Origin of the sequence: Actinacidiphila acididurans (assembly GCF_016918855.1) — a bacterium.
Lineage (GTDB): Bacteria > Actinomycetota > Actinomycetes > Streptomycetales > Streptomycetaceae > Actinacidiphila > Actinacidiphila acididurans.
Genome location: NZ_JADKYB010000012.1, coordinates 1 through 57671, shown reverse-complemented (window position 1 = coordinate 57671; position 57671 = coordinate 1). Strand labels below are relative to the sequence as shown.

The 57671-nt window shown below is 72.1% G+C and carries 42 protein-coding genes and 2 pseudogenes (1 of these 44 running past the window's edge); 12 read left to right on the top strand and 32 right to left on the bottom strand.

The window, feature by feature from the left end; genetic code table 11:
- A protein-coding gene (locus ITX44_RS22255) for an ABC transporter ATP-binding protein (protein WP_205359082.1) crosses the window boundary here: on the bottom strand, positions 1-1536 show its 5' portion. The gene continues 228 nt to the left of window position 1, outside the view; 1536 of the gene's 1764 nt are visible here — the first part of the coding sequence; it begins with the start codon at positions 1534-1536; its stop codon lies beyond the left edge, outside the window.
- 41 nt (positions 1537-1577) lie between these two features.
- The gene (locus ITX44_RS22250; protein ID WP_205359081.1) at positions 1578-2309 is read right to left on the bottom strand and encodes an NUDIX hydrolase; all 732 of its coding nucleotides are present in this window, start codon (positions 2307-2309) and stop codon (positions 1578-1580) included.
- Positions 2310-2562: 253 nt separating this feature from the next.
- Between ITX44_RS22250 and ITX44_RS22245 the strand changes: the two genes are divergently transcribed.
- Complete coding sequence (locus ITX44_RS22245; protein WP_205359080.1) at positions 2563-3873, top strand: alpha/beta fold hydrolase; 1311 nt, start codon at positions 2563-2565, stop codon at positions 3871-3873.
- Here the strand turns inward: ITX44_RS22245 and ITX44_RS22240 are convergent.
- The gene (locus tag ITX44_RS22240; RefSeq protein WP_205359079.1) at positions 3785-5041 is read right to left on the bottom strand and encodes a DUF4192 domain-containing protein; all 1257 of its coding nucleotides are present in this window, start codon (positions 5039-5041) and stop codon (positions 3785-3787) included. The two genes, ITX44_RS22245 and ITX44_RS22240, sit on opposite strands and share 89 nt — an antisense overlap.
- 134 nt (positions 5042-5175) lie before the next feature.
- Here ITX44_RS22240 and ITX44_RS22235 point away from each other — a divergent pair, with 134 nt between their 5' ends.
- Positions 5176-7359 (top strand): RecQ family ATP-dependent DNA helicase, encoded by a 2184-nt coding sequence (locus tag ITX44_RS22235; RefSeq protein ID WP_205359078.1) that lies wholly within the window; start codon positions 5176-5178, stop codon positions 7357-7359.
- A gap of 196 nt (positions 7360-7555) precedes the next feature.
- Positions 7556-8143 carry a hypothetical protein gene (locus tag ITX44_RS22230; protein WP_205359077.1) on the top strand — a complete coding sequence of 196 codons (588 nt, stop codon included), beginning with the start codon at positions 7556-7558 and terminating at the stop codon, positions 8141-8143.
- Positions 8144-8250: 107 nt separating this feature from the next.
- Here ITX44_RS22230 and ITX44_RS22225 read toward each other — a convergent pair whose 3' ends face one another.
- The 5 genes from ITX44_RS22225 to ITX44_RS22205 all read right to left on the bottom strand — a co-directional run bounded on the left by ITX44_RS22225 (position 8251) and on the right by ITX44_RS22205 (position 12346).
- The gene (locus tag ITX44_RS22225; RefSeq protein ID WP_205359076.1) at positions 8251-8922 is read right to left on the bottom strand and encodes a hypothetical protein; all 672 of its coding nucleotides are present in this window, start codon (positions 8920-8922) and stop codon (positions 8251-8253) included.
- A gap of 54 nt (positions 8923-8976) precedes the next feature.
- Positions 8977-9687: a ribonuclease HII gene (gene rnhB / locus ITX44_RS22220; protein WP_205359075.1), complete on the bottom strand. Its 711-nt coding sequence runs from the start codon at positions 9685-9687 to the stop codon at positions 8977-8979.
- Between the two features lie 35 nt (positions 9688-9722).
- A complete protein-coding gene (locus ITX44_RS22215) occupies positions 9723-10655 on the bottom strand; it encodes an ADP-ribosylglycohydrolase family protein (RefSeq protein ID WP_205359074.1) in 933 nt (310 codons plus the stop codon).
- Positions 10656-10767: 112 nt separating this feature from the next.
- Positions 10768-11430 carry a histidine phosphatase family protein gene (locus ITX44_RS22210; protein WP_205359073.1) on the bottom strand — a complete coding sequence of 221 codons (663 nt, stop codon included), beginning with the start codon at positions 11428-11430 and terminating at the stop codon, positions 10768-10770.
- A 79-nt stretch (positions 11431-11509) separates the two neighbouring features.
- Positions 11510-12346 carry an SDR family NAD(P)-dependent oxidoreductase gene (locus ITX44_RS22205; RefSeq protein ID WP_307795429.1) on the bottom strand — a complete coding sequence of 279 codons (837 nt, stop codon included), beginning with the start codon at positions 12344-12346 and terminating at the stop codon, positions 11510-11512.
- Between the two features lie 141 nt (positions 12347-12487).
- Here ITX44_RS22205 and ITX44_RS22200 point away from each other — a divergent pair, with 141 nt between their 5' ends.
- Complete coding sequence (locus tag ITX44_RS22200; protein WP_236061294.1) at positions 12488-13189, top strand: TetR/AcrR family transcriptional regulator; 702 nt, start codon at positions 12488-12490, stop codon at positions 13187-13189.
- On the opposite strand, the gene ITX44_RS22195 is transcribed toward ITX44_RS22200, so the two are convergent.
- The 5 genes from ITX44_RS22195 to nrdR form a co-directional block, all read right to left on the bottom strand.
- Positions 13155-14123, bottom strand: a complete 969-nt coding sequence (locus ITX44_RS22195; RefSeq protein WP_205359072.1) for a sigma factor-like helix-turn-helix DNA-binding protein — start codon at positions 14121-14123, stop codon at positions 13155-13157. The genes ITX44_RS22200 and ITX44_RS22195 overlap by 35 nt on opposite strands.
- Positions 14111-14716, bottom strand: a complete 606-nt coding sequence (locus tag ITX44_RS22190; RefSeq protein ID WP_205359247.1) for a DUF4937 domain-containing protein — start codon at positions 14714-14716, stop codon at positions 14111-14113. Before ITX44_RS22190 ends, ITX44_RS22195 begins: the two co-directional genes overlap by 13 nt.
- 85 nt (positions 14717-14801) lie before the next feature.
- Positions 14802-15572 carry an MBL fold metallo-hydrolase gene (locus tag ITX44_RS22185; protein WP_205359071.1) on the bottom strand — a complete coding sequence of 257 codons (771 nt, stop codon included), beginning with the start codon at positions 15570-15572 and terminating at the stop codon, positions 14802-14804.
- Positions 15573-15789: 217 nt separating this feature from the next.
- On the bottom strand, positions 15790-18708 hold the full coding sequence (locus ITX44_RS22180) for a vitamin B12-dependent ribonucleotide reductase (RefSeq protein WP_205359070.1): 2919 nt from the start codon (positions 18706-18708) through the stop codon (positions 15790-15792).
- A gap of 116 nt (positions 18709-18824) precedes the next feature.
- Positions 18825-19334 carry a transcriptional regulator NrdR gene (gene nrdR / locus ITX44_RS22175; protein WP_205359069.1) on the bottom strand — a complete coding sequence of 170 codons (510 nt, stop codon included), beginning with the start codon at positions 19332-19334 and terminating at the stop codon, positions 18825-18827.
- Positions 19335-19826: 492 nt separating this feature from the next.
- Here nrdR and lexA point away from each other — a divergent pair, with 492 nt between their 5' ends.
- Complete coding sequence (gene lexA / locus ITX44_RS22170) at positions 19827-20606, top strand: transcriptional repressor LexA (protein ID WP_205359068.1); 780 nt, start codon at positions 19827-19829, stop codon at positions 20604-20606.
- 193 nt (positions 20607-20799) lie between these two features.
- Here lexA and ITX44_RS22165 read toward each other — a convergent pair whose 3' ends face one another.
- On the bottom strand, positions 20800-22830 hold the full coding sequence (locus ITX44_RS22165) for an ATP-dependent DNA helicase (protein ID WP_205359067.1): 2031 nt from the start codon (positions 22828-22830) through the stop codon (positions 20800-20802).
- A 114-nt stretch (positions 22831-22944) separates the two neighbouring features.
- On the opposite strand from ITX44_RS22165, the gene ITX44_RS22160 reads away from it, so the two are divergent.
- Positions 22945-24126 (top strand): FHA domain-containing protein, encoded by a 1182-nt coding sequence (locus ITX44_RS22160; protein WP_205359066.1) that lies wholly within the window; start codon positions 22945-22947, stop codon positions 24124-24126.
- Between the two features lie 53 nt (positions 24127-24179).
- Entirely contained in the window at positions 24180-25385 is a 1206-nt protein-coding gene (locus ITX44_RS22155) for a serine/threonine-protein kinase (RefSeq protein WP_205359065.1), read from the top strand.
- An 85-nt stretch (positions 25386-25470) separates the two neighbouring features.
- Here ITX44_RS22155 and ITX44_RS22150 read toward each other — a convergent pair whose 3' ends face one another.
- The 10 genes from ITX44_RS22150 to miaA form a co-directional block, all read right to left on the bottom strand.
- On the bottom strand, positions 25471-26025 hold the full coding sequence (locus ITX44_RS22150) for an FHA domain-containing protein (protein WP_205359064.1): 555 nt from the start codon (positions 26023-26025) through the stop codon (positions 25471-25473).
- Between the two features lie 124 nt (positions 26026-26149).
- Positions 26150-27910, bottom strand: coding sequence for an IucA/IucC family protein (locus tag ITX44_RS22145; protein WP_307795428.1), 1761 nt, complete (start codon positions 27908-27910; stop codon positions 26150-26152).
- Positions 27911-28007: 97 nt separating this feature from the next.
- Positions 28008-28715 (bottom strand): GNAT family N-acetyltransferase, encoded by a 708-nt coding sequence (locus tag ITX44_RS22140; RefSeq protein ID WP_236061293.1) that lies wholly within the window; start codon positions 28713-28715, stop codon positions 28008-28010.
- 75 nt (positions 28716-28790) lie between these two features.
- Complete coding sequence (locus ITX44_RS22135; protein ID WP_205359063.1) at positions 28791-30611, bottom strand: IucA/IucC family protein; 1821 nt, start codon at positions 30609-30611, stop codon at positions 28791-28793.
- Between the two features lie 124 nt (positions 30612-30735).
- Complete coding sequence (locus ITX44_RS22130; protein WP_205359244.1) at positions 30736-32130, bottom strand: diaminobutyrate--2-oxoglutarate transaminase; 1395 nt, start codon at positions 32128-32130, stop codon at positions 30736-30738.
- A gap of 495 nt (positions 32131-32625) precedes the next feature.
- Positions 32626-34128 carry a GTPase HflX gene (gene hflX, locus ITX44_RS22125; protein WP_205359062.1) on the bottom strand — a complete coding sequence of 501 codons (1503 nt, stop codon included), beginning with the start codon at positions 34126-34128 and terminating at the stop codon, positions 32626-32628.
- A gap of 368 nt (positions 34129-34496) precedes the next feature.
- Positions 34497-36653 (bottom strand): RelA/SpoT family protein, encoded by a 2157-nt coding sequence (locus tag ITX44_RS22120; protein WP_205359061.1) that lies wholly within the window; start codon positions 36651-36653, stop codon positions 34497-34499.
- A 222-nt stretch (positions 36654-36875) separates the two neighbouring features.
- Entirely contained in the window at positions 36876-37802 is a 927-nt protein-coding gene (gene dapF / locus ITX44_RS22115; RefSeq protein WP_372440974.1) for a diaminopimelate epimerase, read from the bottom strand.
- A gap of 74 nt (positions 37803-37876) precedes the next feature.
- Entirely contained in the window at positions 37877-38473 is a 597-nt protein-coding gene (locus tag ITX44_RS22110; RefSeq protein ID WP_205359059.1) for a hypothetical protein, read from the bottom strand.
- Positions 38474-38576: 103 nt separating this feature from the next.
- Complete coding sequence (miaA, locus tag ITX44_RS22105) at positions 38577-39491, bottom strand: tRNA (adenosine(37)-N6)-dimethylallyltransferase MiaA (RefSeq protein ID WP_205359058.1); 915 nt, start codon at positions 39489-39491, stop codon at positions 38577-38579.
- Between the two features lie 241 nt (positions 39492-39732).
- Between miaA and ITX44_RS22100 the strand changes: the two genes are divergently transcribed.
- Positions 39733-39963, top strand: a complete 231-nt coding sequence (locus ITX44_RS22100; protein WP_205359057.1) for an antitoxin — start codon at positions 39733-39735, stop codon at positions 39961-39963.
- A gap of 34 nt (positions 39964-39997) precedes the next feature.
- Here the strand turns inward: ITX44_RS22100 and ITX44_RS22095 are convergent, their stop codons facing one another.
- Both ITX44_RS22095 and miaB read right to left on the bottom strand, forming a co-directional pair.
- Entirely contained in the window at positions 39998-40741 is a 744-nt protein-coding gene (locus ITX44_RS22095; protein WP_205359056.1) for a class III extradiol dioxygenase subunit B-like domain-containing protein, read from the bottom strand.
- A gap of 78 nt (positions 40742-40819) precedes the next feature.
- Positions 40820-42337: a tRNA (N6-isopentenyl adenosine(37)-C2)-methylthiotransferase MiaB gene (gene miaB, locus ITX44_RS22090; protein WP_205359055.1), complete on the bottom strand. Its 1518-nt coding sequence runs from the start codon at positions 42335-42337 to the stop codon at positions 40820-40822.
- 85 nt (positions 42338-42422) lie between these two features.
- Between miaB and ITX44_RS22085 the strand changes: the two genes are divergently transcribed.
- The gene (locus tag ITX44_RS22085; RefSeq protein WP_205359054.1) at positions 42423-43448 is read left to right on the top strand and encodes a TAXI family TRAP transporter solute-binding subunit; all 1026 of its coding nucleotides are present in this window, start codon (positions 42423-42425) and stop codon (positions 43446-43448) included.
- 82 nt (positions 43449-43530) lie between these two features.
- Here the strand turns inward: ITX44_RS22085 and ITX44_RS22080 are convergent, their stop codons facing one another.
- Positions 43531-45003 carry a sensor histidine kinase gene (locus tag ITX44_RS22080; RefSeq protein ID WP_205359053.1) on the bottom strand — a complete coding sequence of 491 codons (1473 nt, stop codon included), beginning with the start codon at positions 45001-45003 and terminating at the stop codon, positions 43531-43533.
- 20 nt (positions 45004-45023) lie between these two features.
- The gene (locus tag ITX44_RS22075; RefSeq protein WP_205359052.1) at positions 45024-45800 is read right to left on the bottom strand and encodes a response regulator transcription factor; all 777 of its coding nucleotides are present in this window, start codon (positions 45798-45800) and stop codon (positions 45024-45026) included.
- 332 nt (positions 45801-46132) lie between these two features.
- Between ITX44_RS22075 and ITX44_RS22070 the strand changes: the two genes are divergently transcribed.
- Positions 46133-47824: an FAD-dependent monooxygenase gene (locus ITX44_RS22070; RefSeq protein WP_205359051.1), complete on the top strand. Its 1692-nt coding sequence runs from the start codon at positions 46133-46135 to the stop codon at positions 47822-47824.
- Positions 47825-48142: 318 nt separating this feature from the next.
- Here ITX44_RS22070 and recX read toward each other — a convergent pair.
- The 3 genes and pseudogenes from recX to ITX44_RS22055 all read right to left on the bottom strand — a co-directional run.
- Positions 48143-48862: pseudogene (gene recX / locus ITX44_RS22065) on the bottom strand (recombination regulator RecX); the annotation flags it as partial.
- A 58-nt stretch (positions 48863-48920) separates the two neighbouring features.
- Positions 48921-49844: pseudogene (recA, locus tag ITX44_RS22060) on the bottom strand (recombinase RecA); the annotation flags it as partial.
- A gap of 283 nt (positions 49845-50127) precedes the next feature.
- Entirely contained in the window at positions 50128-50322 is a 195-nt protein-coding gene (locus ITX44_RS22055) for a DUF3046 domain-containing protein (RefSeq protein WP_205359048.1), read from the bottom strand.
- A 141-nt stretch (positions 50323-50463) separates the two neighbouring features.
- On the opposite strand from ITX44_RS22055, the gene ITX44_RS22050 reads away from it, so the two are divergent.
- Both ITX44_RS22050 and ITX44_RS22045 read left to right on the top strand, forming a co-directional pair.
- Positions 50464-55125 (top strand): ATP-dependent helicase, encoded by a 4662-nt coding sequence (locus ITX44_RS22050; RefSeq protein WP_205359047.1) that lies wholly within the window; start codon positions 50464-50466, stop codon positions 55123-55125.
- 119 nt (positions 55126-55244) lie between these two features.
- Complete coding sequence (locus tag ITX44_RS22045) at positions 55245-56066, top strand: DNA-formamidopyrimidine glycosylase family protein (protein WP_205359046.1); 822 nt, start codon at positions 55245-55247, stop codon at positions 56064-56066.
- A gap of 916 nt (positions 56067-56982) precedes the next feature.
- Here ITX44_RS22045 and ITX44_RS22040 read toward each other — a convergent pair.
- On the bottom strand, positions 56983-57453 hold the full coding sequence (locus ITX44_RS22040; protein ID WP_205359045.1) for a Dps family protein: 471 nt from the start codon (positions 57451-57453) through the stop codon (positions 56983-56985).
- Positions 57454-57671: the final 218 nt, after the last annotated feature.

The following is a 57671-nucleotide window of genomic DNA, read 5'->3' as shown; positions in this document are numbered from 1 at the left end:
GGCGTCCAGCAGTTCCCCGGCCTGACTGCCACCGATCAAAGCGTGCACGGCGGGCGCGACCACGACGGGTACGGCGAGTACGGATGCCACGCCGAGGGCGGTGGTACGGAAGACCGCCCCCGCCAGCACCCCCGCACAGGCGCATCCGACGCACAGCGTCGCCCACACGGCCAGGGTGCCTGGAGTGGCCAACAGGTCGGGGGCCAAGCCGAGTACCGCGTGCAGCACCGCGATGTCCGCCGCGGCGGAGGCGGCCGCGAGCGCCAGCGCGACCGCGCAGGCGACCGCGAGTTTGGCCACCAGCAGGCGCGGGCTGCGCGGGTCGGGGCCGAGCCCCGGCGTCAGCGCGGGGTAGCGGTACTCCTGCCCGTAGCTGAGCGCGCCCAGCGCACCCGCCCCGATCGCGGCGGCCGGCAACGGGAGTTCGTCCCACCAGCCGCCCGCCAGCCGCACCGGCGACAGCGGGGTGCCGCCGAGCTTGACCATCGCCAGCGTGGCCAGGACGGAACCGGCCAGGGCGAGCGCGACGATCGGCCACGGCGTGCGCAGGCCGAACCCGCGCCGCAGTTCGTAGGTCAGCGGGCGCGCGGGGCCGGCTCGGCGCGGAGTACGGCGCGGCACACCACGCGGTCGGGCGCGCGGGCGGCGTGGCGCCTCGTTCTCCGCCGTCCCCGCGGGCATGGCGGCCGGCGCGGTCTCCTCGGCGAGTTGGTGCAGCACGATGCCGTTGCGGTGGGCGGCCTCGCCCACCGCCGCCGTGGTCGACCCGAACACCGCGATCCGGCCCCCGCCGGCGGCGACCACCTCCGTTCCCCCGTCGCTGAGCAGTTCGCCGAGCCGCTGTGCGTACGGCGACCGTACGGCCACGTACGAGCGCAGCCGGGTACGGGCGAAGTCCTCGGCCGGCTCGTCGGTGACCATGCGGCCCCGGTCCAGCGCGATCATCCGGTCCGCGGTACGCGCCAGCGCACGCGGGTCGCGCCCGCTGATCAGTACCGCCCCGCCCGCGGCGGCATGGCGGCGGACCAGGTCGTGCACCCAGGCGGCCTCCCGCGGCGGCAGCCCTCGGGCGGGGTCGTCCAGGACCAGTGCCCGGGGTTCGGGCAGCAGGGCGACGGCGATCCCGAACCGGCGGTCCATGCCGAGCGAATACGTGCCGATCCGCTCGTGGGCGACCGCTTCCAGGCCGACCTGGACCAGCACGTCGTCGGCGCGGGCCGGGGGCAGGCCGAATGCGGCGCAGAGCATCCGCAGGTGGCCGCGGCCCGTGCGGTCCGGGTGGCCCCGGACCTCGCCGACCAGGACGCCGATCTCCCGCGCGGGGTGCGGCAGCTCCGGCAACGGACGGCCGTCGACGAGTGTGGCGCCACGGCCGGGTTCGGTACCGAGCAGCAGGCGCATCGCGGTGGACTTGCCCGCCCCCGCGGGGCCGACCAGCCCGGTGACCTCGCCGGCACGCACGTCGAAGGTCAGATCGGCGACGACGGGCCGGGCCTTGCGCCGGGACGCACTGGTCAATCCGATGGCCTGGATCACGCCAGTACCATAACCCGTAAATCAGACAAAATGCCCTAGTGTCAGACCTCGGGTCGCAGCATCGGCGGATTGAGCAGCGTGGCACCGCCCGCCCGGAACAACTGCGCCGGTCGCCCGCCCTGACGTGTCGTCGTCCCGCCGGTCGGCACCAGGAAGCCGACCGTCCCCGTCACCTTCCGGTGGAAGTTGCGCGGGTCCAGCGCCACGCCCCACACCGCCTCGTAGACCCGGCGCAGCTCGCCCACGGTGAACTCGGGCGGGCAGAACGCCGTGGCCAGCGACGAGTACTCGATCTTCGACCGGGCGCGCTCCACCCCGTCGGCCAGAATCCGGTCGTGGTCGAAGGCGAGCGACGCCGACTCCCCGGGTTCCTTGCCTCCCTCGCCGAGCAGGGTCTCGACCGGCGCCCACCGGGCGCCCCTGGCGTCCCCGCCCGCCGTCGGTGCCGGCAGGTCCGGGGCGAGCACGAGGTGGGCGACGCTGACCACGCGCATCCGCGGGTCGCGCTGCGGGTCGCCGTAGGTGGCGAGCTGCTCCAGATGGGCTCCGTTCTGCGCCCGCAGCCCCGTCTCCTCGGCGAGCTCACGCGCGGCGGCCTGGGAAAGATCCTCGTCGCTGCGCACGAATCCCCCGGGCAGCGCCCACCGTCCCTGGAAGGGCGGTTCGCCGCGGCGGACCGCCAGCGCGCAGAGCGCATGCTGTCGCACGGTGAGCACGACCAGGTCGACGGTGACAGCAAAGGGCGGGAAGGCCGACGGGTCGTAGGGCGACATGCCGCGATCTTAGTCGTCTGCCTGACGATAATCAGCCCGATCACCACCTCTTCGCGATCAGGTCGCCGCCCATTCACGCCGACCGCCACCCGACCGGCGGACCCCTCGGGCCTCCCCGACCCGGCCGGCGCTCCGCCCGCCCGCACGGCACGCGGCGCCCGGCCCGCTCACGGCCCCTGGTCAGCGCGGGTCTAGCGTTCCTGGTCGGGAGCCGCCGCTCCGCACACCCGCCCGCTCCACCGGAGACACACCCATGACCGTCCACCGTCAGCCCGGCACCGTGATCACCGACCGCACCTTCGTCGTCCCCCTCGACCACTCCCGACCCGAGGGGGAACGGATCGAGCTCTACGCCCGCGAGGTCGTGGCGGCGGGCCGGGAGCGCGACCGGCTGCCCTGGCTGCTGTACCTCGAAGGCGGGCCCGGCGGCCGGTCCCCGCGCCCGCTGGGGCGTGACGGCTGGCTCGTCCGCGCTCTGGACGACTACCGGGTGCTGCTGCTCGACCAACGCGGGACCGGACGCTCCACCCCCGCCACCCGGCAGACCCTGCCGGCCCGGGGCGACGCGGCCGCCCAGGCGGAGTATCTGTCGCACTTCCGGGCCGACTCGATCGTGCGGGACTGCGAGAGCGTGCGCCGCGAGTTGCTCGGCGAGGACGGGCGCTGGTCGGTGCTCGGTCAGAGCTTCGGCGGCTTCTGCGCGGTCACCTACCTCTCCTTCGCGCCCGAGGGGCTGCGCGAGGTCTTCATCACCGGCGGTCTCCCGGGGCTGCGCGTCACCGCCGACGACGTCTACCGGGCCGCCTATCCGCGGATGGAGCGGAAGAACGCCGGGCACTATGCCCGCTACCCCGAAGACGTCGAGGCGGTGCGCAGCATCGTGCGCCACCTGCACGACCACGAGGTGTTCCTGCCGAACGGCGGCCGGCTCACCCCGGAGGCGTTCCAGGCCCTCGGCCTCATGCTGGGGTTCGCCACCAGCTCCCACGCTCTCCACTACCTGATCGAGGACGCCCTCGTCCCCACCTCGACCGGCATCGAGTTGTCCGACTCCTTCCTCTCGCAGGCGGCGACACGCCTGTCCTTCGTGGCCAATCCGCTGTTCGCAGTGCTGCACGAGCCGATCTACGGGCAGCGTTCGGTCGACAGCGGCCCGACCGGGTGGGCGGCCGACCGTATCCGCGCCGAGTTCCCGCAGTTCAACGCCGGTGCGGCACTGGCCGGCGACAGCCCGGTGCTCTTCACCGGCGAGACGATCCACCCCTGGATGTTCACCACCGACCCGGCGCTGGCGCCGCTGCGCGAGGCGGCGGAGTTGCTGGCCCAGCGCGAGCAGTGGCCGGACCTGTACGACCCGCGGCGCCTTGCGGACAACGAGGTGCCGGTGGCGGCGGCCGTTTACCACGACGACATGTACGTCGACACGGCGCATTCGCTGGCCACCGCCCGCGCGATCCGGGGCTTGCGGACCTGGGTCACCGACGAGTACGAACACGACGGTCTCCGGGTGAGTGACGGCCGGGTCCTCGACCGGCTGGTCCGTCTGGCCCGCGGCGACCTTTAGCGGCGGCGGTCACCCGCCTGCGCCGGTCGTGCCGGAGGCTGCGGCGCAGCAGTTCCGGGTCCAGGCCCTCGTTGACGGAGGTGTGCAGCAACCGGGCGAAGCCGTAGTCCGGTTCGAGGTCGAGTGCCATGGCCAATGCCACCCGGGCCTCGGCCTCGTCGCCGGAGGACCAGGCGACCCAGCCGGCCAGGCTCAGCGGTGCGGCGGCATGCTCGCCGTACGGTCCGGGGCAGCGGCGCGCCAGTGCCCGCCACAGCCGCAGGGCCGCGTCGGCCTGGCCGGGTTCCATCCACTCGGCCACCCGGTCCCGGGCCTGCTTGTCCTGCAGGCCCAGGATGATCGCTGCCGCCTCGTCGTCCCGCAGCAGCTTGTCATCGCGCCGGTCACCGCGCACGGGGTCACCGATCGGGAGCGCGGAGCGGAACTTCTCCAGCGCCGCGCGGGCCAGGGCCACGGTGCGGCCCCTGATCCGCTCGCCCTCCCGGTCGGCCAGCATGCGCGGGAGCAGTTCCGCGCAGGCGATGTCGAGGGCGATCTCGTGTTCCCGGTTGCGTGACTGCGGCGGCCGCAGCCGCGACTCGATGTCCCGCTGCGAAGTCGGCGCGGGCAGCCCGGCGTACGCGGCAGTGGCGGCCATGGTGGTGCTGCCGGGCGGCGGGAGCGGCGTGCCCTCACCCGGCACGACCGCACCCGGGCTGCAGTACGACCACCATCGGCCGGCCGACACGCACAGCGCCTCGACGACCGGCACCTCGAGATCGCCGCAGGCCACCCGCAGGAACTGGGCCAGCGGCCGCAGGCGTTCCATCACCGCGGACGAGCGCTCACCCTCGCACGGATCCTGGCAGAGGAAGACGACGACCGCGTCGGGCCGCAAACCGCGGCGCATGCTGTTCCTGACCAGGCAGTCCGCGAGCTGCGCCGCGAGCTCCGGCCATTCCTCGGCGTCCTGCGGCAGGCCGACCCGCAGCCTCCCGCCGAACCGGCCGTACTCACCGTGCAGCGCGACCATGACCACGCTGTCGTTGGGATGGAAGCCCATCAGGTACGGCAGGGCGTCCGCGAGTTCGCCCGGGCCGCGCAGGGTCACCTTGACATCGGCGGCCCCGGCGAAGTCGGCCGCACTCGCCGATGACTGTCCGTGATTGGATTCGTTGCTCTGAGTCATGTCTCGACGATGACGCATCGCACGTGATTCGCACCAGACCCCCCAAAAAGCTGTGGATAACTTTCGCGGGGAGTTATCCACAGGTCACCGAGCGGGATTGGCGAAGTGTCGGTGCGATCGGGTTGCATGGAGTCATGCCTGAGACCACCAGCGCGCTGCGCGAGGCAGCCGACACCGTACTGAGCCGACTCGTCGGGGCTGAACCCGGCGCCGCACGCCTGCGCGAGGACCAGTGGCGTGCCGTCGAGGCACTCGTCGCGCACGGCCGCAGAACGCTGGTGGTGCAGCGCACCGGGTGGGGAAAGTCCGCCGTCTACTTCGTCGCGACGGCGCTGCTGCGCGAGCGCGGCAGCGGCCCCACCGTGATCGTCTCTCCGCTGCTGGCGCTGATGCGCAATCAGGTGGAAGCCGCGGCGCGGGCGGGCATCCGGGCCCGAACGATCAACTCGGCCAACCCGGAGGAGTGGGACGGCATCCAGACCGAGGTCGCCGCCGGCGAGGTGGACGTCCTGCTGGTCAGCCCCGAGCGGCTCAACAACCCGGACTTCCGGGACCAGGTCCTGCCCGGGCTCGCCGCGACGACCGGCCTGCTCGTCGTCGACGAGGCGCACTGCATCTCGGACTGGGGCCACGACTTCCGCCCGGACTACCGGCGGTTGCGCACCCTGCTCGCCGGTCTCCGGCCGGGCGTGCCCGTCCTGGCCACGACCGCGACCGCCAACGCCCGCGTGACCGCGGACGTCGCGGAACAGCTGGGCACCGGCAGCCCGCAGACCGGTGACGAGGACGGAGCCCTCGTACTGCGCGGGCCGCTGGACCGGGAGAGCCTGTCCCTGGCCGTGCTGCGCCTGCCCGATGCCGCCCACCGGCTGGCCTGGCTCGCCGACCACCTCGACAGCCTGCCGGGTTCCGGCATCGTCTACACCCTGACGGTGGCCGCCGCCGAGGAGATCACCGCGTTCCTGCGGCAGCGCGGATACGCAGTGGCCTCGTACTCGGGCCGGACGGAGAACGCCGACCGCCAGGCCGCGGAGGCCGACCTGCTCGCCAACCGGGTCAAGGCCCTCGTGGCCACCTCGGCACTCGGCATGGGTTTCGACAAGCCCGATCTGGGCTTCGTGGTGCACGTCGGCTCCCCGTCCTCCCCCATCGCCTACTACCAGCAGGTCGGCCGCGCCGGCCGCGGTGTCGACCACGCCGACGTCCTGCTGCTGCCCGGCCCCGAGGACGGTGCGATCTGGCGCTACTTCGCCTCGCTGGCATTCCCCGCCGAGCCGCAGGTGCGCCGGACCCTCGACGTGCTCGGGCAGGCCGAGCAGCCGCTGTCCCTTCCGGCACTGGAGGCGCGCGTCGAACTGCGCCGCTCCCGGCTGGAGACCATGCTCAAGGTGCTCGACGTGGACGGCGCGGTGCGCCGGGTGCGCGGCGGCTGGACGTCGACCGGACAGCCATGGACGTACGAGACCGAGCGGTACGAGCGGGTGGCCGCCCAGCGCAGAGCTGAGGAGCAGGCCATGCGGGAGTACGCCACGACGACCGACTGCCGGATGGAGTTCCTGCGCCGCCAGTTGGACGACGAGGAGGCCGGGCCGTGCGGCCGGTGCGACAACTGCACGGGCGCGCGTTTCACTGCGGAGGTCTCCTCGGCGGCGCTGGAAGCGGCCCGGGCCGCCCTCGGCCGCCCCGGCGTGGAGCTGGAACCGCGAAAGATGTGGCCGACGGGGCTGGAAGCGATCGGGGTGCCGCTCAAGGGCCGCATCCCGGCAGGCGAACAGACCCGGCCCGGCCGGGCATTGGGACGGCTCTCCGACATCGGCTGGGGCAACCGCCTGCGCCCGCTGTTCGCCGACGGCGCCCCCGACCAGCCGGTGCCGCCGGACGCGGTCGACGCCGTGGTGCAGGTGCTCGCCGACTGGGCCAAGGGCCCCGGCGGCTGGGCGAGCGGACGGCCCGACGCTCCCGAGCGGCCGGTCGGTGTGCTGCGCATCGCGTCCCGCCGGCACGCCGTGCTCGTCGAGTCGCTCGCCTCGCGCATCTCCGCGATCGGCCGGATGCCCCTGCTGGGCACCGTGGAGTACAGCGGCGACGGCGATCCCGGAGCGATGCCGCGGACCAACAGCGCCCAGCGGGTACGGGCCCTGCACGACGCGTTCACCGTGCCGGAGGACGTGAGCTTCGCGCTCAAGGAAACACCGGGCCCCGTCCTGCTGGTGGACGACTTCGCGGACACCGGCTGGACCCTGGCGGTCGTGGCGCGGCTGCTGCTGCGGGCCGGGGCGAGCGCGGTGTTCCCGGTGGTCCTGGCGGTGCAGGGCTGATCCGGCAACTTGCGGACCACAACCGGAAGGGATCTATGCGGCGGACAGGTCCATACCGGTCGGGCGAGGCATTTGCCCGTTGCCGCAGGGCAATACGGGAGGAAGAATTGAGGTCGGATCCCCGATCGGCTCTCGGAGCCTTCAGACCGGCGTGTGCCCGCACCCGGTCTACGGGTGCATCCGGGAAGGGAGGCCCGTGACCATCGGCTTCGTTCCGGAGACGTCCTCCGCCACTTCCTCCCGCGCGACACGCAATCTGGAGCCCGCCGAATGGGCGGGCGTCGGAGTGCCGTTGCTGGCCAACCCGCGTGACGTCATCAAGGATCTGCACGCGCGCCACCTGCCCTCACCGTCCACCGCGATCGTGGCGGTGTACGACCCGGACGGCCGGATCCGGGCCAGCGCCTCCTTCCGCAGCCGCACCGGCGTGCTGGACGGCTGGGAACGGCGCAACGCCGTGCTCTCCCATCTGCGCCGGGTCATCCCGCACGACCTGCGGCTGCGCCAACCGGTCCGGACCGCCGTCCTGCTCGTGTGCCGCAACGGCCGTTCGGAGTGGGCCGAGGAGGACGGAGCCTGGATGTGGGGGCTGCGCGACGCGTGCGTACTGCACGGGCTGCGCTGCGGCTCCTACGTGACGCTGGCCGAGGACGGGTGGAACATCATCGGGGAGAACCGTTCCGGCAGGACGCCGAACTCCCGCTCGTGGTCCCGCCGAACGGGCGGCGACGCGACGGCGCTGACCGGAACGGCCCGGCCGATACGCCGGGCCGCGGCCCGCTGACGTCCCTCCCGGCCGACGCGGCAGCGCCCGCTCGTACGACCCGTGCGGCCGACGCCGTACGACCGGCCTGGAGCCGGGCTCCGGGCCCGATCGTCAGGCGGCCGCGGTCAGGCGCTGGCGCCCAACAACCCGTTGATCCTTGCCGGGTCACCGCACACGATCAGCAGCACGCCGGCCCGGGCGAGCGCGCCGCTCAGTGCCCGAGGCAACGTTTCGTCATCGCCGCCGTTGAGCGCCACGACCACCACCGGGCGGCCACTGGCGCGGGCGGCGGAGATGTCGGCGTAGAAGACGTCGTCCGCGGCGTCGTGCTGCGCCCAGTAGGACGCTTCGCCGAAGGACAGTTCGTGCGCGGCCCACGGGTGCGGGTCGCCGGTGGTGAGGACGAGGATCTCGCCCGGCGCACGGCCGGTGTCCAGCAGCAGGTCGACCGTCTCGTCGGCGGCGTCCACCGCCCCGGCCGTCGGAGCCGGGATGAGCTGGATCTGGGCCGCACCGGTGTCGGCATCGCGCTGCTTGGGGACGTCGGTACGCTCCGCCGCTGCCGCCGGGGTCACCGGGTTGGCAGGGACGGCGGTGTTGCCGGCCGGCCGGGCAGGGCCGGGACGGCGCGATCCGGCTCCAGTGGCGGAATCCCTCGGCGGCGCGGGACGCGGCGCTGCGGGCCGCGGCGGCCCGGGGACAGGGCGTGGGGCCGACGCACTCCGGCCGCTGGCCGGTGCGGTGCGGGGACCCGGGACACTCTCGTGAATCTGAGGCTCCTCGGGGGTGAGAGGCATGAGTCGATGTCTATCAAATGCGCGGTGAATGCGCAGCGGGGGGTGGGGGCTGAATCAGAAATCGAAACCGAGTTGTTCCCCCGCATCGGCGCTGACGGGTTCACCCGTGTCGACGCCTGCGCGAACCTTCTTCAGATGCTGCCACCGCGGCATCGCGTCCAAGTACGACCAGGACAAACGATGATGCACGGTCGGCCCCAACTCCTCAAGGGCCGCACGGTGAACGGGCGACGGATATCCGGCGTTGTCCGCGAATGCGAACGACGAGTATTCCAGCCCGAGTTCGGCCATCGCCGCATCGCGCCGCACCTTGGCGATCACCGAAGCGGCGGCGACCGCGACGCACGACTGGTCACCCTTGATCACCGTGCGGACCGTCCAGGCGTCGCCCAGGTAGTTGTGCTTGCCGTCGAGGATCACCGCGTCGGGCCGCACCGGCAGCGCTTCCAGGGCCCGTCCGGCCGCCATCCGCAGAGCGGCCGTCATCCCGAACTCGTCGATCTCCTCGGGAGAGGAGTGGCCGAGCGCGTAGCAGGTGACCCAATCGGTGAGAACCGCGGCGATTTGGGTCCGGCGCTGGCGGGTGAGCAGCTTGGAGTCGGTCAGGCCTTCCGGCGGCCGACGCAGCCCGGTTATCGCGGCGCACACGGTGACCGGTCCGGCCCAGGCGCCGCGGCCCACCTCGTCCACTCCGGCGACGGTCCGCACCCCGAGGGTGGCGCGCATCGAGCGCTCGACGGTGTGGGTGGGTGGTTGGTAGGGCATGGCAGTACTCAGCCTACCTTCCGGTGATCGTCGCCTCACAAGGGGTCGGCGTTGCGGGTTGCGGTCGGAACGGCCCATTCGGGAAGGGCTTCGGTCCGTTCGGCCCAGGTCCGCGGTGGCTCGCCGCCGGGGCGGGACGCGACGATCCCCCCGACGATGGCGCACGTGGTGTCCACGTCCCCGCCGGCCCGCGCCGTCGTCCAGAACGCCCGCTCGTAGTCGCCCTGACTGCGGGCCGCGGCCCAGAGCGTGAAGGGCACGGTGTCGTGCGCACTGGTCCGCCGCCCGCAGCCGAGTACGGCCGCGACCGTGGCCACGTCGTCGTAGTCGAGCATGTCCTGGGCCCGCCGGAGACCGGCCGTGACCGCGCTGCGCGGCAGAAGTTCGATCACCGCGCCGAGCAGTGCCTCGGGGGCCGGCGCGGGCTGCGCCGGATCGGCGACGAGCGCCGCGGCGGCCGCGACCGCCATGGCACCTGCTACGGCTTCCCGGTGCTGGTGGGTGGTGTACGCCGAGATCTCCGCCTGGTGGGCGGCCTGTACGGGGTCGCCGCCGTACCAGGCGCCCAGCGGCGCCACCCGCATCGCGGCGCCGTTGCCCCACGATCCCTGCCCGTTGAACAGGCCCGCGGCCAGCTCCCGCCAGTCCGCACCCTCCTGCCGGACCAGCCGCAGCATACGGCCCACCGCGGGGCCGTAGCCGCGGTCGAAGTCGTTGTGCTGGGCGAAGGACTGCGCGAGGGCGTCCTGGTCGATCCGTCCGCAGCGGACCAGGACCGACACCACCGAGCAGGCCATCTCCGTGTCGTCGGTCCACTGCCACAGGCCCGGCGGCAGTTCGCCGTTGTGCAGTGCGGCCAGGTTGTCGGGTACGAAGAACTGGGACCCGAGGGCGTCCCCCACGGCGAGGCCGCGGAGGCTGGAGAGGGCACGGGCCAAACGGTCGGCGTCGGTGGCGTGAGCGGTCATGGCGCCGAGAACTCTGACATCGGGCCTGTTCCGGGTCAATCCTCCGGTCCGGAACCACCACCGGCCGCCGGACACCGCACCCGGGCAGAACGCCGACGGGTCGTCCCGTCGCTCAGCAGTACCCGCCGCCGGGCGGTCCCGGCGTCCCCCAGCGTTCGAACGGGCGGTCCAGGGTGTAGTGCCCGTCCGGGTCCATCAGCAGCATCCGGGTCTCTCCGTTGGCGGGGTTCGACAGCGTCTCGAATTCCTCGACCGTCCAGTGGAACCACCGCATGCAGAACAGCCGCATCGTCAGCCCGTGCGTGACCAACAGCACGTTGGGCGGGAAGTCCGGCTTCTCGAAGGCCCGGTAGAGCGTCTCCAGGAAGGACCCGACCCGGTCGTGGACATCCGCACCGCTCTCCCCCATGGCGAACCGGTAGAAGAAGTGACCGTATGCGTCGCGGGCCTTGCGCTGCCGCTGGATGTCCTCGACGTCCTGCCAGTTGCCCCAGTCCTGCTCGCGCAGCCGGGGCTCCTCCCTCGCCTGGACGAGGCGGGGGTCCAGGCGCAGCGTCCGGTACGTCTGCCAGGTGCGCCGGTACGGCGAGACGAACGCCTGCACCCGTTCCTGGCCGAAGACCTCGCGGAGCCGTTCCCCCGCCGCAGTGGCCTGTCGCACACCGTCGGCGGTGAGTTCCAGGGCGTGATCGGGCACCCGTTCATAAATGGTGTCGTCCTCGTTGCCCTGGGACTCACCGTGGCGGATGAGCACAATGCGTTTCGGACGTCCCATGACCGCCAAGCCTATTGCGCCCTCGCGGACCCGGCTCGCCCGTCCCGCGGTCTGCGCCGGCCGCGGCACCGCTCCCGGGTCAGGCGACACCGGCCTGTATCAGGAGCTTCTCCGACAGCTCCCGCAGCCGACGCCGAGCCTCCGGGTCGTATGCCTGCGGGTCGGCGTGCGCCTGGGCGGTCCCGTTGAAGTAACGGCCGGTCCCGACATCGGCGGCGTCGATGAGGCGCAGCGTCGCGTTCCCGCCCTCCTCCACCGTGCTCCAGGGGCTGATCCCGCCCTCCCTGACCATGGTCGTGTCCATGAAGGTCGCCGGATGCAGGGCGTTGACGGCGACGCCGCTGTCCCGCAGTTCCTCGGCGAGGTCGAAGGTGAACATGATCTGGGCGAGCTTGCTCTGGGTGTAGGCGCGCATGCCGTCGTATCCCAGCTCCATCATCGGGTCGGCGAAGTCCAGGGCTCGCTGGCCTGCTGAGGAGACGTTGACTATCCGGGACGGCGCGGACGCGGTGAGCAGGGGCAGCAGTCGGCGCGTGAGGCGATAGCCGGACAGGTAGTTCACCGCGAAGCGACGCTCGACACCCAGCTCGTCGATCTCGCGTCGGCCGCCCGGTGAGGTCGCACCGATACCGGCGTTGTTGACCAGGACGTCGAGGCGTGCCGTGCGGGCCGCCACCTCGTCGGCGAACCGGTCGACCTCCCGCAGGTCGGCGAAGTCCGCGAGCAGGATCTCGGCCCGGTCCTCCCCGGTGGCCTCATGGATCTCCCGGCGGACCTGCTCGGCCCGGTCGGCGCTGCGACCGTGGATCAGCACCCGGGCACCGCTCTCGGCGACCCGCAGCGCCAGCCACCGACCCATCCCGTCGGTGGATCCGGTGATCAGTACGGTCCGGCCCTCGGACCCCGTGCCGGTCACCGGGTCACCGGCCGCAGCCGCGACCCACCGTCGACGGGAAGGTAGTCCCGTTGTTTCACAGCCGACATGATGCCGCTCCGTTTACGAGGCATGCTGACTCGTAAAACATATTCGAGGCACCATGTCTTGTAAAGTGGCTTCATGGAGACGACACCCGTGCGAGGGAGGCCGCGCAGCGAAACCGCCCGGCGTGCGGTGCTCGACGCCGCGCTCCAGCTGTGCCAGAGCGGGGGTTACCAGGCCCTGACGATGAAAGCGATCGCCGAGACCGCGGGGGTGGGCCGCCAGACGGTGTACCGCTGGTGGCCGGCCAAGCAGGACGTCCTCATCGACGCGCTGCGGGACCTGCGGCTGCTGCGGGCGGAGGAACTCGACCCGGACACCGGCGACACCCTGGCCGACGTCCTCACCCTGCTCGCCGCCACCTTCGACCTCGCCAGCAGTCTCACCGGCAAGGCCCTGACCGGTCTGATGGCCGACGCCCAGCACGACCCCGAGCTGTCGCACCGCCTGCAGGCCATGGTCATCGGCCCCCGCAGGCAGGCGCTGCGGGCCGTGCTCGCCCGTGGGGTGGAGCGCGGCGAGCTGACGGCGACCGTCCCGCTCGACCTCGCGGTCGACTTCGCTTTCGGCACGATGTGGTATCGCCTGATCAGCCATCACGCCCCGGTGGACAGCGAACTCGCCGCCCGGATCACCCGGGCACTGGCCACCCTCCTCGGCGCCGGTCCGTCCGGTGCGCCGCGCCTTTCCCCGCCCGGCGAGGTCACCGGCTCGGCGGAGGCCAGCGGTCCCGCCGCGGAAGCGATCAGTCCTCCGCCCGGGCCGCCCACTGCCGGCTGAAGTACGCCAGTCTCGCCGGCACCGCCACCGTACGGATCCCGACCAGCCCCCGCTCGCCGAACTCCGGTGACAGGACGCCCACGATCCGGTCGCCGACCACCCCCACCACCCCCAAGCCCCCGTTGACCTCGGCAATGGTCCCCCCGGTGCCTTCCGGGGCCCGCGCCAGCAGCCCCGCCAGGAAACGGCTGACCTTCACCGCGCCCAGCACCGGCCGCCGCAGGATTTCGGGCTGCCAGCCGCCGTCCGTCCAGGCCACCACGTCGTCGGTGAGCAGTTCCTCCAGCGCCGCCCGTTCCTCCGCCAGCACGGCTCGCAGCAGTTCGTCGACGATCCGGCGCCGCTGCTGCTCGCTCACCCCGGACCGGAACACGCTCTCGCTCTCCCGCACCCGCTGCCGTGCCCGTCGCAACAGCGACCCGCAGCGCGCCTCGGCCAGGCCCAGCACCCCGGCGATGTCCGCGGGGCCGTAGCCGAAGACCTCCCGCAGCACATAGGCCGCGCGTTCCGTCGGCTGGAGGCGTTCCAGCAGGACAAGCCGGGCCATGGAGACCGACTCCCGTGCCTCGGCGCTGGGCAACGGACCGAGGATTCCGCCCGCGGTCAGCACCGGCTCGGGCAGCCAGGTCCCGGCAGCGGCCTCCCGCCGGCCCCGCACCGCCGCCTCTGCCCGCCGTACGACCACGCCGAAGACCTGATGGACGAGCCGGTCGTACGCCTCCGCGTCCGCGTCAGCGGCGCCGGGCCGGGCCTCGCGTACGATCTGCTCCGCCTCCTGGGCCGAGCCGAGCATCCGGTACACCGCGCCGAACAGCCGCACCAGGTGCGGGTCATCCGCGAAACCGGCGAGCGGCGGCACCGCGGGGTCGGGCCTGCCGGTCGCCGTGCCGGCTCCGTCCTGCCTGCCCGTCTCCTCGTTCCTCAGACCGTCCACGCCTGCACCACATCCACCACGTCGCCTGCCACGGAGAGCACGTCCGCATCCAGCTCCGCACGTTCGGACAGCCGCGAGACCGCGCCCTCGCGGTACTTGCCGTGCTCCGTCGCCGAATCCCACATGGACAGCACCAGGAAATCGCTCCCGGCACCCTGGCCGAAGACGCCGCGCAGCATTCCGGGCGAACCGGCCATGGCGGGATTCCACACCCGCTCCTGCATCGAAGTGAAGTGGTCGGTGCGGTCGGGCCGCACTTTGCACAGCGCGACCCGCACCAGGTCGATGTCGTCGAAGCGCGGCTCGAAGCCCACTTTCACGTCGAGCCTGCGCTCGAAGAGGTGTTCCGTGAGCATCTCGAACGTGCCCCGCTGTGCCGCCGCCAGGCCTTCCTGGGGACCGGCGGCGAAGGCGTCGTGCGAGGGTCTGCCGTCCCAGAAGGTGAAGAGGTGCACCACGCCCGGCTGGGCCCTGCTCCAGCCGCCGCCCTGGCCGCGGAAACCCGGCTGGTTCCTGAGCGCCGCCCACCCGCGCTGACCCCGGTCGAAACCGGGCCGGTCGACTACGCCGCAGCGTATCCACTTCACCAACACCGCGCCATCGTAGTGGTGTCGAACCTGCCGACCGCCACGCTCCGCCGTCGCGTCGTGCCGCTCCGGAACAGGCCGCCGCACGCGGTCAGAGCGTGATCGTGCCCCCGGGCTTCAGCCGGTGCAGCCGGTCGGCCAGTCCGGCCGCCGCGAACGCCACTTCCAGGGCGTCGCCGTCCTGCGTGAAGTGCGCCCAGTGCTCGAAGTGCACCGGCACCACGTCACGGGCGCCGAGTATGCGCGCCGCCTCGGCCGCGTCCTGGCTGGTGAGGGTAAGCGGCGCATCCGGCACCAACGGCGTCATGGCCGCGCCCGCGAAGAGCAGCGCCACGTCGAACGGCCCGAGGCGGTCGGCCACCGCGCGCACGACGTCCAGGGAGGCGTTGTCGCCACTGACGTACACCGTGGGCAGGCCCTCGCCGGACAGCACGAAGCCGGTCACCTCCCCGACGACGTCATCGCTGCCGTCCGGACCGTGCTGGGCGGGCACACCGGTCACCGTCAGCACCCCGCCGTCCGGGCGCGGCAGGTCGACCCGCTCCCAGTTGGGCAGCGCGCGCACGGTGCCGCCGACGCGCTCCTCGGCGGACCGCGTGGACAGCACCAGCGGCACTTCCGCGAGCAGGGCCCGCCCTGAGGTGTCCAGGTTGTCCGGGTGCTGGTCGTGGGAGAGCAGCACCGCGTCCACCGGGCCGATCGCCTCCCTTGCGACCGCCGGCCCGGTGGTCTTGGTCAGCACCCGGCTCCCGATCGGATAGTCGCCGGGCGCGTCGAAGGTGGGATCGACGAGCAGTTGTACCCCGCCGATGCCGAGCACCGAGGTCGGACCGCCCACGTAACGGATGTCGAGACCTGCCATGGCGTTCTCCCTGCCGCGCCCGGCCGCACTCGCGGCCGGTCTTCCGCACCCCGGCACAATCGCCGGACATCCGGACCTATTCCCCGCCGCCTCCAGGTGCGGCGAACACGGAAGGGGAGCCGTTCACCCGAACGGCTCCCCTTCGCTCACATCCTCGACCAGCCGGTCAACGCGGCATCGCCCCGGTCAGCCCAGTCGCCCCAGCGGGCCCGTGGGCTCAGCTGCAACCGCTGGTCGAGCCGCAGCCCTCGCACACGTAGCAGCTGCCGGCCCGCCGCATCTTCGTCCCGCAGGAGAAGCACAGCGGTGCGTCCGCGTTCAGCCCGAGCTGGATCTCCAGCAGTTCCGTGGAGCTGTGCGCCTCCCTGGGCGCGGGCTGGGCCGCCGCGGGCTTCGCGTCGTCCGCGGCGACGGGCGACGATTCCTGCTTGCGCGGCGTCGACTCGATCTCGCGCGGTGCGGACTGCGCGAGGCTCTCGACGTCCACCTCGTCAACGGGTTCGTCGTAGGAACCCGTGTCCAGGTGCCGCTGGCGCTCCTCGGCGGAGTGGATGCCGAGTGCCGAGCGGGTCTCGAACGGCAGGAAGTCCAGCGCAAGGCGGCGGAAAATGTAGTCCACGATGGACTGCGCCATGCGTACGTCCGGGTCGTCGGTGAGACCGGCCGGCTCGAAGCGCATGTTGGTGAACTTCGAGACGTACGTCTCCAGCGGCACCCCGTACTGCAGGCCGACCGAGACGGCGATGGAGAAGGCGTCCATCATGCCCGCGAGGGTCGAGCCCTGCTTGGACATCTTCAGGAAGACCTCGCCCAGGCCGTCGTCGGGGTACGAATTGGCCGTCATGTAGCCCTCGGCGCCGCCGACGGTGAAGGACGTGGTGATGCCGGGACGGCCCTTGGGCAGCCGCTTGCGGACCGGCCGGTACTCCACGACCTTCTCGACCTGCGCGGGCGTCGGAGCCGGGGCCTGCTCGGCCTTGGTGTCCTGCGCCGTCGTGTCCTTCTTCTTGGCGGACAGCGGCTGACCGACCTTGCAGTTGTCGCGGTAGATGGCCAGCGCCTTCAGGCCGAGCTTCCAGCCCTCGTAGTAGACCTGCTCGACCTCCTCGACGGTGGCCGACTCCGGCAGGTTCACGGTCTTGGAGATGGCGCCGGACAGGAAGGGCTGGATCGCGGCCATCATCCGTACGTGGCCCATGGCCGAGATCGCCCGCTCGCCCATGGCGCAGTCGAAGACCTCGTAGTGCGACTGCTTCAGTCCGGGCGCGTCGATCACGTTGCCGTGCTCGGCGATGTGGGCGACGATCGCCTCGATCTGCTCGTCCTGGTAGCCCAGCCGCTTCAGGGCGGTAGGCACCGTGTTGTTGACGATCTGCATCGAGCCGCCGCCGACGAGCTTCTTGAACTTGACCAGGGCCAGGTCGGGCTCGACGCCGGTGGTGTCGCAGTCCATCATCAGGCCGATGGTGCCGGTGGGCGCCAGAAGCGACGCCTGGGCGTTGCGGAAGCCGTGCTTCTCACCGATCCGCAGCACGTCCTGCCACGCCTCGGTGGCCGCCGCCCACACCGGGGTGTCCAGGTCGTCCATCCGCTTGGCCACCGCGTTGGCGTCCGAGTGCTGCTTCATGACGCGCTGGTGGGCGTCGGCGTTGCGGGCGTAGCCCTCGTACGGCCCGACGACCCCGGCCAGTTGCGCGGAGCGCTTGTACGACGTGCCGGTCATCAGCGAGGTGATCGCGCCGGCCAGCGCGCGGCCGCCATCGGAGTCGTACGCGTGGCCAGTCGCCATGAGCAGCGCGCCCAGGTTGGCGTAACCGATGCCGAGCTGACGGAAGGCGCGGGTGGTCTCGCCGATCTTCTGGGTGGGGAAGTCGGCGAAGCAGATGGAGATGTCCATCGCGGTGATGGCCAGCTCGACGACCTTGGTGAAGCGCTCGACGTCGAACGACTGGTGACCCGCGTCGTCGCTTCGCAGGAACTTCAGCAGGTTCAGGGAGGCGAGGTTGCAGCTGGAGTTGTCCAGGTGCATGTACTCGCTGCATGGGTTGGAGGCGGTGATCCGGCCGGTCTCGGGCGAGGTGTGCCAGTGGTTGATGGCGTTGTCGTACTGGATCCCGGGGTCGGCGCAGGCCCAGGCGGCCTCGGCCATCCTGCGGAACAGCGCCTTGGCGTCGACCTCCTCGATGACCTCGCCGGTCATCCGGGCGCGCAGCCCGAAGGACGAGCCGGACTCGACGGCCTTCATGAACTCGTCGTTCACCCGGACGGAGTTGTTGGCGTTCTGGTACTGGACGGAGGTGATGTCGTCGCCGCCCAGGTCCATGTCGAAGCCCGCGTCGCGCAGGGCGCGGATCTTCTCCTCCTCCGTGACCTTGGTCTCGATGAACGCCTCGACGTCCGGGTGGTCCACGTCCAGGACCACCATCTTGGCGGCCCTGCGGGTCGCGCCGCCGGACTTGATGGTGCCCGCGGAGGCGTCCGCGCCGCGCATGAAGGAGACCGGACCCGAGGCGTTGCCGCCCGAGGAGAGCAGTTCCTTGGAGGAACGGATACGTGACAGGTTCAGGCCGGCACCGGAGCCGCCCTTGAAGATCATGCCCTCTTCCTTGTACCAGTCGAGGATCGACTCCATGGAGTCGTCGACGGACAGGATGAAGCAGGCCGACACCTGCTGCGGCTGGGCGGTGCCCACGTTGAACCACACGGGCGAGTTGAAGCTGAAGACCTGGTGGAGCAGCGCGTACGTCAGTTCGTGGTCGAAGATCTCGGCGTCCGCCGGCGAGGCGAAGTAGCCGTTCTCCTCACCCGAGGCACGGTAGGTTCGCACCACCCGGTCGATGAGCTGCTTCAGGCTCTTCTCGCGCTGCGGGGTGCCCACCGCGCCGCGGAAGTACTTGCTGGTGACGATGTTGACCGCGTTCACCGACCAGAAGTCGGGGAACTCGACGCCGCGCTGCTCGAAGTTGATCGAGCCGTCGCGCCAGTTGGTCATGACGACGTCACGGTGCTCCCACACCACCTCGTCGTACGGATGCACGCCGGGGGTGGTGTGGATGCGCTCGATACGCAGGCCCTTGCCGGCCTTCGATCCCTTGGTGCGGGAACCGCGTGCCGGGCCGCTCGTCGTCTCTGTCATGCCGCCTCCCTCTGAGGGCTATAACGCCCTGACGTGCGCGGTTCTTCCCGCAACACGGTATTTGTCTGCAGCCGGGGCACAATGGCGCCCGGCACGATTGGGGCTCCTGGTGCCGGTCAGTCGACAGCCGCGGACGCCGCGGTTCCGAGCTCTTCGTCGAGCCCGCCAGGAGTGCCGGGTGGGAGCTGCTGACGCAGCTCTCCGATGGCCGCCTCGAAGTCCTCCAGCGAGTCGAACGCGCGGTAGACCGAGGCGAAGCGCAGATAGGCGACCAGGTCGAGTTCCTGGAGCGGGCCGAGTATCGCCAGGCCCACGTCGTGGGTCGACAGCTCGGCACTGCCGGTCGCCCTGACCGCCTCCTCGACCCGCTGCCCGAGCTGGGCGAGGGCGTCCTCGGTGACCGGACGGCCTTGGCACGCCTTGCGCACGCCGGCGATCACCTTGTCCCGGCTGAAGGGTTCGGTCACACCGCTGCGCTTGATCACCATCAGTGACGCCGTCTCCACCGTGGTGAAGCGGCGACCGCAGTCCGGGCACTGGCGCCGACGGCGGATCGAGGCTCCGTCGTCGGTGGTGCGGCTGTCGACCACACGGCTGTCGGCGTGCCGGCAGAAGGGACAGTGCATCTTCCAACCCCCTTCCCCACCCACTGGTGAGCGCACGACGACATGGCTTCCGCAGGGCCGTCACAGCCCCCGCGAAGCGCCACTAATACTAGCCACGCACTGGCCGCCCACCACAACTTGTGGTGTGCGGGGACTATCCAAGCACTAGATCTGGTGTCTGCGCACCATCGGGGGTCCCTGCGTGTCGCGGCCACAGTACGGGGTCGCGCCGCCCCGGAGCGTAGATCCCGGCGCGCCGGATGTGTCGGTCGGGAGTCTTCACAGCGATCCGTGGGAGGCTCGCACCGGGAGTCGCCGAAGAAATGTTGGAATCGAACTTCCATTCGATCCATACACCCGGTACCTTGATCACGTCAGCGGATTTATGCAAATTCACTCGAACGTGTGTTTGGCGCAACCTTTCGAAACCCACTACCGTTGTACTAACCGCCCGCGCCCCGAAGCGGGCCAACCGCAGCCCATGCGGTGGAGAACAACGTGAAAGGGGCCGCCGTGACCACCACCGCAGAGAGCGCCACCTCAACATTGACCGCCCATGACCGATCCCAGGACCGAATCGGCCCGTTGGACGTGATGCCCGAGGAGAACACCCCGAAGCCCGCGCGTTCACTTCCCGGACGGCCCCCGGGTATTCGCGCCGACAGCTCCGGGCTGACCGAACGGCAGCGCCGGGTTATCGAGGTGATCCGGGACTCGGTCCAGCGCCGTGGATATCCGCCGTCCATGCGCGAGATCGGCCAGGCCGTCGGCCTGTCCAGCACCTCCTCCGTGGCCCATCAGCTCATGGCGCTGGAGCGCAAAGGATTCCTGCGCCGTGACCCGCACCGGCCGCGGGCGTACGAGGTCAGGGCTTCGGACGCGGGCCAGCCGCAGCCGACCGACACCACCGGAAAACCCTCGGCGTCCTATGTGCCACTGGTCGGCCGGATCGCTGCCGGCGGCCCGATTCTGGCCGAGGAATCCGTCGAGGACGTCTTCCCGCTGCCCCGTCAACTGGTCGGCGACGGCGAACTGTTCGTCCTCAAGGTGGTCGGCGACTCGATGATCGAGGCGGCCATTTGCGACGGCGACTGGGTGACGGTACGCCGCCAGCCCGTCGCGGAGAACGGCGACATCGTCGCGGCAATGCTCGATGGTGAGGCCACCGTGAAGCGCTTCAAGCGGGACAACGGCCATGTCTGGCTGCTGCCGCACAATGCGGCGTACCAGCCGATCCCCGGTGACGAGGCCACCATTCTCGGCAAGGTCGTGGCGGTGCTCCGCCGGATCTGACGCGCGGCGCTCAGCGGGGCCCCGGAACTTTTACCCAGGTTCCGGGGCCGCGCCATGTCTCCGGCGTGGAAGGGACCACCGAGCCACAGGCTCCCTCACCGCTGCCGGCCCCTCACGGCACGCCTGCGACGGCCCTGCGCCGTCCCGGGCTTCCAGGCCGCAGGGCCGCCCATGGCCCGGATTTCCCGCCCGCTCAGACCTTCGCGGCAGCGTCAATCGCCGCGAGCGACTTGCGCACCTGATTGCGGTCGGTGGTGTACCAGAATTCCGGCATCGAAGAGCGCAGGAATCCGCCGTAGCGAGCGGTGGCGAGCCTCGGGTCCAGGACGGCCACCACACCACGGTCGCCGCCGGCCCGGATCAGGCGTCCGGCGCCCTGGGCCATGAGCAGGGCGGCATGCGTGGCCGCGACAGCCATGAAGCCGCTGCCACCGTGCTCCTCCACCGACTTCTGCCGGGCGCTCATCAGCGGATCGTCGGGGCGCGGGAACGGAATGCGGTCCATCACCACCAACTGGCAACTCGTGCCGGGCACGTCCACGCCCTGCCACAACGACAGCGTTCCGAACAGGCAGGTGCGGGCGTCCTCGGAGAAGCGCCGGATGAGCTCCCCCAGCGTCTCCTCGCCCTGGAGCAGGATCGGGTGGTCCAGTCGTCCCCGCAGTGCCTCAGCGGCCGCCTGGGCGCCGCGCATCGAGGAGAACAGCCCGAGCGTACGGCCGCCGGCCGCCTCGATCAGCTCGGCGAGTTCGTCGAGCATGTCCTCGCGGTTGCTGTCCCGCCCGGGCTGGCTGAGATGCCGGGCGACGTAGAGGATGCCCTGCTTGCGGTAGTCGAACGGTGACCCGACGTCGATGCCCTTCCACTGGGGGACGTCCTCGCCTTCCGTCCCCTCCGGGGCGAGACCCAAGGAGGCCCCCACCCCGTTGAAGTCGCCGCCCAGCTTGAGGGTGGCGGAGGTCAGCACGACCGACCGCTCGGTGAAGAGCTTCTCGCGCAGCAGCCCGGAGACGGTCAGCGGCGCGACCCGCAGCGAGGCGCCGAAGCGGTCGTGCCGCTCGCACCACACCACGTCGTACTCCGAACCCTGCACCAGTCGCTCGCTGACCTCGTGGACGTGTTCCACGGAGGCGAGGGCCTGCTTGCGCACCGCGTCCTCGTCCTGGACGGACTTGTCGCGGGTCTCCCCCAGCGCGGTGATCACCTGACGGCAGGCGTCCCGGAGCGCGGCCAGCGCATAGGCGAGATCCTCAGGGATCTCCTCCAAGCGGCCAGGCAGGGCGAGCTCCATCAGCCGCTCGAAGCCCTCGCCCGCGGTCAGCAGGGCGTCGGCCGCCTTCTCGTTGACCAGCTTGGCAGCGCGTTTGACCGCACGATTGACGCTGATCGGAGAAAGTTCGCCCGTCGCGACCCCCGTGACACGGCCCACCAGTTCGTGGGCCTCGTCGATGATCAGCACCTCGTGGCTGGGGAGCACGGGCGCGCCCTCGATGGCATCGATGGCGAGCAGCGCATGGTTCGTGACCACGACGTCGGCGAGCTTGGCCCGCTCGCGGGCGGCCTCGGCGAAGCATTCGGCGCCATAGGCGCACTTGGTGGCGCCCAGGCACTCGCGGGAGGTGACCGAGACCTGGCTCCAGGCGCGGTCCGACACACCGGGCGTCAGGCCGTCACGGTCACCGGTCTCGGTCTCGTCCGCCCAGTCGCGCAGCCGCAGCAGGTCCTGGCCGAGCTTGCTGGTGGGCGCGGCGGCCTCGAAGGGGTCGAAGAGGCCGTCCTCGTCGTCCTGCGGGACGCCTTCGTGCAGGCGGTGCAGGCACAGGTAGTTCGACCGGCCCTTGAGCATGGCGTACTGCGGCTCGCGGCGCAGCAGGGGGCGCAGCGCCTCCACCGTGCGCGGCAGGTCGCGCTCCACCAATTGCCGCTGGAGGGCAAGCGTGGCCGTGGCCACCACGACGCGTTCCCCATGGGCGAGCGCGGGCACCAGGTAGCCCAGCGACTTTCCGGTACCGGTGCCGGCCTGGACGAGCAGGTGGGACTGGTCGTCCACGGCGTCGGCGACGGCCTGGGCCATGGTGACCTGTCCGGCCCGCTCGGTGCCGCCCACAGCGGTCACGGCGGCGTGCAGCAGGTCGGTGAGCGCTGGCTTGCCCCGCGCGGCGGACGGCGCTGCGCCGCCCGTTTCCTCCGCCGCGTCCTGGAGGCTGGTGGTCGTGGTTTCCATAGGGAGGCCAGCCTACGGCGAGCCACTGACAACGCCGTCCCGCTCTCACCCGCCCCGGTCGCCCGCCGGCATTCCCGGGACCGGTCCGGTCCGCCGGTGCTAGCTTCTGGTCATATGCAGTGCGAGAGCCACCTGACGCTTGATGCTTCCGCCGCCGAATACGTCGTGGATGTGGCCAACGTCGTGCGCGAGCCGGCATTGGGCGGGGAAAGGGCCGCGGATCTGGCCCGGCTCGAAGGACTGCTGGACGCGCTCGCCGAGTTCGCCCACGACCCGGCGGTGCAGGTGTACGCGATCACCGACCGCTCCCTGCTGACCGACGGACGCCTGACCGCGGACGAGCGCGAGCGCCTGGGCCGCTGGTACGAGACCGGGCTGCTGGAGGTCCTGCCGCGGGCGGACGACCGGATCCTGGAGTTGGCCGACGCCTTGGAACTGCAGGTGGTCAGCGCGGACAATTTCCTCGATTTCCACCGCGCCTATCCGTGGATCCCGGGCAGCCGGGACCGCTTTCTGCGCCCCTTCGCGGAGCCGGACGGCCGGACAGGGGTACGTCTTCGCGTCATGCCGGTGCCACCCGAATGGGAAGTGTCCCGCAAGGAGGAAGAGGGCATTCTGCTGGAGGCGGGGGTGCTGCGCCGCTGGGCCCCCTCCGGACACCGGTCCGTGCTGAGCCGCGACTGGCGCTGCCCCGCGCCCGGCTGCCCGCTGTTCGGTGCCGCCGACCGTCCGAGTACCGCTCTGCCCCGCCGCCGCAGGGAGAAGGTCCTCTGTCCGACGCACGGCCTGCCGCTCACCGACCTGGGGCCGCTGCCCCGCCGTGCCCAGGTCAAGGTCGTCATGGACGGCACGGTCCGGGGCCGCTTCATGGTCACGGCGGGCGAGCCGCTGGCCGTCGGCCGGGCCCCCGCGGCCGGCGGGGTGGCGCTCGGCGCATGGGTCGACGACACCGCGGTGGACTCCGTGAGCCGGACGCATGTGGTGCTGCACTACGACGGGAAGGTTCTGTCGGTGGTGGACGAGCGCAGCGCCAACGGCACTCGGGTGCGCCGGGTCCGGCCCAGCGGCGACGAACTCTTCCTCCTCCACCACGGCATCGTCTGGACGCTGCGCCGCGGTGATTCGATCGTGCTCCACGACCGGCTGGAACTCCTGCCCAGCGGCAGGCAGTTCGTGTTCGAAGAGGACACCACCGACGGTACGGTCGGACCGCAGGACAGCGCCTCGGCCGTGGGCCCGACCATGTTGAGTGTGCCGCTTCCCTGGCCGAGCCCGGGTGAGGGGCACGAAGAGTAGGGGCGGTACGACCGGCGTGGGCGGGCGGGCGTGAGCGAGCGGCACGAGCAGACGTGAGCGAGGACGGTGTGGCGGGCGAGATCGGGGTCGGTACGGTCCTGAACGGGCGGTACCGGCTGGAGGAGTCGCTGGGTGGCGGCGGATTCGGGCGGGTCTACGCGGCGGTGGACCAGCGACTCTCCCGCCGGGTGGCGGTGAAGGTGCTGACGCTCCGCGAGGAGTGGGGCGACGGCGACCGCAGCGAGCGGCAGGGCCGATTCCGCCGGGAGACGGTCGCCGCGGCGGCGCTCAGTCATCCGAACGTGGCCACCGTCCATGACGCGGGCGAGCACGAGGGGCGCCCGTTCCTGGTCATGGAACTGCTCAACGGCACCGACTTCCGGCAGGTGCTACTGGAACGCGGTGGACTGCCGGTCGCCGACGTACTGTCATACGGGGCACAGATCTGCGCCGGCCTGCAGCACGCCCACGAGCGCGGCTTGATCCACCGGGACATCAAGCCGGAGAACGTGATGCTGCTCCCGGACGGCGTGGTCAAGATCTGCGACTTCGGCCTGGTGACGCAGCGGGACACCACACTCACCCGCTACACCGACCCGCACGCGGTGCTGGGCTCCCCGCGGTTCTTCTCGCCGGAGCAGGCCCAGGGCCATGAGGTCACTGAGCAGTCGGACCTCTACTCGCTGGGATGTGTGCTGTACGCGATGCTCGCCGAAGGACCTCCTTTCACCGCGGGCAATGCCGTCGGATATGCCTATGCGCATGTGCACGAGACGCCGGAACGGATCGAGAGCCGCCGACCCGAGGTGCCGGCGGACCTGGCGCGCCTGATCCACCGACTGCTGGCCAAACGTCCGGAGGACCGCCCGGCCGGGGCGGGCGAGGTCGCTCTGCGGCTGCGGGCCATGCAGCGGTCCGGCGCAGCGCCGCGCACCCCCAGCGCTTTGGTCAACGGGGCCCGGCAGGTGGTGTGGACCATGCTGGAGGACGGCGAAGGGCTGCTCGCCCAGGGCAGGTTCGCCGACGCCGACCGGCGCTACTGGCAGGCGTTGCAGCAGATCACCCGCCTGGGCGCCGAGGACGAACCGGCGTCCTTCGCCGCGCTGTTCGGCCGCGCCCGGGCACTCGAAGGACTCAACGGCGCCGCCGCGGTGTCCCGCCGCCTGACGGAGCTGGCGCAGAACACCTCATTGGCGCTGGGTCCTGATCACCCGCTCTCCCGCTGTGTCGCCGCCTATGCCGCGTCCCGCGCCGAGTAGGGGCGCCCCGCGGGAGCGGTGAAGGGCTCTGCCCGAAGGCCGACGTGCCCGGGCCGAAGGCCGGCCGGGCCGCGACGGCGCTCGCTCAGGGCAGCACGTTCACGTTCACGTCCGCGGCCAGCCGTATTCGGTCGCCGGGACGCAGAGGAGCGCGGTCCCCCGGACCGAGGCGATAGCCGTGCGCGAAGGTGCCGTTGGTGGAGCCCTCGTCGGAGATCCAGGCGGAGCCGTCCGCCTCGACCGCCACGGTGGCATGCAGCCGCGAGAGGTTGTCGCGGGTGGACAGGAAAGCAACTGCCGGGCAGAGCTGCGGGTCGCGGCCTATGCGTATGCGCACCCCGGGCTCGACGGGCACGATCTCCCCGCCCGGGAAGGACAGCCGCAGCGCCCTGGGCGGGGTGTCCCTGCGGGTCTGCGCGGGGCGGGGCAGCGCGCCGGGAATCATGTTGATCACCCGGGTCTGCTCGTTGTCCGGGTCCACCTGGGGCAGGTCGGCGGTGGGGTCGGGATCGTCGTCCCGGTCCTTCGGCGGTGCCATCAGGGAGAAGGGCACGAAGCAGCCCTGGCAGACCAACTGCCCCGGCCGCACGCCGGGCGTGCCGCACTCCGGACAGACGCCGGTGTCCGTGCCGTCCTTCATCGCCCGCCCCCCTTCGCTCCGTTCGGTTCTTCCCGGGCCGGCCGCGCGCGGGTGGGTTGGTACGTGTGTCCCGGCCGCCGGCTGCGTCACTACGGGGATCGTAGCGATGTCCCGCCCGACCGGGTCAGGGTCGGTGGAGCGGGTTGTGGACAAAGCCGTGGACGGCGGCGTGCGGGCGCTGCGGCCGGTCCCGGTAGCCGTCGAGGTGCAGCCGGTTCCGGTTCAGGCACAACCGCTCGATCCGCGGCGTGAGCAGGTCGAACGTGGCGAATCGTTCCTTGAGCTCGGGGAAGCGCTCCTGGTGGCGCAGGATCTCCTCGCGCGCCAATGCCCAGAACTCGGCTTCGGGAACGCCCAACTGCTGGTCGCACAGCGGCGCGAGGTAGCGGAACACCCCGACGAAGAGGCCCGAATGGATGAACTGTGTCAGGAATTCGGGTGATTCGGTGAGGAGTACGGCTCGTACGTCGTCCGGCATGGTGTCATGCTCGGACAGCGGTTCGGCGGAGACGTTGATGTCGTCGACGAAGTCCTTCACCGCGAGGCGGACCGGGATGTCGTGCTCGTCGAAGACCACGATGGCGTTCTCGCCGTGCGGTGAGAACACCGTGCCGTAGCGGTAGAGGAAGTGCAGCAACGGGGGCAGCAGCGCAGCGAACAGGTGCCGCAGCCAGACCCGGGGGGCGAGTCCGGATCGTTCGACCAGCTCCGCGGTGAAGGCTCGGCCCGTGGGATCGGTGTGCAGCAGCGCGGCGAGCGTACGGGCCCGCTCGCCGGGGTCGAGGTAGGTGCCGAGCGGCTCGCGCCAGATGCAGCCGAGCAGTTCCCGGTACTGGTAGGGCACGGTGGGCAGGGCGTCGTACTGCGGGTGCGCCACCGCGATGGACGCGACCTCGCCGAGCAGAATCACTCTGGTCTCGTCGCGCAGGAAGCGGTCCCGGTCGCGCAGGGCGTGCACCCATGCGGTCACGGCGGGCGCGGCAAGGGTGCGTTCGGTGGGCAGGCCACGCCAGACGAGGGTGTTGAGGACGGAGAGGGGGAGTTTGACCGTACGACGACGCGGTCGGGTGACGTTGAGGAAAGTACGGATGGACTGCTGGGGCAGCCGGAGGTCGTTGTCGGTGCCGAGGTGCAGGATGGATCCGTCGGCGATCGCCGGGGCGAACAGCGGGGCGACGACCTGCTCCCACTGCCAGGGGTGGACGGGCAGCAGCAGGTAGTCGGCGGGTTCCCGGCCCCGGTCGGCGATGGCGTGGTGGAAGGTGTCGAGCGTGGCGGGGGCGAGTTCCTCCACGTAGAGGAGATCGGGGGTGGCAAGGGTGGGGATGCCGCGGTATCGGGCCATGTTGCGGTGGACCGCGATCCAGGGCAGCCGGTGGTGCCTGCGGGCCTCAGGTGCCCAGCGGGCGGCGTCCGCGTCGGAGAATCCGATACGTCCTTTGTTGGCGACCAGCCAGGGGTGCCCGGTCTGGTGCCCTTCGAGTTCGGCGTAGTCGAGGTCGGCGAGTTCGGCGGCGCTGAGGGCGGTGGCGTCCAGCCGCGTGTCGGCGCACAGGGTGGCCAGCAGTTCCTTGATCAGGTGTCCGGTGGTGTCTCCGCCGAGTCCGAGCACGGTGTCGTACCCATGTCTGAGGAAGTGCAGGGGATCCCCGGTGGGGCCGATGCTCTCCGGGTCCACGTACCAACTGCCGTACGAACCGCGGCGCGCGCGGAATCGGTAGGTGATGTCGGGGTCGAGGTCCAGGCGGTACGACGTGGGGCCGGCGGTGGGCTCCGGCACCGGGATGATCACCTCTTCGTAGGCGAATTCGGCAAGCATTTTGGCGAGCAGTCGCCGGGCCGCGCGGTGCCAGGCGGCGCCGTCGGGAGAGGGCGGGACGATCACAGGTGGGCTCCTGCACGGGGACGAGGTGGTGGGTCGGAAAACACGCGAGGCCGAGGCCGCCGACCGGACCGGAGCACCGGCGGCCGACCTCAGCCGTTCACATGAGGTGGGACAGGGCTCGGTCGCGGATCATCAGGCCCGCGCGTTTGCCGGGGAGGTCGACCTCGGCGCAGAAGCGGAAACCCGCGGTGAGGAAGGCGGAGACGGAGGGGGTGTTGCGCAGGTCGGGTTCGGCCACCACACGGGTGCAGGCGGGCCGGTGCTCCAGGACCATCCCGCAGACCGTACGCAGCAGGGTGCTGCCGAGGCCGCGGGCACGATCGGCGACGCCACCGATGAGGAGGTGGACGCCGGTGTCGTGGGGCCTCGCCGGGTAGTAGCGGGCGAGCGGGTCCAGGTCGGCGCGGTAGATCTCCCAATAGCTCATCGGGATGTCCTTGAGCACGCCCAGGCAGGGCACACTGCGGCCGTCGCCGTCGAGTTGTGCGCTCAGGTGCTTCTCGGTGATGTGAGCCTCGCCGGCCAGCTCCCAGAACTCGGCGACAGCCGGGTCGTTCATCCATCGGGTGATCAGGGCCAGGTCACGGGCGGGCACCACTGGGACGAGACGGAACGAGCCGTGCGGGGTGTCGGCGGGGCCCCAGGCGGCGATGTGGTCGAGCAGCGCGGCCCGGTCGTCGGTACCCGTCGCGGGGTCACGACCGGCACCCCGCTCCTGTTGGGGTTCCTCAGGGATGAGCGCCAGAGCTTCGGCGGGCAGCTTCAGGTCGAGGGTGTCCTCGGCGCTGGGGTCGGAGGGTGGCAACGGAACTCCTTCCTCTGCTCGGCTCCGGGTGCCCGGCAGCGGGCCGGCGTGTGGTTGGGATGCGGTGCCCGGCGCTCACCGGGCCAGTGGGTTGGGCACGGTGACGTACACGGACTGGGTGTCGACCGGGCCGACGAGTTCGTCCATGCCGTTCAGCCGGGTCAGCAGGTTGGCCTTGCAGCGCAGGTGGGAGGTGTCCAGCAGCAAGTCGGGCAGGGCGCTGCGCCCGCCGACGGTGCCGAGGAAGCGCCGGAAGGCGGCGAGGAGCACCTCTTCGTCGGCCAGCTTCTGGGAGCCGAAGGCACCGATCAGGCCGAAGACGTTGTTGATGCCAAGGTAGTAGGCGAAGCGTTCGTCGGCGATGTCGTCGGCCACGAAGGTGTCGCTGTCGATGCCGATGCCGGGCAGCCGGGCATCGAGGTCGGAGCGGCGGGAGACCCGGAAGTAGTAGCCCTGGTTGTCGCGGTAGCGTCCGCCGGACGGCCAGCCGTCGGCGTCGAGCAGTACCAGGGTGTTCTGCTGGTGGGCCTCCAGGGCGATCCCGGCCTCGCCGTCGAGCCAGAGCACGGGGCGGACGACCGCGTCCAGATAGCGCAGGAACCACTCGGTGGCCACGGCGGCGGCGGGCCGACCCGTGCGCTGGGCCAGGGCGGCGACGAGGACGGCCAGTCGTGAGCGCATGGCGGGCAGCGGCAGGTCCTGCCAGGGGCGGGGCGAGGTGAGTCCGGCGACGCAGTGCGCCTGGTGACCGGCGCCGAAGGCGTTGTGCCTGAGCATCACGTCGAGCCCGGGGACCGGTCGGCCGTCGGCGTCGTTCACCGCGAGCCAGGCCGGGTCGCGCACAATGTCGAACGCCGGGTGCGCGGCGTGCCATTGGACGGCGAGGCCACTGCGCAGCAGGCGATGCACCTCGGTGCCGCGCAGCAGTTCCTTGCGCAGATTCTCTCGGCGGGAGTTGGTGATGCGCAGGCCGAGCGACAGCTTCAGCATCACCGCGGCGTCCGGCCGGTAGACCGTACGCACCGAGGAGGTGGGGTGCCACGCCGTACCGACCGGGCCGAGATCCTGCAGCGCGCCGGCGTCGAACAGGGCGCGTACGCCCGGTCGGTGACGGATGTCGCGGGCCTGCCAGGGGTGCAGCGGCAGTGGTGCCGCGCCTTCGGGCAGCCGCAGGCCGGGCCCGGCGAGGGCCGCCAGCAGGTCGGGGGCGGGCACCGGTCGGCCCCGCTCGGTCCAGGCCGAGTCGGTGGCCAGCAGTTCGGGCGCCACCGCGATCCAGTGCAGCGGGAAGGAGCCGCGCGACTCCGGCGAGTAGGTGGCGGCCTCGGTCTCACCGAGCCCTTCGCGTGACTTGGGCGTGGGGTGCATGGGGTGACCCAGGATCAGCGCCTGTTCCGAGTCGAGGAAGGGCAGCAGCGGCTCGGCCGGTCCCGGCTGTTCGCGGCGCTCGGTGACGAACGCGGCCGTACGGCGTACCGAGTCCGCGACGCGGGCGACGAGGTCGGCGGCTTCGGCCGGGGCACTGTCGCCCTCGCGGGCCAGCAGGGTGGTCAGGGTCACGGCGGTGAGCGGGACGCGATCGGCGCCGGCCAGGTGGGCGGGGCCGAAGCGGTGGTGGCCGGTGTGGGACCAGTGGCGGACGGCGGCCCGTAGCCGGGTGCCGCTGGCCGGCAGCGGCACTGTCAGCATCCCGTCGGCCGGGCGGTCGAGCCCGGTCTCCCGGACCCAGCAGCGCAGCAGGTTCTCGATGGCCGCGGCGTCGGCCACCGCGTACGGCTCGCGTTGTTCCAGCAGGTCCGGCGCCGGGTCCAGATCAGGGGCGGTTCGCACGCGCTGAGGCGGCAGCGCGGCGCCCACCCTGACGAGCGCCTGGTCGATGGGGGTGTGGGGGGTCATGCCGGTGCTCCACTCGTCGTCTGGGCGGGGGGTGGTGCGGCGGGGCCCGCCGGACGGCCGCCGCGGAGAGCGTCACGGAGGCTGCCCGTACGATCGCCGTGGGGTCGCAACCTGTGCGTACGGTTCATGCCGCGGCCTCCTTGGCGGCGGACCGGGCGGCATCCAGCGCCGAGGCCAGTCGGTCCAGCACCGCCTCGGCCTGCTCGTCGGTAATGGTCAGCGGCGGCAGCAGCCGTACGACACTGGCGTGCCGGCCGCCCAGCTCGACGATGAGACCGCGGCGCAGTGCCTCCTGCTGAACCCGCGCGGCCAGGCGTGGGTCGGCGGGCAGCGCTCCGTAGTCGTCGGGGTCGGCCTCGGTGTCGACCAGTTCCACACCGATCATCAGGCCGCGGCCGCGGACGTCGCCGACGCAGGGCTGGTGGGCGGCCAGGCCCCGCAGTCGGGACAGCATGCGGGCGCCGACCGTCGCTGCCCGTTCGTGCAGGCGGTTCTCCCGCACGAAGCGCAAGGTGGCGGTGCCGGCTGCCATCGCCAGTTGGTTGCCACGGAAGGTGCCCGCGTGGGCGCCGGGCTGCCACACGTCCAGTTCCTCGCGGTAGACGATCACGGCGAGCGGCAGGCTGCCCCCGATGGCCTTGGACAGCACCATGACGTCGGGCACCACACCGCTGCGCTCGACCGCCCAGAAGGTGCCGGTGCGCGCCACGCCCGTCTGGACCTCGTCCACGATCAGCGGCACCGAGCGGGCGGCGGTGATCTCGCGCATGCGCCGCAGCCAGAAGTCCGGCGCGGGGATCACGCCGCCCTCCCCCTGCACCACTTCGAGGAGCATCGCCGCGGGCGGCTGCACCCCGCCCTTGGGGTCGTCCAGCACATTGGCCGTCCAGCGGGCGGACAGTTCGGCGCCCCGGTCGCCGCCGACCCCGAACGGGCAGCGGTAGTCGTACGGGTACGGCAGCCGGATGACGCGCCCGCCGTTGTCGTCGGCGCAGGCGCGTACCGTCGTGTCTCCGGTGGCGGCCAGCGCACCGGCCGTCATGCCGTGGTAGGCGCCGGAAAACGCGAGCAGGCCGTGCCTGCCGGTGGCGATCCGGGTCAGCTTGAGCGCGGCTTCCACCGCGTCGGTGCCGGCCGGACCGCAGAACTGGACCCGGCCGTGGTCGGCGAGTTCAGGCGGCAGGGTCTCGAACAGGGCCGTGGTGAAGGCATCCTTGACCGGGGTGGCCAGGTCCAGCGCGTGCAGCGGCGCCCCTGAGTCCAGGACGTCCCGAACGGCCTCCAGGACGACCGGGTGGTTGTGGCCGAGGGCGAGGGTGCCCGCGCCGGACAGGCAGTCCAGGTAGCGGCGTCCGTCGGCGCCCTCGACGTTCATTCCCCGGGCCCGGACCGGGACTACCGGCAGTGACCGGGCGTAGGTGCGCGCAGCGGACTCGCGCTGCTCCTGCCGCCGCAGAATGCCCTCCCCCGTCATCGACTCGTCGTCCTGTGCCGCGATGTGCCCCGGCGCGCTCGGCATGGCCGCCACGTGCTGTCTCCTCCGGATCGGCGTACGGTCACCTCGTCCCCCGTCCGTACTAACGACGCGGTGACGGAGCGATCACGGCCGTTCGACAGAAGTTTCCGCGGCCGAACCGGATGCGACCGCCCGCCGCCATGGCCGGGCAGGAGCGCTCGACACTCAGGGGGCACCGCCCATACCACCGATACGCATGCACTTTGTGGCCGCCGCCGTGGTGCTGCTGCTCATGAGTACGGTCACCGCGTGCGGTTCCGGGGACCGTTCAACGGACCACAAGCCCTCGGAATCCGTCACTGTCAGTGACGGACGGGCGCTGCCGACCTCCTTCCCGACCGGCCTCGGCGATCTGCACCAGTGGGAACAGGCGTACGTCGCACCAAGGGCAAAAACGGGTAAGGACCCGTCTCAGGGAGACGGGTCCTTACCCGTGTGGGACCGCGCCGTACAGCACTTACCCGTGCGGGCCGCTGCGGGCTCGACGCGGAACCGGTGTCAGTGGCGTGCGACCAGCGTGAAGGGCGCGAGTTCGGCGGCGAGTTCCTCGTGCACCAGCACCTTCAGCAGGGTGCCTTCGCCGGTGTGCTCCTCGGACAGAACCTCGCCTGCGGTGTGCACCCGGGAGACCAGGCCGCCGTGGGTGTACGGCACCAGCGCCTCGACTTCGACGTCCGGCCGCGGCAGCTCCTCGTCGATCAGCTCCAGCAACTGGTCGATGTTGTGACCGGTGCGGGCGGAGACCGCGATGGCGTGCTTCTCTTCGCGCAGCAGCCGCTGCAGGACCAGCGGGTCGGCCGCGTCCGCCTTGTTGACGATCACGACCTCCGGCACGTCGAGGGCGCCGACCTCACGGAACACCTCGCGGACCGCGGCGAGCTGCTCCTCGGGAGCCGGGTGTGAGCCGTCGACCACGTGGAGGATCAGGTCGGCCTCGGCCACCTCCTCCATGGTGGAGCGGAACGCCTCGACCAAGTGGTGGGGCAGGTGCCGGACGAATCCGACGGTGTCGGCGAGGGTGTAGAGCCGACCACTGGGTGTCTCGGCCCGCCGGACGGTCGGGTCCAGGGTGGCAAACAGCGCGTTCTCCACCAGGACGCCGGCCCCGGTCAGCCGGTTGAGCAGCGAGGACTTGCCGGCGTTGGTGTAGCCCGCGATGGCCACCGACGGCACCTTGTGCCGCTTGCGTTCCTTGCGCTTCAGGTCGCGGCTGGTCTTCATGTCCGCGATCTCCCGGCGCGCCCTGGCCATCTTCTCGCGGATCCGCCGCCGGTCGGTCTCGATCTTGGTCTCACCGGGACCACGGGTCGCCATGCCGCCGCCCGAGGAACCGGAGCCACCGCCACCCATCTGGCGGGACAGCGACTGACCCCAGCCGCGCAGCCTGGGCAGCATGTACTGCATCTGGGCGAGCGCCACCTGGGCCTTGCCCTCTCGGGACTTGGCGTGCTGGGCGAAGATGTCGAGGATCAGCGCGGTCCGGTCGACCACCTTCACCTTGACGACGTCCTCCAGGTGGATGAGCTGGCCGGGGCTGAGCTCACCGTCGCAGACCACGGTGTCGGCGCCGGTCTCGACGACGATGTCCCGCAGTTCCTGCGCCTTGCCCGAACCGATGTACGTGGCTGGGTCCGGCTTGTCACGGCGCTGGATGACGCCGTCCAGCACGACGGCGCCGGCGGTCTCGGAGAGGGCGGCGAGCTCGGCCAGGGAGTTCTCAGCGTCGTCCACGGTGCCGGAGGTCCACACGCCGACGAGCACCACCCGCTCCAGCCGAAGCTGCCGGTACTCGACCTCGGTGATGTCCTCGAGCTCGGTGGAGAGTCCGGCCACCCGGCGCAGTGAGGCCCGGTCGTCACGGTCGAGCTGGTCGCCGTCCCGCTCCTCGTCGATCCCCAGGTTCCAGGTGAGGTCCTCTTCCATCAGGGCATCGGCTCGGAGGTGCTCGGGGAGGCTCCGGCGGCTGGTCGAAGAGGCGGAGGTGCGAGAAGTGGAGGTCATTTGATCCTTCGGTCGTACGGTCGGGTTCGGCGGCGGTCCTGAGCCGTCTCCACGATGGTCGCATGTACGGGGTGTGCGGTCATACGTGTTTACCGGGACTGCTGCCGTCATCCTTCTCAACGTTTTCGGGCACTCCAGGATTCCCGGCCAGGGCCGGTGGACAAGCCGCAGGCGGAGATCACTCGAACGAGTGCACGATCAGCCGAAACCCGGTCCGGCACTCGCGCGTTCACACAGCGTAGTCATCGAGAGGCCGTTCGAGTCGCGGACGGCCGCTGAATCAGGAGGTGGACGCGGTGGGACGTGGGCGAATCACGACGGCGGGCCCGGGCAGGGCGCGGCGACGGTTCGTAAGGCCGCTCGTGCAATCAGGGACGGGCCGAGGCCATGGCCGGCTTGGCGCGGTAGACGTCGTACACGCCGGGGACCGAGCGCATCGCGCGCATGAGAGCGGTCAGCGCGTGCCGGTCGGGGAGTTCCACCGTGTACGTGTGGCGGACCCGATGCTCCTGAGGCGGCTCCACCGCGGCCGAGACGATCCCGACCCCCTGGGCGGCGATCGCTTCGGTGAGATCGGCGAGCAGCCGCGGGCGGCTGAGGGCCTCGGCGAGCACGGTGGCACGGTATCCGCCCGCGGGCGTGCCGTCGCTCCAGCGGACGGGCACCGTGCCGCGCCCGGTCGCGATCATCCGTACGGCGGTGGGGCATTCCACGCGGTGGACGGCCACTGCGCCGCCCCGGATGGCGAAGCCTGTTACCCGGTCGGGCGGCACAGGCGTGCAGCAACGGGCCAGCCGGACCATCGCGCCCGGCAGATCGGCCACGGCGACGGGCTCGCCGGTTCGGGCGGCGTCCAGGGCCGGGGCCGGCCGCAGGGCGGGGGCCTGCGCCGGGCGTTCGGAGCCGTCCTCCACGGGATCCGCCGGATGCTGGGTGAGCCAGCGGGCGATGGCGATGCGGGCGGCGGGGGTGGCGGCGTGCTCCAGCCAGTCGGGGTCGGGCCCGGAGGAGGCGGAGTCGTCCATCAGCAGTTGCAGGGTGTCCCCGTCACGGAGCTTGGTGCCCAGCGGGGCGAGCCGGCCGTTGACGCGGACACCGACGCAGGCGTGCCCCGCCTCGCCGTGCACCGCGTAGGCGGCGTCGACGCAGCTCGCCCCGGCGGGCAGCCGGAGCGTACCGGAGGCATCGCCGCCCTGCTGGGTGACCACGGTGATCTCGCGGTCCTGCGCGAGGTCATCGCGCAGGGCGCTCCAGAAGGTGTCCGGGTCGGGCGCGGCGCGCTGCCACTCCAGCAGGCGGGCCAGCCAGCCGGCCTGGGTGGGGTCCACCCGCTCACCGTCGGCGGCCTGGGGCTGCTCCGCGACTTCATGCGGGTCGCCGAGGGCGATCACTCCGGCCTCGGCCACCCGGTGCATCTTGCGGGTACGCACCAGGATCTCGGCGATCCTGCCGCCGTTGTCGGCGACGGCGGTGTGCAGCGACTGGTACAGGTTGAACTTGGGCGCGGCGATGAAGTCCTTGAACTCGGCGATCACCGGCGTGAAGCAGGTGTGCAGTTCACCGAGGACCGCGTAGCAGTCGGCGTCCTCGGCGACCAGCACCAGGATCCGGCCGAAGTCGCAGCCGCCGAGCGGGGCGCCGCCGCGTTTGAGCCAGACGCGGTGGACCGAGACGGCATGCCGGGGCCGTATGGCGACCTCGGCGGCGATCCCGGCCTCGCGCAGCACCGTGCGTACGTCGGCGGCGACGGCGCCGAGCGGGTCCTCGGCAGCCAGGGCATCGGCCTCGATCATGGCACGGGTACGGGCGTGCTCCTCCGGGTGGAGGATGGCGAAGACCAGGTCCTCCAACTCGGTCTTGAGCGCCTGCACGCCCAGCCGTTCGGCGAGCGGGATCAGCACGTCCCGGGTGACGCCGGCGATCCGGGCCTGCTTTTCGGGCCGCATCACGCCGAGGGTCCGCATGTTGTGCAGCCGGTCGGCGAGTTTGATCGACATCACCCGTACATCGCTGCCGGTCGCGACGAGCATCTTGCGGAAGGTCTCGGGTTCGGCGGCGGCGCCGTAGTCGACCTTCTCGAGCTTGGTGACACCGTCGACGAGGTAGCGCACCTCCTCGCCGAACCCGAGGCCCACCTGATCGAGGGTCACCTCGGTGTCCTCGACGGTGTCGTGCAGCAGGGAGGCCGTCAATGTCGTCGTCTCGGCGCCGAGTTCGGCCAGGATGAGGGTGACCGCGAGCGGATGCGTGATGTAGGGCTCGCCGCTCTTGCGGGTCTGGCCGCGGTGCGAGGACTCTGCGAGCAGGTAGGCGCGGCGGAGCGTCTCGACCGCGTCGGCGCGCACTTCCGGATGGCGGGTGCGGTGCACCTTGATCAGATGCTCGATGGCGTCGGGGACGCGGTCCCTGCCGCCACCGGTGCCGAGCAGGGCGGCCCGGCCGAGTCGCCGCAAGTCGATGGTGCGCAACCCGCGCCTGCGGGCCTGGGCGGCACGTCCCGCGTTCACCGCGTTCTCTGCGCTCATCGGGCACCTCCGGCAGCGTGGACCGGCCGCGGGAGCCCTCGCACGACCCGCGGGGCCGCGCCGGTGATTGATGCTATCGAGCCCACCACGTGCGGCAGTCACGCTCTCGCCGAGAGTGATCCCCGTCACCCGTTCGAGGGAATGACTACGCACGGTCTCGACCGGATACGTCCAGTTGCGATCGATGCCCCGGGTTGGGCCGAAAGGGACCGAACAACGGCCCTACGGCCGGTGCTGGGCGATGCCGGGGCTGAGCCAGACGGGGTCCACCGTGCCCTGTGCGAGGATCACCGCGGGTCCGGTCATCTCGATCTCGCCGTCGGCGCGTTCGGTGATCACCAGGCGGCCACCGGGGACATCCACGGTGTAAGTGACGGGGTGCCCGGAGTGCACCGGGTCGTGCCCGTCGCGGCGGGCGGCGGCGACCATCACGGCGCACGCGCCGGTGCCGCAGGACCGCGTCTCGCCCGAGCCGCGTTCGTGGACCCGCAGGGCCACATGGCGGGGACCACGGTCGACGACGAACTCGACGTTGGTGCCGGCCGGGTAGGCCTCGGCGGGGACGACAGCGGGGGCGCGCAGCAGGTCACCGGCGTCGTCCAGGGAGGCGACGAAGGCGACGGCGTGGGGGTTGCCCATGCTGACGTGCACCGCGGGCCAGGTGCGGTCGCCGACGGAGACGGTGACAAGGCCGTCCGGGAACACCGCGCGGCCCATCCGAACGGTGATGTCACCGGGGGTGCCGTCGTCGGCGTCCTTGGCGATGTGCACCCCGCGCACGCCGGCGCGGGTGGCGATGGCCAGGTCGCCGGCATCGGCGAGGCCGGCGCACTGGAGGTAGCGGGCGAAGACACGTACGCCGTTGCCGCACATCTCGGCGATGGAGCCGTCGCTGTTGCGGTAGTCCATGAACCACTCGGCCTGGTCCGCCAGCGCGGCGGCCTCGGGGTGGGCGGCGGAGCGGACGACCCGCAGCAGTCCGTCGCCGCCGATGCCGGCCCGCCGGTCGCACAGCCGGGCGACGTCGGCGGCGGACAGGTCGAGCAGGCCGTCCGGGTCGGGGACGATCACGAAGTCGTTCTCGGTGCCGTGGCCCTTGAGGAAGGTCAGCGGCGCGGCACCGTGGGGCGCGTGTGTCACATGTCCGATCGTACGGGGCGGCGGGCACCGGGGCGCGGCCGGACGGACCCCACGTGGAGCGGGGCGGGACGGCCGGGGCCGGATCAGCGCAACCGGGCGACGCGCCAGACGGCGAGTGCGGCCAGGAGCACGGTCACAGCGGCGTATGCGGCGACAAAGCGCCAGTCGGCGCGTTTGCCGGAGCCGCGGGGCGGCAGTCCGGGCCAGGTGTGGCCGATCCGCCGGGCGGCCATCAGGCCCCAGCCTGCGGAGCAGCAGCAGAGCAGCAGGCCGAGCATGGCCACGACCGGTCCGGCGTCCCCGGACTCGAAGGCCAGGGGGAAGGCGAACATGAGCGAGCCGCCGACCGCGAGGGCCACGATCGGGGCGAGTTGCCAAAGGCGCAACTGCCGAGGCGGGCGCAGCGCCCGGAAGAAGGACTGGCCCTCACCCTCGGGCGGAAGGGGCTCGATGGTATCGAGCGCTTCGAGTGACGGGAGGGAATCGAGCGAGCCCAGGGGATCCCCCGGGTCCAGGGGTTCGAGTCCGTCGGCGGGTTCCTCGGATTCCAGGGCCTCGACGGAGTCCTGGTGGGCACGCGCACCGGGAACGCCACGGGCCGCCCCCTGGGACTCGTGAGGCATACCTGAATCCGCCGTCGCGTCGCGCCCGTGTGGGGTGTCGCGTGGGCCGGCTGCCATCGCCACGCGCCCTCCCGATCTCCGACACCGTAGCTCGATTCTGATGATGGCACGGGCGAAGGCCGGCTCAGTGGTACCGGAGCGTCCCGATGCCATCACGTGATCAGGCTGTGACCGCTTCCCGGAGCAACGTCAGCGCGTCGTCGGTGAGTTCCTGGCCGCGCGAGGTGAGCCAGCGCACGCGCGGGTCACGGCGGAACCACGAATCCTGGCGGCGGGCAAAGCGTTTGGTGGCGCGTACGGTTTCGGCGCGTGCCTCCTGCTCGGTGCACTCGCCGGCGAGGGCGGCGAGCATCTGCTGGTAGCCGAGGGCGCGGGAGGCGGTGAGTCCGTCGCGCAGGCCGGCGGCCTCCAGGGTGCGGACTTCAGCGACGAGGCCGGCGTCCCACATGCGGTCCACACGACGGGTGATGCGGTCGTCGAGTTCCGGGCGGGGCACGTCCACGCCGATCTGCACCGTGTCGTAGACCGATTCGTGGCTGGGGAGGTTGGCGGTGAAGGGCCGGCCGGTGATCTCGATGACCTCCAGGGCGCGCACGATGCGGCGGCCGTTGCTGGGCAGGATCGCGCGGGCGGCCTCGGGGTCAGCGGCGGCCAGTCGGGTGTGCAGGGCGCCGGAGCCGAGGGCGCGGAGTTCATCCTCCAGCCGGGCGCGCACGGCGGGGTCGGTGCCGGGGAACTCCAGGACGTCGAGGGCGGCGCGAACGTACAGGCCGGAGCCGCCGACGAGGACGGGGACGCAGCCGGCGGCGAGCAGGCGGTCGATCTCGGCGCGGGCGAGGCGCTGGTAGTCGGCGACGTTGGCGGTCTCGGTGACGTCCCAGATGTCCAGGAGGTGATGCGGGACGCCGTCGCGCTCGGCCGGAGCGAGCTTGGCGGTGCCGATGTCCATGCCGCGGTAGAGCTGCATGGAGTCGGCGTTGATCACCTCACCGCCGAAGGTCTTCGCCAGGGCGACACCCAGGTCGGACTTTCCGGCCGCGGTGGGGCCGACGACGGCGATGACACGGTTCTTCACCCGATCAGTCTCCTCTTCTCCCGCGAGGTCTCCCAAATCCCGCCAGGTCTCCTGAAGGGCTTCTCCCGCCCGGCGGCCCGGACGAGCCGGTGAGCAAGGGACTTAGGCCGAGGTGCGATTGCGGGCGCGCGGGGCAGCCGGCGCGAGTATTGTCGGGAGGCGTGAGGGGTTTGTGGCGGTATGCGCGTTATGAACCCTGAGTGGGCCGCCATCTTCGAAGGAATGCGAGAGAAGGTGCCACATGAGCTTCATGGACACGCTCAAGGGCAAGCTCGGAATGTCGAAGGACAAGGCCGCGGACACCGCGCGTGAGCACGACGACCAGATCGACTCCGGGATCGACAGGGGCGCACAGTCCGCCGACTCCAAGACCGGTGGGAAGCACAGCGACCAGATCGACTCGGGCGCGGACAAGGCCAAGGGCTCCATGGACGATTTCGGCAACCAGGGCGGCGGCGAGGGCTCATCCTGATCCGGGGCTCAAGACCCGGGCAGGGCGTCCGGACTCACGTCCAGGTCGCGACGAAGTAGGCCACGCCGTAGGGCACGGCCTGGTGGAGGAGTTCGCCCGTAAGGCCCGCGCTCTCGGCCGCTCCGGCAAGGATCTGCCAGGGCGCGCGGCCTGCGGCCTTCAGTTCGGCTGCCAGCCCGGCGTCCAGGCCGGCGAGGGCCGAGTGGTCGGCGGCGCCCAGCGCGGCGGCGACAGCGGCGTCGAAGGGTTCGGCGCGCTCGTCGAGGTAGCCCGGCGCCTTGACCGTACGGCAGGCGCTGCCGTCGCCCATGACCAGCAGTGCGACCCGGCCGTCGGCCCGGCCGAGTTCCTGGCCCCGAGCAACGCACGCCTGGGGCGCCAGGTCCTCGGCGACACCGAGTCCGTACACGGGCGCGCCGCTCCAGCCGCGCAGCAGCCAGCCGGCGACGGCCAACGACGGCGGCAGGACACGTAGGCCCGTGACGTCGGAAGCCGGGCCGTCGGAAGCGGGTGTGGCCGCACCGAGGGACGCACCGAGGGAGACGTCCAGCGGCACCCCGAACTCCCGGAACGAGCCCGGTGAACCCTGCTCGAACTCGCCCGTGCGCGACTCGGTCGCCGGCCCGACGACCACCAGGCGGTCCGGCCGGGAGGCGGCCAGCACACCGACGGCGTCGGCGCAGGCGGCCCGCAGCTCGTCCAGGTCGGGCGCGGCCCCCGCCGCCACTTCGGGCACCAGCAGGGGCGGACACGGGCACACGGCAGCGGCGACGAGCATGATCGCCACACTACCCGGCGCCGCCCGTCACAAGGAGTCGGCCGGAGCCGTCCCGTCAGGCGTACGCGGCGCCCGAAATCAGCTCGGGACCGCGCAGCCGCCCACCGCGGGCTCGGCGGCCGCAGCCGGCGCCCCGATCGTCGGGATGCCGAGCATGACGCCCTTGGGGGCGGGCGGGGCGGCGTTGCGCAGCTCCCACGCGTCGCCGGCCCGGGTGCGGCGGACGGCGAGCGCCGGGCCCTGCGCCAGCAGGTGGTGCGGGGCGGCGTAGCTGATCTCGACGGTGACCATGTCGCCCGGGCGGACCGGTTCGGCCGGCGGGGTGAAGTGGACCAGACGGTTGTCGGGGGCGCGGCCGGACAGGCGGTGCGTGGCGTCGTCCTTGCGGCCCTCGCCCTCGGCGACCAGCACCTCGAGCGTGCGGCCGACCTGCTTCTTGTTCTCCGCCCAGGAGATCTCCTCCTGGAGGGCGACCAGCCGCTCGTACCGTTCCTGCACGACGGCCTTGGGGATCTGGCCGTCCATCTCGGCGGCGGGCGTGCCGGGCCGCTTGCTGTACTGGAAGGTGAACGCCTGGGCGAACCGGGCCTCGCGCACCACGTGCAGCGTCTGCTCGAAGTCCTCCTCGGTCTCGCCGGGGAAGCCCACGATGATGTCGGTGGTGATCGCGGCGTCCGGCATGGCGGCCCGCACCTTGTCGATGATGCCGAGGTAACGATCCTGCCGGTAGGAGCGGCGCATCGCGCGCAGGACGCGGTCGGAGCCGGACTGCAGCGGCATGTGGAGCTGGTGCATCACCGTGGGCGTCTCGGCCATGGCGGCGATGACGTCGTCGGTGAAGTCGCGCGGGTGCGGCGAGGTGAAGCGGATCCGCTCCAGCCCCTCGACGCCGCCCGTGGCGCGCAGCAGCTTGCCGAAGGCCTCGCGGTCGCCGATGTCGGAGCCGTAGGCGTTGACGTTCTGGCCGAGCAGGGTGACCTCGACGACGCCCTCGGCGACCAGCGCCTCGACCTCGGCGAGGACGTCGCCCGGGCGCCGGTCCTTCTCCTTGCCGCGCAGCGCCGGCACGATGCAGAAGGTGCAGGTGTTGTTGCAGCCGACCGAGATCGCGACCCAGGCGGCGTACGCCGACTCGCGCCGCGACGGCAGCGTGGAGGGGAAGGTCTCCAGCGACTCAGCGATCTCGACCTGGGCCTCTTCGGCGATCCGAGCCCGCTCCAGCAGCACCGGGAGCTGACCGATGTTGTGGGTGCCGAAGACCACGTCGACCCAGGGGGCGCGCTTGACGATGGTGTCGCGGTCCTTCTGCGCGAGGCAGCCGCCCACGGCGATCTGCATACCGGGCCGGGTGGTCTTCTTCGGCGCGAGCTGCCCGAGGTTGCCGTAGAGGCGGTTGTCGGCGTTCTCGCGCACGGCGCAGGTGTTGAACACCACGACGTCCGCCCCGTCGTCCCCCTCGGCGGCGCGCACGTAACCGGCGTCCTCGAGGAGGCCGGCCAGCCGTTCGGAATCGTGGACGTTCATCTGGCACCCGTAGGTGCGGATCTCATAGCTTCGCTTGCCGCCCACAGTCCGGCTCCGGTCACTGCTGCTCATGCGACAAGGGTAGGCGGCCCGGGCGCGGGCTTTCGCCGGACCGGGGCTTTCGCCGGGCCCGTCCCCGCTGGCAGGATCCCGGGGCATGGAAGCACCTCACCCCGACGGGCGCGCGGCCGACGCCGCCCTCTCCGGCCGGGTGGGGCGGCGGCGCGCGGTGCAGATCGCCCTGGCCTCGGGGTCCGCGCTGGCCCTGGGGCTGTGGTGGGTGCTCCCCTCGGACGGCCCTTCGTATCCGCACCGGCCGATCTCGTTCGCCACCGGGGTCGCCGACGGCGTCTACGAGAAGTACGGGGTGCTGCTCAAATCGGACCTGGTCACCGCGCTGCCCGGGGTGGACGTACGGCTGGTGCACACCGCGGGCTCGGTCGACAACATCGAGCGGGTGGTCTCGGGCCGGTCCGACTTCACCATCGCGGCCGCGGACGCCGTGGCCGACTACCAGGGGCCCGGCAAGGGCGACCTGCGGGCCTGCGCCCGGCTCTACGACGACTACATGCAGCTCGTAGTGCCCCGCGATTCGAAAGTACGGTCCGCCCGTGACCTGCGGGGACTGCGCGTGGGCGTGGGTCAGGCGGGCTCCGGGGTGAACCTGATCACACGCCGGCTGCTCACCGCCGCCGGCCTGGACATCGCCAAGGACATCACGGCGTACCCGGTCGGCATCGACCAGGCGCCGGCGATGCTGCTGAGCGGGCGCCTGGACGCCTTCTTCTGGTCCGGCGGCCTGCCCACCGCGGCGGTGACCGCGATGGCCACACCGGTGGCCCGGATCAGGCTGGTGCAGCTCGGCGACCTGGTGGGACGGCTGCACGCCATGGGTCCGCGGATGCAGTACTACCGGCAGGCGGTGATGCCGGCCGACGCCTACCCCAAGGCCCAGGGCGGCCAGGCCGTCGCCACCATCGCGGTGGCGAACCTGCTGGTCACCACCGACCGTGCCGATGCCGGGCTGGTCCAGCGGCTCACCCGGGCCGTCATCGACAGCAGGGACGCGATCGGCAAGAAGGTGCACGCGGCGCAGCTCGTCGACCTGCGCACGGCCGTCTTCACCGACCCGCTGCCTCTGCACGTGGGCGCGGCCCGCTACTACCGGTCGGTCAAGCCGTAACGATTCACCACCGGCCTTCAGCCGCGGGTTTCCTTCAAGCTTGCCTTCACATCCGCGTTCACGCCCGCGTTCGTGCCCGCCTTCACACCCGCACCGGCGCCCGCCGCGGCACCTTCAGCGTGACTTCCAGGCCGTGCGGCTCGCGGCGGTCGAAGACGATCGCGCCGCCTCCTTGGCCGATGAGGGTGCGGGCGATCGACAGGCCCAGGCCCGAGCCCTGCACGTTCTGGTGCCGGTTGCTGCGCCAGAAGCGGTCGCCTATGCGGGCCAGTTCCTCGTCGGTGAGGCCCGGACCGCTGTCGGCGACCGTGATCAGCACGTGGTCGTCGTCCGCGGCGATCCGTACAGACACCCCCTCACCGTTCCTCCCGGCCGCCCCCGCTCCGTCCTTCGCGGAGCCGGCCGTGAACTTGATCGCGTTGTCCATGACGGCGTCCAGCGCGCTGGACAGTGCCACCGGGTCGGCCCAGCCGGTGGCCGCGCCCGGGTCCGGGGGTTCGGTGAACTCCACCGCCGTGCCGGCCCGCTCCCCCGCCGGCCGCCAGGCAGCCACCCGGGTACGTACCAGCTCGACGATGTCCGTGACGGCCCGGTGGCTGTCGCCGCTCTCGGCGCCGCTCTCCGCAACGGCCAGCCCCAGCAGGTCGTCCAGCACCTGGGCGAGGCGATGGCCCTCCTCCTTGACCGACTCGGCCTCGGTGTGTCCGGCCGGCAGTTCCAGGCCGAGGAGTTCGACGCGCAGCAGGAGCGCGGACAAGGGGTTGCGCAGCTGGTGGGAGGCGTTGGCGACGAAAGCGCGCTGCTGGTCGAGGACTTCCTCGACGTTGTCGGCCATCTCGTTGAACGACAGGATCAGGCGGCGCAGTTCGGGCGGTCCGCCGGCCGCCTCGACCCGGGAGGTCATCCTGCCGGTCGCGATGTCGTGGGTGACCCGGTCCAGACGGGCGACGGGCAACAGCACCCAGGCGGTGAGACGTACGGCGAACAGCACGGCCACGGCCATCGCGGCGAGTTCACCGGCGGCCAGCACCAGCCAGCCGCGCAGGATGCGGGTGCGCAGGGCGCCGGTCGGCGAGTCGGTGACGACCACCGCGACCACGTCGCCGTCGCGCACGATGGGCGAGGAGATGGCGAGGGTGCGGTGCTGCCAGGGCCAGATCTGGTTCGGGTCGTGGGCGCGGCGGCCGAGCAGCGCGGAGTAGTAGGAGTCGGAGAGTTCGCCGTGGGTGGGCAGCCGCCAGTTCGCGGGGGCGGTGGCCATGGCGGTCCGGTCGCGGTAGAAGACGCCGGCCCGGATGCCGTAGAGCTGCTGGTAACGATCGAGTTCGGTGCGCAGGGTGTGCAGCCGTTCGACGTCGTCCGTGGTGACGGCGGTCTGCTCGTCGCGGGCGGTCACGAACTGGGCGAGCGCGGCGAACCGGGTGGTGTCGTCGATCCGGTCGACCACGACGCGCTGCTGCTGGGACGCGGCCTCGCTCGCGGCGAGCGGGAAGCCGAGGGCCAGCAGAACGCCTGCCATCAGCGCGATGAGCAGCGGGAGGAGTCGATTGCGCACGTGCCGGCCTGCCCCGCCGGTCAGCCGGCCGGGACCACGAGCCGGTAACCGACCCCGCGGACCGTCTCGATCATCGCCGGGGTGCGCAACTTGGCACGCAGACTGGCGACATGGACCTCCAGGGTGCGGCCGGTGCCCTCCCACGCGGTACGCCACACCTCGCTGATGATCTGCTCCCGGCGGAAGACCACGCCCGGCCGCTGGGCGAGCAGCGCGAGCAGGTCGAATTCCTTCCGGGTGAGCGCCACGGGCGCGCCGTCGACGGTCACCTGACGGGTGGCGGGCTCGATGGCGACCCGGCCGAGCAGCAGGACTTCGGCGGGCTCGGCGGCCGCAGCTTCCTGCGGCGGGTACGGCGCGGTGGCCGGTCCACCCGCAGACGGCGCGGCGGTTCCCGCGGACGCCGTGGGTCCGGTGGCAGGTGTCCTGAGCGGGGGACGGCGGGCCACGGCGTGGATCCGGGCGAGCAGTTCGCCGGTGTCGTACGGCTTGACGACGTAGTCGTCCGCGCCGAGATTGAGGCCGTGGATGCGGGAGCGGACGTCGGCGCGGGCGGTGACCATGATCACCGGGGTGGCGGTCAGCCGCCTGATCCGGCTGCACACCTCGAAGCCGTCCTGGTCGGGCAGGCCGAGGTCGAGCAGCACGCAGTCGAACCCCGGGCCCTGGTCGGGCAGCAGCGCCTCGATCGCCTCCTCGCCGCCGCGGGCGTGCCGCACGTGGAAGCCGTGCTTGCCGAGAACCGCCGAGAGGGCGGCGGCGACCCGGTCGTCGTCCTCGACGAGCAACAACCGCATGCCTCACCTCCTCCTGATCCCCGGTCCGGGCCCGACCCCCTGCCGGGCCCCTGCCGGAACAGTCGTCCGCGCCCTGCCGTACGGTTGCGGTCGGCGGCGCGCGGCGTTTTCGGATGCTGTTCGTTTGTCCTGTGGACGGAATCCACGCCGATGGGACCAGGGTGCGTCAAGGGGGTACCGGCTCACGGCGCGGACCGTTACCGAGCCGGTACGCGTCGCAGGCGCCCCGTGTGCGGCCGCCGCACCGCGCCGACGTGCGAACGTCGCTTGACGTGGGCACTCGCAGTGGGTTGCATACGCTTTGTGACCGCACTTCTTCCCGGGGTCCCTGCGTGGACCCGGTGATTGTCGCGGGGGCGGGCCCGGTTGGCCTAGCCCTCGCTCTCGCGCTGGCCCGCCGTGAGGTCCCCGTCATCGTGTTCGACGAGGCGGAGACCCCGACCAGCGCCGAAGGACTGCGGCGGCCGCGCACCGCGGTACTCGGGCCGGCGACGACCGCGCTGCTGGAGCGGCTCGGCTACGGCGCGGTCCGCCGCGACGGCACCACCTGGCAGGGCTGGCGCACGCTGCGCCGCCGTACGGAGATGCTGCGGATCGACTTCACCTCCTCCCCCGACGAGGCCCCCCTGCACATCGCCCAGCACCGGCTGGAGGCCGGGCTGCGGGCCGCCCTGCTCAACTGCGGCCCCGCCAGGGTCGTGACGGGCTGCAGGGTGGACGCCATCGAGCAGGACGCGCACGGCGTCTCGGTGCACACCCGGGGCGAGCACGAGACCTGGTGGCGCGGCAGTTTCCTGGTGGGCAGCGACGGTCCGCGCTCGACGATCCGCAAGCTGCTGGGGGTACGGTTCCCCGGCCGCACCGCCGTCGACCGGCACGCGGTGGCCGTGGTCGAGGCCGAACTCCCCGAGCCCGGCGTGGCCTTGCTGCACCGGGACCCGCCAGGAGCGCCGGCCGGGCAGGAGATCACCGCGCGCCCGCTGCCGGACGGACTGTGGCGGCTGGACTGGCTGCTGCCCGCGCAGACCCGCCAACTCACCTCGGACGCACTGGTCGAACGACTCCGCGCCACCCTCACCACCTGGTGCGGCGAGGTGGTGCCCTACGAACTGATCGGCTCGGCCGACTACTCCGTGCATCAGCGGCTGGCCCGGCGCTGGCGGGTCGGCCGGGTCTTCCTCGCCGGGGACGCGGCGCATCTGATGGGCGCACTGGGGGCGCAAAGCATCGAGGAGGGCATCCGCGACGCCGAGAATCTCTCCTGGAAACTTTCCATGGCCTGGCACGACGGGGCCTCCAAACTCCTCCTCAACAGTTACGAAGCCGAACGGCGCGGCGCGGTGGGCGTACGACTGCGCGCCACCGACCAGGCACTGCCGCTGCTGCGGGCCAGCGGAGCCTGGCAGACAGTACGGCAGACCCTGCTGGCCGGATCCGGGCGCGGCCAGATCGAAATGCTGACCGACAGTCACCTCGGCCGCGGCGCAACGGCGGCGTCCTCGGTGTACGCGCGCTCGCCCCTGACGCTGCCCGCCCAGCGTTCCGGCAGCAAATCCGGGCCTTCACCGCTGACCGGCGGGTGCGACACACCGCTGGGCGGGATCGTCAGCGATGTGCCGGTGACCGCGATGGACGGCACGGTGGGACGGTTGCGGGACCGGCTCGGGCGGGGGCTGGTGGTGGTGCTGGTCGCCCCCGGCACCGGGGTGTGGGAGAGCCGCCACTGGCTGACCGCCGGCCTGATGCCCCGGCTGGCCTCCGCGGTCGCGGCACTGCCCACCCGCGCGGAACTGCTGGTCACCGAGAGCTATCCGGGAGCCAGCGCCCACCTCGTGCTGCTGATCCGCCCGGACGGGCACCTGGTGGCCACCATGGTGGGCTGCCGCCCCGCCGAGCTGTACGCCTACGCCGACCTCGCCCGCGGCGGCCCCCCGGTACCGTCCCAGGCGAGCGGTCCGGATCCCACCGATGCGAGTGGTGCCTCGGCGGGCGCGGACGACCAGGTCGGCGGCCGCAGAGGCTGAGTGGGAAGCGGTTACGGGAGCTCGGTGCGGGTTGAGCGACGGGTCCGGGCCGTCCCGTTGCTGGCCATTCCCGTATGCCCGGGCGTACCGGACCGCGCCGGACGAGGTGCGCCGGGATCAGCGGTGGCGCACGGGCCGGGTGCGGGGTGGGAGTCGGCGCCGGACGGCACCGGGCCGCACGGCGGTCTCTCCCCTGCCGGAGTCAGGCCCGGACCGGGGCCGAAGCCGCTGCGGGGACCAGTGGGCCGCAGCCCAGGGTGCGTATCCAAGGTCCGGCCCCCGTGCGGGTCCGCAACGGTCCCGCGCTCGCGCTGATGTCTACAGCCACGGCTCCTCCTCCCCTTCTTCGGTGTCGGTCTCGGCTTCTTCCCTGAGGGCGTCCCGGACCACTCGCAGGGCCAGGCCCTCGGAGTAGCCCTTGCGGGCGAGCATTCCGGCCAGGCGCCGGATGCGCTTGTCGCGGTCCAGGCCGCGGGTGCCCGGGAGCCGGCGCTGTACCAGCTCGCGGGCGGTCTCCTCTTCCTGCTCCGGGTCGAGGAGGCCCACCGCCTCGGACACCAGGTCGGCGTCCACCCCGCGGTGGTGGAGCTCCCGGGCCAGGGCGCGGCCGGCGAGTCCGCGCCCGCGATGCCGGGACTCCACCCAGGCGTTGGCGAACGCCTGGTCGTCGATGAGGCCTGCGTCCTGGAACCGCTCCAGGACGTGCTCGGCGACCTCGTCGGGGATCTCCCGCTTCCGCATGGCATCGGCGAGCTGCCGGCGGGTACGGGGTGCCCCGGTGAGCAGACGCAGGCACAGTGCCCGCGCCCGCTCCTCGGGATCGAGCGGCGGCTCTTGCGAGGCCCTCGACTCGGAAGAGCCGCCGCGCTCCTGGGGCCCGCGCGCCATGGCATCAGGCCTTGGCGGCGGTGGCCTTGGTCGCCTTCTTGGGGGCCGGGACCTCGGTCTTGGCGGCTTCGGCCGGGACGGCCGCGGCGGGACCGACGGCGTCCGCGCTCGGCTGCTCCCCCGGCGCCTCGGTCTTCGGCACGCCGACGCCCAGCTTCTCCTTGATCCGCTTCTCGATCTCGTCGGCCAGGTCCGGGTTGTCCTTGAGGAAGTTGCGGACGTTTTCCTTGCCCTGGCCGAGCTGGTCGCCCTCGTAGGTGTACCAGGCGCCGGACTTGCGGACGAAGCCGTGCTCCACGCCCATGTCGATCAGACCGCCCTCACGGCTGATGCCCTGGCCGTAGAGAATGTCGAACTCGGCCTGCTTGAACGGCGGCGCGACCTTGTTCTTGACGACCTTGACTCGAGTGCGGTTGCCGACCGCCTCGGTGCCGTCCTTCAGCGTCTCGATGCGGCGGATGTCGATGCGGACGGACGCGTAGAACTTGAGCGCGCGGCCACCGGTGGTGGTCTCCGGCGAGCCGAACATCACGCCGATCTTCTCGCGGAGCTGGTTGATGAAGATGGCGGTGGTCTTCGACTGGTTGAGCGCGCTGGTGATCTTGCGGAGCGCCTGGCTCATCAGCCGGGCCTGCAGGCCGACGTGCGAGTCGCCCATCTCGCCCTCGATCTCGGCCCGCGGCACGAGGGCTGCCACGGAGTCGATCACGATCAGGTCCAGCGCGCCGGAGCGCACCAGCATGTCCACGATCTCCAGGGCCTGCTCGCCGGTGTCCGGCTGGGACAGGATCAGGTTGTCCGTGTCCACGCCCAGGGCCTTGGCGTAGTCCGGGTCGAGCGCGTGCTCGGCGTCCACGAAGGCCACGGTGCCGCCGGCCCGCTGGGCGTTGGCCACCGCGTGCAGGGTGAGGGTGGTCTTGCCGGAGGACTCCGGACCGTACACCTCGACGATGCGGCCGCGGGGCAGGCCACCGACGCCGAGCGCCACGTCCAGGGCGGTGGACCCGGTCGGGATGACCTCGATGGGCTCGTTCGGCCGGTCCCCCAGGCGCATGACCGCGCCCTTGCCGAACTGTCGTTCAATCTGCGCGAGCGCGGCGTCGAGCGCCTTCTCGCGGTCGTTTCCTGCCATGGGTTCCACCCGGGATGTCTGGTTCGATCGCTTCACGTCCACGACGCTAGCGCCTGCCACTGACAATGCGCCCGGACGTCGCCCCGGGCTGTGGAAAACTCCGGCGGAACTCCCGCCCGGCCTCTCCATCTGAATGGATGTTCGATTTCCCTGTCAAGCGAGTCGCTTTCCTCTTCACACGATTCGCCGAGCCCCCGATCCACGTCTGCCCATACCGAGGCGCGCCGGGCTGGGCTGGGAGAGCTGTGCCAGGAGAGAGGGGAGGGCCGGGTCCCGGGACGGGTCAGCGATGCGCGGCGGGCACTTCCATCGCCTCGCACACGGCCCGCCACACGTCCTTGGTATCCCAGCCGTCCTCCAGGGCCTGGAGCACGGTCCGGCCGCCCAGTTCGGACATCACGTGGTCGCGCGCGAAGGAGTCGGCGTACGTCTCCCCGAAGTGCGCGCGCATCCGCTCCCAGAAAATCGTCAACCGCATGCCTGCCAGTATCGCGCGCGCGTATGGTCGGGGGCCCGGTGGCTGTGGACAAGATCACCGAACCCGAGGTCAGCGAGCCGGGGCGAAGTTATCCACAGGCCGGCGCGCGGGGCCAGCGGGCTGTCGGTGGGGCGAGGCAGGATGGGTGGCATGTCCGATCAGAGCAGTCTCGAATCCTTCTCCCCCGCCACCCGCGCGTGGTTCACGGGGGCATTCCGCGAGCCCACCGCCGCCCAGGCCGGCGCGTGGACTGCCATCGCGGGGGGTTCCGACGTGCTCGTCGTGGCCCCGACCGGCTCGGGCAAGACCCTGGCTGCTTTCCTGGCCGCGCTGGACCGGCTGGCGGCGACCCCGCCACCCGCCGAGGCCCGGCGCCGCTGCCGGGTGCTGTATGTCTCCCCGCTCAAGGCCCTCGCGGTCGACGTCGAACGGAATCTGCGCAGTCCGCTCGCGGGCCTGCGGCAGGAGTCGGTACGGCTGGGCCTGCCGGAGCCCGAGGTGAGGGTCGGTATCCGGTCCGGGGACACCCCGCCCGCCGAGCGCCGGGCACTGGCCACCCGGCCCCCGGACATCCTGATCACCACGCCCGAGTCCCTGTTCCTCATGCTCACCTCGTCCACGCGGGACGCGCTGAGCGGGGTGGAGACAGTGATCCTGGACGAGGTGCACGCGGTGGCGGGCACCAAGCGCGGCGCCCACCTGGCACTTTCTCTCGAACGGCTGGACCGGCTGCTGGAGCGTCCGGCGCGCCGGATCGGGCTGTCCGCCACGGTCCGGCCGGTGGACGAGATCGCCCGCTACCTCTCGCCGCACCGCCGGGTGACCGTGGTCCAGCCGCCGTCGCAGAAGGAATTCGACCTGTCGGTGGTGGTGCCGGTGGAGGACCTGGGTGAGCTGGGCGGCTCCCCGGTCACCGAGGCCGCCGAGCACACCGGTCCGGCGGCGGGTCCTGCCGAGCGACCCTCCATTTGGCCGCATGTGGAGGAGCGCATCGCCGACCTGGTCCAGGGGCACCGTTCCACCATCGTGTTCGCCAACTCCCGTCGGCTGGCCGAGCGGCTGTGCAACCGGCTGAACGAGATCGGGCACGAGCGGATGGAGGGCGAGGCGCTGCCCGAGGCGCACACGCCGGCGCAGATCATGGCCCAGTCCGGCGCGGCCAAAGGCGCCTCGCCGGTGCTGGCCCGCGCCCATCACGGCTCGGTGTCCAAGGAGCAGCGCGCCCTGGTCGAGGAGGACCTCAAGGCCGGACGGCTGCCGGCCGTGGTGGCCACCTCCAGCCTGGAGCTGGGCATCGACATGGGCGCCGTGGACCTGGTGGTCCAGGTGGAGTCACCGCCGTCGGTCGCCTCCGGCCTGCAGCGGGTGGGCCGGGCCGGGCACCAGGTGGGCGCCGTGTCCCGGGGCGTGGTCTTCCCCAAGTACCGCGGCGACCTGGTGCAGGCCGCGGTGGTCACCGAACGGATGCGGCAGGGCGCGATCGAGGCGCTGCGGGTCCCGGCGAATCCGCTGGACGTGCTGGCCCAGCAGATCGTGGCGATGACCTCGATGGACACCTGGGACGTGGACGAACTGCTGGCCGTGGTGCGGCGGGCCGCGCCCTTCGCCTCGCTGCCGCACTCCGCCTACACCGCGGTGCTGGACATGCTGGCCGGGCGGTATCCGTCGGACGCCTTCGCCGAACTGCGCCCGCGCCTGGTGTGGGACCGGGTGGCCAACACGCTCACCGGCCGACCCGGCGCACAGCGGCTGGCGGTCACCTCCGGCGGCACCATCCCCGACCGCGGCCTGTTCGGGGTGTTCCTGGCCGGCTCCGACCCGAAGAAGGGCGGCGGCCGGGTCGGGGAGCTGGACGAGGAGATGGTGTACGAGTCGCGGGTGGGTGACGTGTTCACCCTCGGCACCACCTCGTGGCGGATCGAGGACATCACCCGCGACCGGGTGCTGGTCCTGCCCGCGCCGGGGGTCCCGGGCCGGCTGCCGTTCTGGAAGGGCGATCAGCTCGGCCGTCCGCTGGAGCTGGGCCGAGCTCAGGGCAAGTGGCTGCGCGAGGTGGGCGCGCTCGCCCCCGAGCAGGCCAGGCAGCGGCTGGGCGAGGCCGGCCTGGACGCCTGGGCGGTGGACAACGTGCTGGCCTACCTGGCCGAGCAGCGCCAGGCGTGCGGACATGTACCGGACGACCGCACGATCGTGGTGGAGCGGTTCCGGGACGAGCTGGGCGACTGGCGGGTGATCATCCACTCGCCGTTCGGCGCCCAGGTGCACGCGCCGTGGGCGCTGGCGCTGGGGTCCAGGCTCCAGGAGAAGTACGGGCTGGACGCACAGGCGATGCACGCCGACGACGGAATCGTGCTGCGGCTGCCGGACGCGGACCTGATGGGCCTCGACCTGCTGGACTCCGACCCGGCGCTGCGGGGGCGGGAGTACGACCCCGAGCAGTCGCCGGTGGGCGCCGCCGACGTGGTCTTCGAGAAGGGCGAGATCGAGCACTTGGTCACCGACCAGGTGGGCGGCTCGGCACTGTTCGCCTCGCGGTTCCGGGAGTGCGCGGCCCGAGCGCTGCTGCTGCCCAGGCGCAACCCGGGACGGCGCACTCCGTTGTGGCAGCAGCGCCAGCGGGCCTCGCAGCTCCTCCAGGTCGCCTCGGAGTTCGGTTCGTTCCCGATCGTGCTGGAGGCGGTGCGGGAGTGCCTGCAGGACGTGTTCGACGTGCCGGGCCTGGTGGAGCTGATGGGCGACATCGAGGCGCGCCGGGTGCGTCTGGTCGAGGTCACCACGTCCGAGCCGTCGCCCTTCGCCCGCTCGCTGCTGTTCGGCTACGTGGCGCAGTTCCTCTACGAGGGCGACTCCCCGCTGGCCGAGCGGCGGGCGGCGGCGCTCTCCCTGGACTCCCGGCTGCTGGCGGAGCTGCTGGGCCAGGCGGAGCTGCGCGAGCTGCTGGACCCGGAGGTACTGGCCGAGCTGGACCACGAGCTGCAGTGGCTCACCGAGGACCGCCGGGTCAAGGACGTCGAAGGGGTGGCGGACCTGCTGCGGATGCTCGGCCCGCTGACCGGCGCCGAACTGGCGGAGCGGGGCGCCGAACCGGCCTGGCCGGCCGAACTGGAAAAGTCCCGCCGGGCGATCCGGGTACGGATCGCGGGCGCCGAGCACTGGGCGGCGGTCGAGGACGCCGGCCGGCTGCGGGACGCGCTGGGCACCGCGCTTCCGGTGGGCGTGCCGGTGGCGTTCACCGAACCGGTACGGGATCCGCTGGGCGACCTGCTGGCGCGATACGCCCGTACGCATGGGCCGTTCACCACGGCGGACGCGGCGGCCAGGTTCGGCCTGGGCGCGGCGGTGGCGGACGGCACCCTGCACCGGCTGTCGGCGACAGGACGGCTGGTGCAGGGCGAGTTCCGGCCCGGCGGCGCCGGACAGGAGTGGTGCGACGCGGTCGTGCTGCGGCGGCTGCGGCGCCGTTCGCTGGCGGCGCTGCGGCAGGAACTGGAGCCGGTGCCGCCCGCGACGCTCGGGGTGTTCCTGCCGCAGTGGCAGCACGTGGGCACGCACAGCCTGCGCGGCATGGACGGACTGGCCCGGGCGGTCGAGCAGTTGCAGGGTGCGACGGTACCGGCGTCGGCGCTGGAGAAGCTGGTGCTGCCGTCGCGGGTGACCGGCTACACGCCGGGCATGCTGGACGAGCTGACCGTTTCGGGCGAGATCCTGTGGGCGGGCGCGGGGGCGCTGCCCGGCAAGGACGGCTGGGTGTCGCTCTACCTCGCCGACAGTGCCCCACTGCTGCTGCCCGAGCCGCAGCCGCTGGAGGCGACAGCGCTGCACCGGGCGGTGCTGGCAGCGCTGGAAGGCGGGTACGGGCTCTTCTTCCGGCAGATCGCCGACCAGGTGCGGGCCGGCGGGCTGGAGGCGGCCGATCCGGAGATCGCCGACGCCCTGTGGGAGCTGGCCTGGTCGGGGCGGCTCACCAATGACACGCTGGCGCCGCTGCGGGCGCTGCTGGGATCGGGCCGCACCGCCGGTTCCACCGCGCACCGGGCGCCGAGGTCGGTGCCGCGGGGCCGGTACAGCTCGCTGGCGGCCCGGGCGCCACGCGGGACGGCCTCGCGCTCGGGTCCGCCGACCACCGCGGGCCGCTGGTCGTTGCTGCCGGTGGCCGAGCCCGACCCGACGCTGCGGGCGCACGCCCTCACCCACACCCTGCTGGACCGGCACGGGGTGGTGACCCGGGGCGCGGTCGCCGCCGAGGGGGTGACGGGTGGCTTCTCCGCGGCCTACCGGGTCCTGTCGGCGTTCGAGGAGACCGGTCAGGCCAGGCGCGGTTACGTGGTGGAGGGACTGGGAGCGGCGCAGTTCGCCATGGACGGCGCCGTGGACCGGCTTCGCGCGCTCAGTACGGCCCGGGAACGGGAGGAGGACCACTCCGGCCGGGTACGCACGGTGGTACTGGCCGCCGCCGATCCGGCCAACCCCTACGGCGCGGCTCTGCCCTGGCCCGAGCAGCCCGCGGGGGTCTCCCACAAGCCGGGGCGCAAGGCCGGTGCCCTGGTCGTCCTCACCGACGGCGAGCTGGCCCTGTACGTGGAGCGGGGCGGCAAGACGCTGCTGGCCTGGCCGATGGAGGAGATACGAATGCAGGCCGCCGCCGACGCCCTGGCGCTGGCCGTCCGTGAGGGAGCGCTCGGCCGCCTGACCGTGGAGCGCACCAACGGCGAGCCCGCGCTGACCTCCCCGATGGGCCACGCCTTGGAAGCGGCGGGCTTCCACGCGACCCCCAGGGGCCTGCGGCTGCGGGACGGCGGGTGATGCGGCAGGCGGAGGCACGCGGGGACGGCGGCGGGTGAGCCCGGGCCCGGGCGCACGGGGATAACGGACGGAGGGAGACCGGTTCACGGGACGGTGCGGCGTCGGGCCATCATGGACGGATGCCCGAAGGAGACACGGTCTGGCTGACCGCCCACCGGCTGCACGCGGCGCTGGCCGGCCAGCTCCTGCTGCGCGCGGACCTGCGGGTGCCCAAGCTGGCCACGACCGATCTGGCAGGACGGCGCCTGCTGGAAGTCGTGCCGCGCGGCAAGCACCTGATGGCCCGGGTGGAGGGTGACCTGACACTGCACTCGCACATGCAGATGGACGGTGCCTGGCACCTGTACGCGCCCGGGGAACGGTGGCGGGGCGGCCCCATGCACCAGGTGCGGGCGGTGCTGGAGACATCGGCCAGGACGGCCGTCGGCTACCGGCTGCCCGTGCTCGCCCTGCTGCCGACCGCCGAGGAGGACTCCGTGGTGGGCCACCTCGGCCCGGACCTGCTCGGGCCGGACTGGGACGCGGCGCGAGCTCTGGAGCGGCTGGCGGCCGACCCGGGGCGGCCGCTCGGAGAAGCGTTGCTGGACCAGCGCAATCTGGCGGGGATCGGCAATGTGTACGTGGCGGAGCTGTGCTTTCTGCGCGGGGTGACGCCGTGGACGCCGTTCGGGGAGGTACCGGCGCCGGAAAAGCTGGTGGCCCTGGCCAGGCGGCTCCTGGAGGCGAACAAGGCCCGCCCCGGCCACGTGACCACGGGGGACACGCGGCGCGGCCGGACGAACTGGGTGTACGGCCGCGAACACCAACCGTGCCTGCGCTGCGGCACGCCCATCCGGGCGAGCGAGCACGGCACGGCCGACCGCGCGAGGGTCGCCTACTGGTGCCCCCGCTGCCAACGCGGCCCGGTCCCGGACCCAGTAACGGGCCCGGGGACCGTCTGAGCGCCCGGCCCGACCCGGGTCCCGAGAGCCGCTGGCGGTGCCAACTCCGAGCGCCGTACAGCGCCCGCACCTGCACGGGGAGCGCGGCGCCGGTCCCGACGCCGGTGCTGGACCCGGCCACCGGCTGAGCGGCAGCCGTCGAGCCGACCGTGCCCCGAGGGCGTCGGGAGAGGCCAGGCGGCGTAGGACCGGCTGGCGGCTAGGCCGTGAGCGGCATACGGGGGCCCGCGGCCGCGCGGTCAGCAGCGTCAGACCCGGGCATCGGCTGAGCACCCGCCCGAGGCGGCCGCCTGGATGCCGGGAGCCGGGGCAGATCGACGTAAGACCGGTCACCGTTCGGTCGAAGATCGGCATGCAGGGCCGGGGCCCGCGCTGTCAGCGGGGGGCGGTTCCGGGTCCTGGCGGGGGCGGCGAGGTCGTCCGTGCCGTGGCTGACGGGTGAGCGGGGACGGGGACGGCGTGGAGGGGGATGAGGCCGAGGCTCCAGCCGCTGATGAGCAGGGCGGCGTGGGTGAGGGGCGGGAGGTCCGGCCGTATGCACACGGTCAGGAGGGACCCGGCCCATACGGTGGCGAGGGCGGCCACCGGGGCCAGGCGTAGGGCACGGTTGCCGGACCGAGACCGGCGGACGGGATGGCCCGGCGCGGTGGGGCCGGCGGTTGGCCGTACGGCCGGGGTGGTGGCGGGCGGGCGGACTCGCAGGACGTGGAGCGGACGCATGGCCGCCTCCTTGAGGCCCCGAGTCAGCGATGGGGAACCCGCCAGGCGGGTTCCCCAGAGGTGGTACGTACCCGGGCTCCTTCGCGCCGGGCCGCCGCCCGTCGCACAGGGGCCGAGAGGGGTGCGCCGGGCCGGCGGCCCGTACGGCACTCCGACCCGGCCCCGAGCCCTGCGCAGGGTGAAGCGGGAGCGATGCTCAGGCGTTCTCGGCTTGGAACATCCAGTGCTCCTTTTCGAGCTCGCGGGTGATGCCGATGAGCAGGTCCTGGGTGACGGGGTCGGGCTCTTCCGTGGTGGTGACGCGTTCGCGCATGCGGGTGATCACGGAGTGGAGGGCGCCGACCATGATTTCGACGACCTCGGCGTCCTTGACCCAGCCGTCGGTGACGGTGTCGATGCCGGTGGTGCGGGCGACCGTGCCGGCGCGGCCGTCGGGGGTGATGCCGAGGGCGGCGGCGCGTTCGGCGACCAGGTCGGAGGCGGAGCGGGCGTAGCCGACCACCTCGTCGAGTTGGAGGTGGATGGAGCGGAAGCGCGGCCCGATGATGTTCCAGTGGACCTGCTTGCCGATCAGTGAGAGGTCGATCAGGTCCACCAGGGCCGACTGGAGTGCGTCCGCGACGATTTTGCGGCTGTCCTCGGACAACGGGCTCTTCACGACAGTCATGCACATGCCTCCTACCGGATTCCACGGCGTCGAGTCGGGTTCGCCCCCCGTTGTCGTCCTTCGCCTACCCTGCCTCCGTGCCGCACACCTGGCAAAAGCGGACGGGGCAAATGGGCTTGCCCCGCGGCGGCGCATACCCGGGCGAAGGGCACAGGCATGACGAAAACACGGCGGCCCGGGCCCGGGTGATTCCGGGACGGGCCCCCCCGGCCGTCGGC

Coding starts and splice junctions, on each gene's coding strand:
- hflX (WP_205359062.1), bottom strand. CDS start 34,128: ATGACCTCCACTTCTCGCACCTCCGCCTCTTCGACCAGCCGCCGGAGC.
- ITX44_RS22160 (WP_205359066.1), top strand. CDS start 22,945: ATGCAGTGCGAGAGCCACCTGACGCTTGATGCTTCCGCCGCCGAATAC.
- ITX44_RS22110 (WP_205359059.1), bottom strand. CDS start 38,473: ATGGCAGCCGGCCCACGCGACACCCCACACGGGCGCGACGCGACGGCG.
- ITX44_RS22055 (WP_205359048.1), bottom strand. CDS start 50,322: ATGCGGTTGACGATTTTCTGGGAGCGGATGCGCGCGCACTTCGGGGAG.
- ITX44_RS22045 (WP_205359046.1), top strand. CDS start 55,245: ATGCCCGAAGGAGACACGGTCTGGCTGACCGCCCACCGGCTGCACGCG.
- ITX44_RS22240 (WP_205359079.1), bottom strand. CDS start 5,041: ATGACTCAGAGCAACGAATCCAATCACGGACAGTCATCGGCGAGTGCG.
- ITX44_RS22085 (WP_205359054.1), top strand. CDS start 42,423: ATGGAAGCACCTCACCCCGACGGGCGCGCGGCCGACGCCGCCCTCTCC.
- ITX44_RS22225 (WP_205359076.1), bottom strand. CDS start 8,922: ATGCCTCTCACCCCCGAGGAGCCTCAGATTCACGAGAGTGTCCCGGGT.
- rnhB (WP_205359075.1), bottom strand. CDS start 9,687: ATGCCCTACCAACCACCCACCCACACCGTCGAGCGCTCGATGCGCGCC.
- ITX44_RS22075 (WP_205359052.1), bottom strand. CDS start 45,800: ATGCGGTTGTTGCTCGTCGAGGACGACGACCGGGTCGCCGCCGCCCTC.
- nrdR (WP_205359069.1), bottom strand. CDS start 19,334: ATGCACTGTCCCTTCTGCCGGCACGCCGACAGCCGTGTGGTCGACAGC.
- ITX44_RS22215 (WP_205359074.1), bottom strand. CDS start 10,655: ATGACCGCTCACGCCACCGACGCCGACCGTTTGGCCCGTGCCCTCTCC.
- ITX44_RS22200 (WP_236061294.1), top strand. CDS start 12,488: ATGGAGACGACACCCGTGCGAGGGAGGCCGCGCAGCGAAACCGCCCGG.
- ITX44_RS22180 (WP_205359070.1), bottom strand. CDS start 18,708: ATGACAGAGACGACGAGCGGCCCGGCACGCGGTTCCCGCACCAAGGGA.
- ITX44_RS22245 (WP_205359080.1), top strand. CDS start 2,563: ATGACCGTCCACCGTCAGCCCGGCACCGTGATCACCGACCGCACCTTC.
- ITX44_RS22185 (WP_205359071.1), bottom strand. CDS start 15,572: ATGGCAGGTCTCGACATCCGTTACGTGGGCGGTCCGACCTCGGTGCTC.
- ITX44_RS22130 (WP_205359244.1), bottom strand. CDS start 32,130: ATGCCGAGCGCGCCGGGGCACATCGCGGCACAGGACGACGAGTCGATG.
- ITX44_RS22100 (WP_205359057.1), top strand. CDS start 39,733: ATGAGCTTCATGGACACGCTCAAGGGCAAGCTCGGAATGTCGAAGGAC.
- ITX44_RS22210 (WP_205359073.1), bottom strand. CDS start 11,430: ATGGGACGTCCGAAACGCATTGTGCTCATCCGCCACGGTGAGTCCCAG.
- ITX44_RS22165 (WP_205359067.1), bottom strand. CDS start 22,830: ATGGAAACCACGACCACCAGCCTCCAGGACGCGGCGGAGGAAACGGGC.
- miaB (WP_205359055.1), bottom strand. CDS start 42,337: ATGAGCAGCAGTGACCGGAGCCGGACTGTGGGCGGCAAGCGAAGCTAT.
- ITX44_RS22235 (WP_205359078.1), top strand. CDS start 5,176: ATGCCTGAGACCACCAGCGCGCTGCGCGAGGCAGCCGACACCGTACTG.
- ITX44_RS22250 (WP_205359081.1), bottom strand. CDS start 2,309: ATGTCGCCCTACGACCCGTCGGCCTTCCCGCCCTTTGCTGTCACCGTC.
- ITX44_RS22135 (WP_205359063.1), bottom strand. CDS start 30,611: ATGACCCCCCACACCCCCATCGACCAGGCGCTCGTCAGGGTGGGCGCC.
- ITX44_RS22050 (WP_205359047.1), top strand. CDS start 50,464: ATGGGTGGCATGTCCGATCAGAGCAGTCTCGAATCCTTCTCCCCCGCC.
- ITX44_RS22040 (WP_205359045.1), bottom strand. CDS start 57,453: ATGACTGTCGTGAAGAGCCCGTTGTCCGAGGACAGCCGCAAAATCGTC.
- ITX44_RS22150 (WP_205359064.1), bottom strand. CDS start 26,025: ATGAAGGACGGCACGGACACCGGCGTCTGTCCGGAGTGCGGCACGCCC.
- ITX44_RS22120 (WP_205359061.1), bottom strand. CDS start 36,653: ATGAGCGCAGAGAACGCGGTGAACGCGGGACGTGCCGCCCAGGCCCGC.
- ITX44_RS22095 (WP_205359056.1), bottom strand. CDS start 40,741: ATGCTCGTCGCCGCTGCCGTGTGCCCGTGTCCGCCCCTGCTGGTGCCC.